This window comes from Solemya velum gill symbiont (genome assembly GCF_002020255.1).
In the GTDB taxonomy this organism is placed as follows: domain Bacteria; phylum Pseudomonadota; class Gammaproteobacteria; order Chromatiales; family Chromatiaceae.
This window is the reverse complement of sequence record NZ_MPQG01000004.1, coordinates 56,998-113,978: the sequence shown is the minus strand read 5'-3', so window position 1 is coordinate 113,978 and position 56,981 is coordinate 56,998. Positions and strand designations below refer to the sequence as shown.

Annotated in this window: 57 protein-coding genes (2 of these 57 only partly in view); 37 read left to right on the top strand and 20 right to left on the bottom strand. The window is 52.4% G+C overall.

Translation table 11 applies throughout. The annotated features are described in order from the left end of the window. On the bottom strand, nt 1–1,521 hold the 5' portion of the coding sequence (ppk1, locus tag BOW06_RS05020) for a polyphosphate kinase 1 (RefSeq protein ID WP_078452699.1). 546 nt of this gene lie to the left of the window's left edge; only the first 1,521 of its 2,067 coding nucleotides appear in the window; its start codon is at nt 1,519–1,521; the stop codon falls past the left edge of the window. Nucleotides 1,522–1,698: 177 nt separating this feature from the next. On the opposite strand from ppk1, the gene BOW06_RS13330 reads away from it, so the two are divergent. The 3 genes from BOW06_RS13330 to BOW06_RS05005 all read left to right on the top strand — a co-directional run bounded on the left by BOW06_RS13330 (nt 1,699) and on the right by BOW06_RS05005 (nt 3,790). Beyond that, nucleotides 1,699–2,019: a cold-shock protein gene (locus BOW06_RS13330; RefSeq protein WP_078452700.1), complete on the top strand. Its 321-nt coding sequence runs from the start codon at nt 1,699–1,701 to the stop codon at nt 2,017–2,019. Nucleotides 2,020–2,157: 138 nt separating this feature from the next. Beyond that, a complete protein-coding gene (locus tag BOW06_RS05010) occupies nt 2,158–3,120 on the top strand; it encodes a thioredoxin fold domain-containing protein (RefSeq protein WP_162181090.1) in 963 nt (320 codons plus the stop codon). Nucleotides 3,121–3,157: 37 nt separating this feature from the next. Then, nucleotides 3,158–3,790: a DUF2238 domain-containing protein gene (locus BOW06_RS05005; protein WP_043116281.1), complete on the top strand. Its 633-nt coding sequence runs from the start codon at nt 3,158–3,160 to the stop codon at nt 3,788–3,790. Between the two features lie 102 nt (nt 3,791–3,892). On the opposite strand, the gene BOW06_RS05000 is transcribed toward BOW06_RS05005, so the two are convergent. The 5 genes from BOW06_RS05000 to BOW06_RS04980 form a co-directional block, all read right to left on the bottom strand. Beyond that, nucleotides 3,893–4,471: a superoxide dismutase gene (locus tag BOW06_RS05000; RefSeq protein ID WP_043116282.1), complete on the bottom strand. Its 579-nt coding sequence runs from the start codon at nt 4,469–4,471 to the stop codon at nt 3,893–3,895. Between the two features lie 66 nt (nt 4,472–4,537). Continuing rightward, nucleotides 4,538–4,771, bottom strand: coding sequence for a DUF6489 family protein (locus BOW06_RS04995; RefSeq protein WP_043116284.1), 234 nt, complete (start codon nt 4,769–4,771; stop codon nt 4,538–4,540). Nucleotides 4,772–4,864: 93 nt separating this feature from the next. After that, nucleotides 4,865–5,320, bottom strand: coding sequence for an HIT domain-containing protein (locus BOW06_RS04990; RefSeq protein ID WP_078452703.1), 456 nt, complete (start codon nt 5,318–5,320; stop codon nt 4,865–4,867). Then, on the bottom strand, nt 5,313–5,555 hold the full coding sequence (locus BOW06_RS04985) for a Rho-binding antiterminator (RefSeq protein WP_043116285.1): 243 nt from the start codon (nt 5,553–5,555) through the stop codon (nt 5,313–5,315). The genes BOW06_RS04990 and BOW06_RS04985 overlap by 8 nt, the downstream gene beginning before the upstream one ends. Beyond that, complete coding sequence (locus BOW06_RS04980) at nt 5,552–6,202, bottom strand: class II aldolase/adducin family protein (protein ID WP_043116286.1); 651 nt, start codon at nt 6,200–6,202, stop codon at nt 5,552–5,554. Before BOW06_RS04980 ends, BOW06_RS04985 begins: the two co-directional genes overlap by 4 nt. A gap of 111 nt (nt 6,203–6,313) precedes the next feature. Between BOW06_RS04980 and mnmG the strand changes: the two genes are divergently transcribed. From mnmG to BOW06_RS04960, 4 genes are all read left to right on the top strand, one after another. Continuing rightward, complete coding sequence (gene mnmG / locus BOW06_RS04975; RefSeq protein ID WP_043116288.1) at nt 6,314–8,188, top strand: tRNA uridine-5-carboxymethylaminomethyl(34) synthesis enzyme MnmG; 1,875 nt, start codon at nt 6,314–6,316, stop codon at nt 8,186–8,188. Between the two features lie 5 nt (nt 8,189–8,193). Continuing rightward, entirely contained in the window at nt 8,194–8,823 is a 630-nt protein-coding gene (gene rsmG / locus BOW06_RS04970; protein WP_078459697.1) for a 16S rRNA (guanine(527)-N(7))-methyltransferase RsmG, read from the top strand. Nucleotides 8,824–8,900: 77 nt separating this feature from the next. Further along, nucleotides 8,901–9,680, top strand: a complete 780-nt coding sequence (locus tag BOW06_RS04965) for a ParA family protein (RefSeq protein WP_043116290.1) — start codon at nt 8,901–8,903, stop codon at nt 9,678–9,680. A gap of 9 nt (nt 9,681–9,689) precedes the next feature. Further along, nucleotides 9,690–10,595 carry a ParB/RepB/Spo0J family partition protein gene (locus BOW06_RS04960; RefSeq protein ID WP_043116292.1) on the top strand — a complete coding sequence of 302 codons (906 nt, stop codon included), beginning with the start codon at nt 9,690–9,692 and terminating at the stop codon, nt 10,593–10,595. 80 nt (nt 10,596–10,675) lie between these two features. Here the strand turns inward: BOW06_RS04960 and BOW06_RS04955 are convergent, their stop codons facing one another. Beyond that, nucleotides 10,676–12,223 (bottom strand): long-chain-fatty-acid--CoA ligase, encoded by a 1,548-nt coding sequence (locus BOW06_RS04955; protein ID WP_078461362.1) that lies wholly within the window; start codon nt 12,221–12,223, stop codon nt 10,676–10,678. Nucleotides 12,224–12,453: 230 nt separating this feature from the next. Here BOW06_RS04955 and BOW06_RS04950 point away from each other — a divergent pair, with 230 nt between their 5' ends. From BOW06_RS04950 to BOW06_RS13050, 14 genes are all read left to right on the top strand, one after another. Next, complete coding sequence (locus BOW06_RS04950) at nt 12,454–12,645, top strand: HIG1 domain-containing protein (protein ID WP_043116293.1); 192 nt, start codon at nt 12,454–12,456, stop codon at nt 12,643–12,645. Nucleotides 12,646–12,876: 231 nt separating this feature from the next. Beyond that, nucleotides 12,877–13,422: a zinc ribbon-containing protein gene (locus BOW06_RS04945; RefSeq protein ID WP_078452705.1), complete on the top strand. Its 546-nt coding sequence runs from the start codon at nt 12,877–12,879 to the stop codon at nt 13,420–13,422. 172 nt (nt 13,423–13,594) lie between these two features. Next, nucleotides 13,595–14,008, top strand: a complete 414-nt coding sequence (locus BOW06_RS04940; protein ID WP_179116067.1) for an ATP synthase subunit I — start codon at nt 13,595–13,597, stop codon at nt 14,006–14,008. Continuing rightward, nucleotides 13,980–14,840 (top strand): F0F1 ATP synthase subunit A, encoded by an 861-nt coding sequence (gene atpB / locus BOW06_RS04935; RefSeq protein WP_043116296.1) that lies wholly within the window; start codon nt 13,980–13,982, stop codon nt 14,838–14,840. Before BOW06_RS04940 ends, atpB begins: the two co-directional genes overlap by 29 nt. A 56-nt stretch (nt 14,841–14,896) precedes the next feature. Then, nucleotides 14,897–15,133 carry a F0F1 ATP synthase subunit C gene (gene atpE, locus BOW06_RS04930; protein WP_174564733.1) on the top strand — a complete coding sequence of 79 codons (237 nt, stop codon included), beginning with the start codon at nt 14,897–14,899 and terminating at the stop codon, nt 15,131–15,133. Between the two features lie 53 nt (nt 15,134–15,186). Next, nucleotides 15,187–15,657: a F0F1 ATP synthase subunit B gene (locus BOW06_RS04925; RefSeq protein ID WP_078459641.1), complete on the top strand. Its 471-nt coding sequence runs from the start codon at nt 15,187–15,189 to the stop codon at nt 15,655–15,657. A 12-nt stretch (nt 15,658–15,669) separates the two neighbouring features. Continuing rightward, nucleotides 15,670–16,209 carry a F0F1 ATP synthase subunit delta gene (locus BOW06_RS04920; RefSeq protein ID WP_043116299.1) on the top strand — a complete coding sequence of 180 codons (540 nt, stop codon included), beginning with the start codon at nt 15,670–15,672 and terminating at the stop codon, nt 16,207–16,209. 13 nt (nt 16,210–16,222) lie between these two features. After that, entirely contained in the window at nt 16,223–17,764 is a 1,542-nt protein-coding gene (gene atpA, locus BOW06_RS04915) for a F0F1 ATP synthase subunit alpha (protein ID WP_078462833.1), read from the top strand. A gap of 32 nt (nt 17,765–17,796) precedes the next feature. After that, complete coding sequence (gene atpG, locus BOW06_RS04910; RefSeq protein ID WP_043116302.1) at nt 17,797–18,657, top strand: F0F1 ATP synthase subunit gamma; 861 nt, start codon at nt 17,797–17,799, stop codon at nt 18,655–18,657. Nucleotides 18,658–18,726: 69 nt separating this feature from the next. Next, nucleotides 18,727–20,106: a F0F1 ATP synthase subunit beta gene (gene atpD, locus BOW06_RS04905; RefSeq protein WP_043116304.1), complete on the top strand. Its 1,380-nt coding sequence runs from the start codon at nt 18,727–18,729 to the stop codon at nt 20,104–20,106. 27 nt (nt 20,107–20,133) lie between these two features. After that, nucleotides 20,134–20,565, top strand: a complete 432-nt coding sequence (locus BOW06_RS04900) for a F0F1 ATP synthase subunit epsilon (RefSeq protein WP_043116306.1) — start codon at nt 20,134–20,136, stop codon at nt 20,563–20,565. Nucleotides 20,566–20,775: 210 nt separating this feature from the next. Further along, nucleotides 20,776–22,143, top strand: coding sequence for a bifunctional UDP-N-acetylglucosamine diphosphorylase/glucosamine-1-phosphate N-acetyltransferase GlmU (gene glmU / locus BOW06_RS04895; protein WP_078459643.1), 1,368 nt, complete (start codon nt 20,776–20,778; stop codon nt 22,141–22,143). Continuing rightward, nucleotides 22,143–23,972: a glutamine--fructose-6-phosphate transaminase (isomerizing) gene (gene glmS, locus BOW06_RS04890; protein ID WP_078452708.1), complete on the top strand. Its 1,830-nt coding sequence runs from the start codon at nt 22,143–22,145 to the stop codon at nt 23,970–23,972. Before glmU ends, glmS begins: the two co-directional genes overlap by 1 nt. A 13-nt stretch (nt 23,973–23,985) precedes the next feature. Then, nucleotides 23,986–24,486, top strand: a complete 501-nt coding sequence (locus BOW06_RS13050; RefSeq protein ID WP_179116186.1) for a DUF5329 family protein — start codon at nt 23,986–23,988, stop codon at nt 24,484–24,486. Here BOW06_RS13050 and BOW06_RS04880 read toward each other — a convergent pair. Further along, complete coding sequence (locus tag BOW06_RS04880) at nt 24,404–27,283, bottom strand: EAL domain-containing protein (RefSeq protein WP_078461360.1); 2,880 nt, start codon at nt 27,281–27,283, stop codon at nt 24,404–24,406. The two genes, BOW06_RS13050 and BOW06_RS04880, sit on opposite strands and share 83 nt — an antisense overlap. A gap of 538 nt (nt 27,284–27,821) precedes the next feature. On the opposite strand from BOW06_RS04880, the gene BOW06_RS04875 reads away from it, so the two are divergent. The 3 genes from BOW06_RS04875 to BOW06_RS13200 are packed head-to-tail and all read left to right on the top strand — an operon-like array spanning nt 27,822 to nt 31,620. Continuing rightward, complete coding sequence (locus tag BOW06_RS04875) at nt 27,822–29,621, top strand: TonB-dependent receptor plug domain-containing protein (RefSeq protein ID WP_078461359.1); 1,800 nt, start codon at nt 27,822–27,824, stop codon at nt 29,619–29,621. Between the two features lie 20 nt (nt 29,622–29,641). Then, complete coding sequence (locus BOW06_RS04870) at nt 29,642–30,790, top strand: histidine kinase dimerization/phospho-acceptor domain-containing protein (protein WP_078461358.1); 1,149 nt, start codon at nt 29,642–29,644, stop codon at nt 30,788–30,790. Next, a complete protein-coding gene (locus BOW06_RS13200) occupies nt 30,682–31,620 on the top strand; it encodes a response regulator (protein WP_230209651.1) in 939 nt (312 codons plus the stop codon). Before BOW06_RS04870 ends, BOW06_RS13200 begins: the two co-directional genes overlap by 109 nt. Here BOW06_RS13200 and BOW06_RS04860 read toward each other — a convergent pair. The 6 genes from BOW06_RS04860 to BOW06_RS04835 form a co-directional block, all read right to left on the bottom strand. Further along, nucleotides 31,617–32,366 (bottom strand): uroporphyrinogen-III synthase, encoded by a 750-nt coding sequence (locus BOW06_RS04860; RefSeq protein WP_052132056.1) that lies wholly within the window; start codon nt 32,364–32,366, stop codon nt 31,617–31,619. The genes BOW06_RS13200 and BOW06_RS04860 overlap by 4 nt on opposite strands. A gap of 9 nt (nt 32,367–32,375) precedes the next feature. Then, complete coding sequence (gene hemC / locus BOW06_RS04855; protein WP_043116315.1) at nt 32,376–33,305, bottom strand: hydroxymethylbilane synthase; 930 nt, start codon at nt 33,303–33,305, stop codon at nt 32,376–32,378. After that, nucleotides 33,302–34,036, bottom strand: a complete 735-nt coding sequence (locus BOW06_RS04850; RefSeq protein WP_078453939.1) for a lysophospholipid acyltransferase family protein — start codon at nt 34,034–34,036, stop codon at nt 33,302–33,304. The genes hemC and BOW06_RS04850 overlap by 4 nt, the downstream gene beginning before the upstream one ends. A 48-nt stretch (nt 34,037–34,084) precedes the next feature. Next, nucleotides 34,085–36,157, bottom strand: coding sequence for a glycine--tRNA ligase subunit beta (glyS, locus tag BOW06_RS04845; RefSeq protein WP_043116319.1), 2,073 nt, complete (start codon nt 36,155–36,157; stop codon nt 34,085–34,087). A gap of 21 nt (nt 36,158–36,178) precedes the next feature. Next, complete coding sequence (gene glyQ / locus BOW06_RS04840; RefSeq protein ID WP_043116321.1) at nt 36,179–37,123, bottom strand: glycine--tRNA ligase subunit alpha; 945 nt, start codon at nt 37,121–37,123, stop codon at nt 36,179–36,181. Between the two features lie 182 nt (nt 37,124–37,305). After that, nucleotides 37,306–38,034, bottom strand: a complete 729-nt coding sequence (locus tag BOW06_RS04835; RefSeq protein WP_043116322.1) for a hypothetical protein — start codon at nt 38,032–38,034, stop codon at nt 37,306–37,308. Nucleotides 38,035–38,239: 205 nt separating this feature from the next. Between BOW06_RS04835 and BOW06_RS04830 the strand changes: the two genes are divergently transcribed. From BOW06_RS04830 to BOW06_RS04795, 8 genes are all read left to right on the top strand, one after another. Continuing rightward, nucleotides 38,240–39,280 carry a tRNA (5-methylaminomethyl-2-thiouridylate)-methyltransferase gene (locus BOW06_RS04830; protein ID WP_043116323.1) on the top strand — a complete coding sequence of 347 codons (1,041 nt, stop codon included), beginning with the start codon at nt 38,240–38,242 and terminating at the stop codon, nt 39,278–39,280. After that, nucleotides 39,277–39,507 (top strand): sulfurtransferase TusA family protein, encoded by a 231-nt coding sequence (locus tag BOW06_RS04825; RefSeq protein WP_078459681.1) that lies wholly within the window; start codon nt 39,277–39,279, stop codon nt 39,505–39,507. The genes BOW06_RS04830 and BOW06_RS04825 overlap by 4 nt, the downstream gene beginning before the upstream one ends. A 2-nt stretch (nt 39,508–39,509) precedes the next feature. Then, the gene (locus BOW06_RS04820; RefSeq protein WP_078461357.1) at nt 39,510–40,724 is read left to right on the top strand and encodes a cation diffusion facilitator family transporter; all 1,215 of its coding nucleotides are present in this window, start codon (nt 39,510–39,512) and stop codon (nt 40,722–40,724) included. A gap of 197 nt (nt 40,725–40,921) precedes the next feature. Beyond that, nucleotides 40,922–42,331 (top strand): glutamate--ammonia ligase, encoded by a 1,410-nt coding sequence (gene glnA, locus BOW06_RS04815; protein ID WP_043116324.1) that lies wholly within the window; start codon nt 40,922–40,924, stop codon nt 42,329–42,331. Between the two features lie 89 nt (nt 42,332–42,420). After that, entirely contained in the window at nt 42,421–42,978 is a 558-nt protein-coding gene (locus BOW06_RS04810) for a DUF4124 domain-containing protein (protein ID WP_143555929.1), read from the top strand. A gap of 181 nt (nt 42,979–43,159) precedes the next feature. Next, nucleotides 43,160–44,230 (top strand): nitrogen regulation protein NR(II), encoded by a 1,071-nt coding sequence (gene glnL, locus BOW06_RS04805; protein WP_078461356.1) that lies wholly within the window; start codon nt 43,160–43,162, stop codon nt 44,228–44,230. After that, nucleotides 44,220–45,620: a nitrogen regulation protein NR(I) gene (gene ntrC / locus BOW06_RS04800; RefSeq protein ID WP_043116329.1), complete on the top strand. Its 1,401-nt coding sequence runs from the start codon at nt 44,220–44,222 to the stop codon at nt 45,618–45,620. Before glnL ends, ntrC begins: the two co-directional genes overlap by 11 nt. A 190-nt stretch (nt 45,621–45,810) precedes the next feature. Continuing rightward, the gene (locus BOW06_RS04795) at nt 45,811–46,209 is read left to right on the top strand and encodes a hypothetical protein (RefSeq protein WP_043116330.1); all 399 of its coding nucleotides are present in this window, start codon (nt 45,811–45,813) and stop codon (nt 46,207–46,209) included. Between the two features lie 34 nt (nt 46,210–46,243). Here BOW06_RS04795 and hemG read toward each other — a convergent pair whose 3' ends face one another. The 3 genes from hemG to BOW06_RS04780 form a co-directional block, all read right to left on the bottom strand. After that, nucleotides 46,244–46,771, bottom strand: coding sequence for a menaquinone-dependent protoporphyrinogen IX dehydrogenase (gene hemG / locus BOW06_RS04790; protein WP_043116332.1), 528 nt, complete (start codon nt 46,769–46,771; stop codon nt 46,244–46,246). A 572-nt stretch (nt 46,772–47,343) separates the two neighbouring features. After that, nucleotides 47,344–47,568, bottom strand: a complete 225-nt coding sequence (locus tag BOW06_RS04785; protein ID WP_043116334.1) for a hypothetical protein — start codon at nt 47,566–47,568, stop codon at nt 47,344–47,346. A gap of 171 nt (nt 47,569–47,739) precedes the next feature. Further along, nucleotides 47,740–48,729 (bottom strand): dihydroorotate dehydrogenase, encoded by a 990-nt coding sequence (locus BOW06_RS04780; protein WP_078461355.1) that lies wholly within the window; start codon nt 48,727–48,729, stop codon nt 47,740–47,742. 5 nt (nt 48,730–48,734) lie between these two features. On the opposite strand from BOW06_RS04780, the gene trmL reads away from it, so the two are divergent. The 4 genes from trmL to rbr all read left to right on the top strand — a co-directional run bounded on the left by trmL (nt 48,735) and on the right by rbr (nt 53,555). Further along, a complete protein-coding gene (gene trmL / locus BOW06_RS04775) occupies nt 48,735–49,205 on the top strand; it encodes a tRNA (uridine(34)/cytosine(34)/5-carboxymethylaminomethyluridine(34)-2'-O)-methyltransferase TrmL (protein WP_043116336.1) in 471 nt (156 codons plus the stop codon). Between the two features lie 25 nt (nt 49,206–49,230). Continuing rightward, nucleotides 49,231–51,270, top strand: a complete 2,040-nt coding sequence (gene prlC / locus BOW06_RS04770) for an oligopeptidase A (protein WP_043116338.1) — start codon at nt 49,231–49,233, stop codon at nt 51,268–51,270. A 166-nt stretch (nt 51,271–51,436) separates the two neighbouring features. After that, nucleotides 51,437–52,903 (top strand): 4-hydroxy-3-polyprenylbenzoate decarboxylase, encoded by a 1,467-nt coding sequence (gene ubiD, locus BOW06_RS04765; RefSeq protein ID WP_043116339.1) that lies wholly within the window; start codon nt 51,437–51,439, stop codon nt 52,901–52,903. Nucleotides 52,904–52,976: 73 nt separating this feature from the next. Continuing rightward, on the top strand, nt 52,977–53,555 hold the full coding sequence (gene rbr / locus BOW06_RS04760) for a rubrerythrin (protein WP_043116341.1): 579 nt from the start codon (nt 52,977–52,979) through the stop codon (nt 53,553–53,555). Nucleotides 53,556–53,636: 81 nt separating this feature from the next. Here rbr and BOW06_RS04755 read toward each other — a convergent pair whose 3' ends face one another. After that, nucleotides 53,637–54,602, bottom strand: a complete 966-nt coding sequence (locus tag BOW06_RS04755; protein ID WP_078459679.1) for an MBL fold metallo-hydrolase — start codon at nt 54,600–54,602, stop codon at nt 53,637–53,639. A 78-nt stretch (nt 54,603–54,680) separates the two neighbouring features. Then, entirely contained in the window at nt 54,681–55,433 is a 753-nt protein-coding gene (locus BOW06_RS04750; protein WP_078454003.1) for a Nif3-like dinuclear metal center hexameric protein, read from the bottom strand. Nucleotides 55,434–55,490: 57 nt separating this feature from the next. Between BOW06_RS04750 and BOW06_RS04745 the strand changes: the two genes are divergently transcribed. After that, the gene (locus BOW06_RS04745) at nt 55,491–56,642 is read left to right on the top strand and encodes a Do family serine endopeptidase (RefSeq protein ID WP_078462832.1); all 1,152 of its coding nucleotides are present in this window, start codon (nt 55,491–55,493) and stop codon (nt 56,640–56,642) included. A gap of 22 nt (nt 56,643–56,664) precedes the next feature. Here BOW06_RS04745 and BOW06_RS04740 read toward each other — a convergent pair whose 3' ends face one another. Next, a protein-coding gene (locus BOW06_RS04740) for a calcium/sodium antiporter (RefSeq protein ID WP_043116348.1) crosses the window boundary here: on the bottom strand, nt 56,665–56,981 show its final stretch. Its footprint extends 652 nt past the window's final position; the window shows 317 of its 969 coding nt (coding positions 653–969); its start codon lies beyond the right edge, outside the window; the stop codon is at nt 56,665–56,667.

Sequence of the window (56,981 nt, the reverse complement as noted above, 5' to 3'; positions counted from 1 at the left end):
GAGCATTTTCTTCAGGTTGAGGCTCTTGCCCAGTCCCGTCAGCTGCAGGAACAGGCGATGCACATCACTGCCGAGCGCACTGTCGTCCGAGAGCATGCCATAGTCTGTGTAGGCTTTTGCCGTGCCCGCGTGGTAGTTACCGGTGCCGAGATGCACAAAGCGTTTCAGACGGCGTCCCTGGCGTCTGACAACCAGGGTCATCTTGGCATGTGTCTTGTGGCCGACAACCCCGTAGGCGACGTAGGCTCCGGCATCCTGCAGGCGTGTGGCGAGGGCGATATTAGCCTCCTCGTCAAAACGCGCGCGCAACTCGATCACCGCGGTAACCTCCTTGCCGGCGCGCGCAGCCGCAACCAGTGCATCGGCAATTTGCGATTTTGAACCGGTGCGGTAGAGCGTCATCTTTATCGCTACAACCTTCTTGTCAACGGCGGCCTGCTGTACCAGGTTCACTACCGGATCAAATGACTGGTAGGGGTGGTGCATCAGAACATAGCGCTTGTCGCTGATGTAGTCGAAAATATCCTGGTCCGTGACGAAATCTTCCGGGAAACCGGGACGAATTGCTGGGAACTTCAATTCCGGCCTATCGACCATGTCAACAACGGCAGCGAGGCGAGAGAGGTTGACTGGACCATTGACCGGGTAGACATCCTGTTCGTCCAGACGGCATTTCTCGACCAGGTAATTCTTGAGCCTCGGCTGAATATCATCAGCAACCTCCAGGCGTACCTCGTCACCATAGTTTCTCGACAATAACTCGCCTTTCAGTGCCAGCATCAGGTCATCCGCCTCTTCACTGACGAAGAGATCCGAGTTACGTGTGACGCGGAACTGGTAACTGCCGAGTGATGTCATGCCAGGAAAAAGATCATCAACGTGAGCGTGAATGACTGACGAGAGAAAGACGAATGTATCAGGGCTCGGGCTGATCTCTTCAGGCAGGCGGATGATACGCGGAAGTGCACGCGGTGCCTGTACGATGGCCATGCCGCTGTCACGTCCGAAAGCGTCTTTTCCTTCCAGCTGCACAATGAAGTTCAAACTTTTGTTCAAAATACGTGGAAATGGATGCGCGTGATCAAGGCCGAGAGGCGACAGCAGAGGTGCCAGTTCGCGCTTGAAGTGGTTATTGAGCCAGTTCGATTGCTGCTCGGTCCAGGCGGAACGGCGCAGGAAGTGGATGTTTTCAGCTTCCAGTTCAGGTATCAGTTGCTGATTGAAGACAATGTACTGCTCCTTGACCAGGCTGTGAGCCTCCTTGGAAATCGCTTCCAACTGCTGGGCTGCAGACATGCCTGCAGGATCCTGTGGATCTATGTTATGCATCTGTTGCTGTTTCAGACGTGCGGCACGAACCTCGAAGAATTCATCGAGGTTGCTGCATGAAATACACATAAAGCGCAGACGTTCGAGCAGGGGGACAGAGGTGTCCTGCGACAATTCAAGAACCCTGCGATTGAATTGCAGGTTGCTGAGCTCCCGGTTGATGAAGAGGTCTGGAGTAAATTCACTGCTCATGTGTTGGGCGTCCTGGAAAACAACTAAATATATACGTCAATCTTTGATTATACGCCTTGGGGAAGAGATAATCTTGATACTTAAGTGATGTATCTTTGTTGAAGATTGCTTCTCTGGTATTGCTGAGCGGGTTGAGAGTGGTTACCCTGTATCTTTACGAATAACAATATGAGAGCTATGAAAGGCACAGTCGCAAAATTTAATGCAAAAAGAGGTTTCGGCTTCATTCGCTCGGATCAACTCGATGATGAAATTTTTGTTCACATCACCAAGGTGGACGGCAGGCGTGCACTGCGCCCGGGACAGGATGTCACATTCGACGTTGAAGAGACAGAAAAGGGCCTCGCGGCTGTCAACGTGGTCGTAAAGGGAGCGGAATCATCCAGTCGAGGCAAGCCGGTGACGATTGGCATTGAGGAGCCGAAAGACAGGGCTAAGTATTTTGTTATCGGCGCTGTCATTCTGATTATCGTGGTGGCAGCTATACTGTTGTTTTAACCGAAAAAAGAGGCAACGGAGATGAATACCGGGCAGAGAAATATTTATCAAACGCGTTGTTCCAGTCTCCTTTGTTTGCTCTTGTTGCTGTGGACACCCCTGTCCATTGCTGAAACGATCGAAAGCGGGCTTCGCCATGTGGCTAATCCGGAGTGGTTCCACCATGGGCTGATCGACCTGGAGGCAGAGCTTGAAGCTGCCCGGGTATCCGGCAAGCATGGCGTCATGGTCTTATATACCACCCAGGGCTGTACCTATTGCACAGCTTTCATCAAGAAGAGCCTCGGCGATGAGCGTACCGCCAATCGCCTGCAGCAGCAGTTCATCTCTATTGGTCTGGAGATTTTCGACGACACGGAAATGACAGATCACCAGGGTAATGACATGTCCATCAAGGCGTTTGCGGAATCGCAAAAGGCCGGCATGGCACCGACATTACTGTTTTATGTGCTCAATGATGACGATGAGGGCGAGCTGATTTATCGCGCCATCGGCTACCAGTCACCAGAGCGATTCACCAAAATGCTCGATTACCTGGTCGAGGGGCATAACAAGAGAACCTCGTTTCGTGATTACCTCGCAGCACTTCCTCCTTCAGGTGGTCCTGTGTCAACAAGCGCGCACAAGTTGATTGATGACCCGCTGTTCAACTCGCCACCGCATGCGCTTGATCGCAGTCGTTTTGCCTCGGACAGACCATTGTTTGTACTCCTTGAAGCAGATGGGTGTGAGGCGTGCACCAATTACCACGAGCTTGTGCTTGCAGACGAGAAAATACGTGCCACCCTGGGCCGATTTGAAGTTGTGCGTCTGGATGCTTCGGATAACAAGAGCCATATTGTGACACCGGACGGGCAACGCATGACGGCAGCCCAGTGGTATCAGCAAGAGGATTTCAGCCGTCTTCCTGCTCTGATGTTTTTCGATGAAAAAGGCAAACAGGTTCTGAAAACAGACGCCCTTGTGGAGCTCAGTCGAATGACGAACTCGATGGGGCTGGTTCTTGACCGAGCCTATGAGCAGGGCTGGAGTTACCAGCGCTACGCGCGTACCAAGTCAATAGAAGCGAGCAACAAGAAGGCTGCAGAAGCCGCACAATAAGCCTCTTCTGTGAGGCTGGTAAATTTGAGGTTGTGAGATGAACAGTCCGTCGGTGCTCTACCCTTCCCTGTGGCTTGCCATTTTTTTCAGCGTGCTCACCTGGTCAGGAATTGCTCCTGCCGATACCTACACCTGGGTGCTGGAGGTTTCTCCGGCAGTCATCGGTTTGGCAGTGATGGCGGCGACATACAAGCGCTTTCCCCTGACACCCATGGTCTACCTGTTGATCCTAGTCCATAGCATCATTTTGATGGTCGGTGGTCATTACACCTACGCGCAAAACCCCCTGTTCGAATGGCTACAGGCGCCGATGGGCTGGGAGCGCAACAATTACGACAAGCTGGGTCACCTTGCACAGGGTTTCATCCCTGCCATGATTGCGCGTGAGCTGCTGTTGCGTCTGAAGGTTGTTCAGGGCCGTGGTTGGCTGGTGTTTGTTGTGATCTGCTTCTGTCTTGCGCTGAGTGCTTTCTACGAGTTGATAGAATGGTGGGTTGCGCTGGCAAGTGATGAGGCTGCGGAGGCGTTTCTTGGTACCCAGGGGTACGTTTGGGACACCCAGTCAGACATGGCCTGGGCACTGAGCGGGGCGATATTGTCCTTGCTACTGCTCAGTCGCCTGCATGACAGGCAGCTTGCACAGTTGAATCAAGGAACAGGTCAGAGGTAGATTTTCCCCTACGTCATGCCGGCCTTGAGCCGGCATCCATGAATTAGTGCACTGTTTCAGATGGACCCCGGCTCAAGGCCGGGGTGACGGAAGTGATGCCGATCAGAGCTGGGCGTTAACGAATTCCCAGTTAACCAGGTTCCACCAGGACTCAACATAGGCGGGACGTGCATTGCGCTTGTCGACATAGTAGGCGTGTTCCCATACGTCGATCGTCAGCAGAGGTGTCAGGCCTTCGGTCAGTGGACAGCCAGCATTGCTGGTGTTGAAGATCTCGACACCACCGTCGGCATTCTTCACCAGCCAGGTCCAGCCTGAACCGAAGTTGGTTGCTGCTGATGTTGAGAAAGCTGTTTTGAAATCCTCGAATGAACCGAATGCCGCATCGATAGCAGCGGCAATTTCACCGCTTGGTGCGCCGCCTGCTTCAGGCGCCATGCAGTTGAAGTAGAAGGTGTGGTTCCAAACCTGTGCGGCATTATTGAAAATACCGCCGGCTGGCGCGCTGGTGACGATCTCTTCAAGAGACTTGTCAGCGAACTCGGTGCCTTCAATCAGGTTGTTGAGATTGGTGACATAGGTTGCATGGTGCTTGTCGTGGTGGAACTCAAGCGTCTCGGCAGAGATGTGTGGCTCAAGTGCACTCTTTTCATAGGGAAGTTCGGGTAACTGGTGTTGCATGATGGTTTCCATTGTTTGTTTGATTACAGAATGTTTTGTGTGCAGAAAATTTCCGCAGGTGAATAATTAATCGTCCTTGTTGCCACTCTTTATAAAATTGGACATGGTGCGCTGAAAGGCTTCCATGGAAGAGAAGGAACCCTGCATATAGTTCTCGACAAGCTTCGCCGGATCCATGTTTTCAGAGAGCTGTTCTTTCATACGATCGATCATCTCATCATGCAGAGGGGTCAGGTCAGGCAGACCAAACAGGCGGCGCATCTCTTCGGGTGTTACATCCATATCGACATTGATTTTCATTATCTCGGCTCCTAAGGGCGATGACGTCAAGCATACCGCAGCGCAGCATAATATTGAAACCCTGCAGTAATGATGTTTTTCGTGGACTAGAGGCTATTGCGACTTTGGCCGTAATTTGACACCAGGTGTGTAATTCACCAGGCCGCCTTTCAAGTGTGTAGCAAGCTGCTGTGAAATCTCTTCTGCAGCCTCTTCTGTCCAGGCGGTTTTCTGCTCCTGTCCCCAAACCGGGTTCGGCCAGCAGAAGTCATTGCTGTTGCGCCCGATGACATGAATATGGAGCTGAGGTACCAGGTTTCCAAGTGCACCAAGGTTGATTTTTTCGACATCTGTTCTCGCCATCAAAAAACCTGACAGCGCATTGATCTCCTGCTGGACCAGGTATTGTTGTTCGGCATCCAGTTCGAACACTTCCCTCTTGTCGGTGTCGGGTACAAGAATGAACCAGGGTACGAGGGCATTGTCCATCAGCAGTAGCTGACTGATCTCCATCTGGCCAAGTTGGTGGCAGTCTGCGGCCAGTTGGGGGTGAAGTTCATTATTAGGCATCTGCATCTCCTGTTGGTGTGACCTGCCTGATCGTATCGAGACGAATGATGGTTTTATCGCTGTTTTCAACCAAGAGAACGAGGCACTCAGCTTTGTCGACGATGCGCATATCCATGATGACGCCCTTGAGGGGTGCATCATTGCCGTGCAGTAAAATGGTGACCGGTGTTTTATGCATCGCGTAGAGTTCGTATTGCGAGTGCAGGTCACAACTCACAGGCTGGTAGTCACTCATTTCGCCCGCTCCGCTAATCCGGCCTGGCTTGCAAGCTGTAGCATCAGCTCTCCAGCCTCATCGAGCGTCTCTCCCCAGCTGACAATACCATCCTCGTGGCCTCCCATCGAGATGACATTGGAATCAAGGAAACCGGAACTGATCAGGCGAGCGAACTCCTCTGCCATCTCTGTTGTGCCATAGGCGATATTCGAATTAGTGGTCGCGAGGCCAAGCGATTCAGCCTGCTGCCAGATTTCAGGGCTGTGCACATGGATAACAGCTTGTGCAGTTGGGGCTGCCGAATAGATTGCTGCATGGGTCATGGCTTCAGATGATGGGGCCGTCTTCCCCTGCGCACGAATCGTGTTGCTCGCCGGATCACACAGGGTCACCAGTGCATAGTCTTCGGGCTCCATTTTGTCGAGATGACCGGTCTGGGTACCGCTGATGATGAAGTTGGTAGATCCCGTTTCAAGACGATGACTGAGGTTGCCGAAACCAAGGCCATCGTAGCGTGCCGGGTCATTGCCACCGATCAGTCCGAGTGCGCACAGACGCTGGCGCCAGGCTTCTAGTTGCAGCGCGAGAGCGGGGTGTGGAAGTGGCGCCTGTTCGAAATCGAGCTTGTACTTGATGACGCCTTCGGTTTCCTTGTTATCGTCCATCAATGGGCCCTGGTGTCGAACTCTTCTGTTTTTTACACATCGAAAGTTTAACGCGCTCTTTTTCCTGCTAAAATTCGCGTTTGCAGCTAATTTACTGATTGTACGGGTTTCATGTTTTCTACGCAGCAATATGATGTCATTGTTATCGGCGGTGGTCACGCGGGCACCGAGGCCGCGCTGGCGGCTGCGCGTATGGGCGCATCGACGCTGCTGCTGACGCATAACATCGAAACGGTCGGCCAGATGAGTTGCAACCCGGCGATTGGCGGCATCGGCAAAGGGCATTTGGTCAAGGAGATCGATGCACTGGGCGGCCTGATGGCACATGCTGCAGATCTCGGTGGCATCCAGTTCCGTACGCTCAATTCGCGCAAGGGTCCGGCAGTCCGGGCGACACGTGCGCAGACAGACAGGCTTCTCTACAAGGCAGCAGTGCGCCACGCGGTTGAGAACCAGCCAGGGCTCGACCTGTTTCAGCAGGCTGTCAATGATCTGATTGTCGAGCAGGATCGTGTTGTTGGAGTCACGACACAGATGGGCCTCAAATTTCGAGCCGAGGCCGTGGTACTGACCGTCGGCACATTCCTCGGCGGCCTCATTCATATCGGCATGGAAAACTACGAGGGCGGCCGCGCGGGCGATCCGCCATCCAATGCGCTGTCACAGCGTTTGCGCGAATTACCAATGCGAGTCGACAGGCTCAAGACGGGCACGCCACCGCGCATTGACAGCCGTACCATCGATTATTCGAAACTCGACGAGCAGCCGGGCGATACTCCTGTGCCGACATTCTCCTATCTCGGCGATGCAAGCAAGCATCCGCAGCAGATCAGCTGTCATATCACGCGGACTAACGAAGAGACGCATGACATCATTCGCTCCGGGCTCGATCGTTCGCCCATGTATGCGGGCGTTATTGAAGGCACCGGGCCTCGCTACTGTCCCTCCATCGAGGACAAGATCGTACGATTTGCCGACAAGGATTCGCACCAGATTTTTATTGAACCGGAGGGATTGACCGTCAACGAGGTCTACCCCAACGGTATTTCAACCTCGTTGCCTTTCGATATACAGCAGAAGCTGGTTCACTCAATGACAGGCTTCGAGAATGCACGCATCATGCGTCCGGGCTATGCGATCGAGTATGACTTTTTTGATCCTCGTGATCTCAGGCCGTCACTTGAAACCCGTTATATAGAAAATCTTTTCTATGCCGGTCAGATTAACGGCACAACGGGTTACGAAGAAGCTGCTGCACAGGGATTGCTGGCGGCTGTCAACGCGGTGCAGAAGGTTCGAGGCCAGGAGGCGTGGATACCACGGCGAGACGAGGCTTACCTGGGTGTGCTGGTTGATGACCTTGTCACCATGGGCACACAGGAGCCTTACCGTATGTTCACCAGTCGCGCCGAATTTCGCCTGCTGCTGCGCGAGGATAATGCCGACCTGCGTCTGACCGAGACGGGCCGCAAGCTGGGGCTGGTTGATGATGTGCGCTGGCAGTCGTTTGATACAAAGCGCGAACAGATTGAAAAAGAGCAGCAACGGCTGCGCGAGCACCTTGTGCGCCCTTCTGATATGAGCGAAGAACAGATGCAGGTATTGCTTGGCGACACACTGCGTCGTGAAGCAAAAGCGATGGATCTGCTGGCACGCCCGGCAATGGATTACAATAAGCTGATGCAGATCGCCTCCGCAGGGCCTGGTGTTGAAGATGCCAAGGTGGCTGAGCAGGTCGAGATCCAGGCAAAGTATTCAGGCTATATCGATCGCCAGCAGATGGAAATCGAGCGCACCCGTGAAAGCGCCGGTATGAAACTGCCCGAGGACTTTGATTACGACAATGTCACCGGCTTATCAGCTGAATTACGTGAGAAATTCAACCGGCAGCGTCCGGCAACTATCGGACATGCAGCGCGTATTCCGGGCGTCACACCGGCAGCAGTCTCACTGCTGGTGATTCATCTCAAGAAGCGGCGTGCCTGATATTCATGGACCAGAAAGAGGAGCTTGCACGAGGGATTGAAGCACTGGGTGTGACCCTGTCGCAGGAGCAGCAGAAAAAACTGCTCGATTTTCTCGCCCTGCTCTACAAGTGGAACAGCGCCTATAACCTGACAGCGATTCGTGACCAGGAGCAGGCTGTTGCCCTGCAGTTACTCGATTCACTGGCGATCCTTCCCCTGCTTCCCGAGGGCCCGATTCTTGATATCGGCAGTGGCGGTGGCATGCCGGGTATTCCTCTCGCGATAGCGAGGCCGGAAACGCAAATCACGCTGCTCGACTCCAATAGCAAGAAAACACGCTTTCTCACCCAGGCGAAACTGGAACTTGGACTGGATAATATGAGCGTTATGCACTCCCGCATCGAGGCATGGCAACCGCAAACCATGCCTGTGGCTATCACCTCACGTGCGTTTGCCGAGCTCGAGTGCATGCTCGACTGGACATATCATCTGCTTGAAAAAGGTGCACAGCTGTTTGCGATGAAAGGGATTAATCCGCAGCAGGAAATCGATGCGCTGAAAGGGATGCCGCTGGAGATCGAAGTCACCCCATTGCAGGTGCCGGGAATCGATGCGCACAGGCATCTTGTGAGAATTGCCCTTGAACGCCAATAAAATTAATCGGGCAGATGAAAAAACAGCTTGGCACAGTGTATGATGTTTCGAGCATTTAAGAGAGAGTGTTTAACAGAATGGCAAAAATCCTGACAGTAGCGAACCAGAAAGGTGGTGTGGGCAAAACCACGACTGCGGTCAATCTTGCAGCCTCTCTTGCATATGAGGATCAACGCATTCTTCTCGTCGATATCGACCCCCAGGGCAATGCGACCATGGGTGTCGGGGTTGACAAGTACACACTGCAAAAAACCAGCTGTGAAGTCCTGTTGGGCCAGTGTGATATCAACGATGCAATCATGCGCTCGGAAGCGGCAAAACTCGATGTACTACCGGCAAACAGCGACCTGACAGCGGCCGAGGTCGGCCTGATGGGGCTTGATGACAAGGAGCGCCGTCTCAGTAATGCGCTTCAGAAGGTTTCTGACCGCTACGACTATATCCTTATTGATTGTCCGCCATCGCTTAACATGCTGACGCTTAACGCGCTGGTTGCAGCTGATGGTGTGCTGGTGCCGCTGCAGACTGAATATTATGCACTTGAAGGCCTTTCGTCACTGATTGAGACCATTGAGCAGATTCGCTCAGGCCCCAACCCGCGTTTGAAGATCGAGGGCTTGCTGCGCACCATGCACGACTCCAGGAATCGCCTTGGCAGCGATGTGTCTGCGCAGTTGCTGACGCACTTTGGCGACCAGGTTTACCGGACGGTTATTCCCAGGAATGTACGTGTTGCAGAGGCGCCGAGTCACGGCCTGCCCCTGTTGCAGTATGACCAGTTTTCACGCGGTGCAGCGGCCTACTCCTGTTTGGCAAACGAGATTTTGCGACGTGACGGCAAAATTGGAATGAGATAGAGAATTTCTATGACGAAGAGCAGAGGATTGGGACGTGGACTGGATGCACTGTTGAGTAGTGCGAGCAAGGCGTCTGAGAAAGTAGCAGAGACAGATAGCAGCGATCAGCAGGAGAGCACTGCTGCAGTGACTGGCGACAGCATTTCTCAACTGGGAGTTGATCTTGTACAACGCGGGCGCTATCAGCCAAGACGTAATTTTGACAAGGAGAAGTTGCAGGAGCTTGCGGACTCCATCTCGGAACAGGGAATAGTACAGCCGATCGTGGTTCGTCCAATCGGTGAAGGTAAGTACGAGATCATCGCTGGTGAGCGTCGCTGGCGTGCAGCTCAGCTTGCAGGTCTGTCAGAAGTGCCCGTTGTGGTCCGTGATGTTGATGACAAGTCAGCCATGGCGATGGCGCTTATCGAGAATATCCAGCGCGATGACCTCAATCCTCTTGAAGAAGCAGATGCCCTGCAGCGCCTGATCAGCGAATTTGGCCTGACTCACCAGCAGATTGCCCAGGCGGTCGGCAAGTCTAGAACCGCTGTCACCAACTACATTCGCCTCCTCGACCTTGAGTCGGAAGTCAAGCGCATGGTTGACGAGAAAAAGCTGGAGATGGGCCACGCACGCGCCATCCTCGGTCTCAAAAACGGCCAGCAGGTGGAAGCGGCTAACAAGGTTGTGCGCCAGGGTTTATCTGTGCGTGAAACCGAGCGATTGGTGCGCCGCATGCAGGGTGAGGATGAGAGCAGGCCGGCAAAGCCGGAGCCGGTTGCCGATCCCAATATTTTGACTCTTGAGCGCGACCTGACGGAAAAGCTAGGTGCCAGTGTCAAGGTGAAGAGCGGTCCAAAGGGCAAGGGCAAGCTCGAGATCAGCTATAATTCGCTCGACGAGCTTGAAGGTATCATCGAACACATTCAGTAGTCGTGAAAGGTGTAGGAGTAAGCTTTTCTTGCTCCGACACCTGGATTGGTGCAAGGCCCATCGCGGCGAGGGCGCCGCTCCTACTTAATTCCTCTTTCGACTTCCCCGGTCTTGCGCAATTCGCGCTTGAGAATCTTGCCGGTTGCGTTCTTCGGCAAACTGTCACGAATAATCACCTTGCGCGGAACCTGGTGCTGGCCGAGGTGTTGGCGACAGAAAGCGCGGATGACGCTGCTCGCCGTGCTGCACCCATCTTTTGCCACCACGTGGGCAACGACAATTTCACCGTGCGTGGCGTGTGGCTCACCGACGACGGCAGCCTCGGCCAGATCGGGGTGCTTGTAGAGCACCTCTTCGATCATGCGTGGGTAGACATTCATGCCGTTGACGATAATCATGTCCTTGATGCGATCGATGAGAAAGAAGTAGCCATCTTCATCACGATAGCCAAGGTCACCCGTACGTACCCATTCGCCGTAGAACGATTCTGCAGTATCGTGCGGCAGCTTCCAGTAGCCTTTCATTACATTGTCACCGCGCACGCAGACTTCACCTATTTCATTATTAGCAAGTACTCCCCCACGCGGATCAAATATCGCCATTTCGACCCCCGGTATCGGTAGTCCGACAGAGCCCGGCTTGCGTTCGCCGTCAAGTGGGTTGACGCAGGTGACTGGTGAACATTCGGTGGGGCCGTCACCTTCAAGAATGGGGAAGCCGAATCGTGCTTCAAACTGGTGCATGAGTTCAACCGGCATGGCTGCACCGCCGGAAACGCCGTAGCGGATGCTTGACCAGTTGGCGGTCTGCTCCTCCGGCAGGCGCAGGATTACGCCATACATTGAGGGCGCGCCGAGAAAGATGGTTGCATCAGTGGCAGCGATGGTTTCACTGATAAGAATGGGGTCGAACGCAGGGACGGGCACCAGTGACAGGCCGTGCAGGCTGGGTGTCAGCATTCCTACCGTGGCGGCAAAGGAGTGAAACATTGGCAAAACCACCAGCAAGCGGTCCTCGCCAGGCTTGAGCTGCAGGCCGGCGCACACACTGGATGTGTATGAAACAAGGTTGTGGTGGCTGAGCATGGCGCCCTTGGGATTCCCGGTGGTGCCGGATGTATAGAGAATCACGGCAACATCATCGAGCGGGTCGAACGTTACTGCTGGTGTAACGCTACTTTCTGCAAGCCATGTTGAGAGAGTCTGATCGCTCTCTGACTGGGGTTCGCCGATCGCTGCCCAAAGGCTGATGCCGTTGAGACGATCACGAAATGTGCTGACTTTCTCTGCCATGGCCTGGTGATAGATGATGCCGCTGACTTCCGCATCGCCAAGGATGTAGCAGATTTCGTCCGCTGCAATGAGCAGGTTAACGGGGACAACCGTCGCCCCGGATTTGACGATGCCATGCCAGGCCATCAGGAACTCTGCGCAGTTGATGCAGTAGAGGGCAATACGGTCGCTTTTGCCTATGCCTTGCCGGGCAAGAGCTGCAGCGATCCGGTCAGAAGCTGCGTCAATCTCGCTGAAACTGTGATTCTGCTGTTGCGTGACAACCAGATCCCGATCGGCGTGGGCACGGGCTGTCAGGCGGAATTGTTCAGGTATTGAGATGAGTCCCGAATTCATATGGGCGCTCCAATATTCATGTTGTTATCTGTTATTTAATCCAAATGTTACACCAGTCAGGCGTGCGGGTGCAGCAATTGCACTATGATCCTGTTTCCCACAATTTCCACATGGTCTGTTTGTCGGTGAATTGTTGACAAAATTGCTAGGTATTACTATAGGTTAGTGTAATAGATAGTTGTTTACCGATTCCCCAAGCACTGTGACAGTTGTTTACAGGAGGTGTGAAAATGACGGGTATTACAGTCTTTATTATCCTCGGCGCCATTGCATCATTGGCCATACTGGTCGCCGGCGGCATTTCCATGGCCAAGGGCGGCAAGTATGACGAGGCCCATTCAATCCCGCTAATGGAAGCAGAAGTTATCGTTCAGGCTCTTATTATCGGAATGCTATTGATCGCGGCTTTTTTCTGGTTATGACGTCACAAGTCGGTTGGTAATACGGCACTGCGTGGCCTTTGGATTTTTCTGCCTGAAATACCCTGGTAACAGGGTCAGGCTGTTGCTTGGCCAAAATATCACTTTTCCACCCGCCTCCATCTGTATGGAATAACGATTTTTCCTGCCGTATAGCAGGAATTCCAGGTGAGCGTTTGTCGTCGCCTCATGCGATAGCCTATACTGATATTAAAGAAGATACGGAGGCGTTGGATGAAAGACCTGGAACCCCCCCATGACATGGTTGATGCCATCGGTGTCGCTTACGAGCGCATGCTTGAACGAGCGATTGAAAATTCGCATAAAATCAGCGACAGGAGTGGGCATTTCATGCACGATGCTGTCGACAAGGCGCATGAGCGAGCGGTTGAGCTCAATGAGTTGACCAAGGATGAATCTGAACGCGTCGCTGAGTACCTCAAGCGTGATGTTGAAGATGCGGCTAGATACCTGCAGGATACTGGCGATGACCTGAAGCACTGGCTTGGATTTGAACGCGAGGTGTTCAGTGATCATATTTTGAGCCTTTTTGCACAGGCCGCCGATCAGACCACGCTTGCACTGAAGGAGTTGTCGAACAAGGCGCGTTCCAACTATGAAACTGATGATGTTGTCGCCCCGGGAATTTTCGTCTGCAGCGAGTGCGGGCACAGGACGCAGATTAAAAAAGCGGGCGTATTACCACCCTGTTCCGAGTGTATGGGCACGATTTTCACTCGAGACACGAGTGCAGAGGGCGGTTCTGAAAGCCAAAGTTGACACAGCGTCCTAAACGCGATGCTGCAGCGCATCATATTGATCTGCAGGGTAAATTTTACTGCATGCGAAAGCACTTATATTGGTCATAAACAGTTTTATGTCACTATCGTTTGACCTTATGGTGTCAAGCACTTATACTGCGCGCGGTTAGAACGGAGCTGTGGGCAAAAGCGTGCAAAACCTGCCGTCAGAAAAAATTCGTAGTGTCGTCATCAGACAGTTGATCCTGACACTGCTGATTTCGGCAGCTGCATTCCTGATCGGAAAAGATCAGGCTGTCTCCGCACTGATCGGCGGACTTGGTGCATCCCTGGCCAATGCAGTTTTTGGATACTGGGTTTTCAGTGCATACCAGGCACAGAAACCAGGCAAACTGCTGACCAAGCTGTATGTCGCTGAATTTGCCAAGCTGGTATTAACCGGCATTATATTCCTGGCCGCGATACTCTTTTATGAGAATCTGAGTCTCGTGGCTATGTTGGTAACCTATTTTATCGTACATGTGACAGCCAGCCTGCTGTCGCCACGTATGGAAAAGAAGCGAACAAGGGCTGAATATGGCATCGGGTACCCTGACATCAAGTGAATACATCAAGCATCACCTGACCAACCTCACATTTGGTCAGCATCCTGATGGGTCATGGGGCATGGCGCATTCTGCAGAAGAAGCTGCTGAAATGGGCTTTATGGCGATTCATGTCGATACCATGCTTTGGTCTCTCGGCCTCGGCATACTCTTTATATTCTTCGCTGCACGCGCAGCTAAAAGTGCAACGTCTGATACTCCCGGTGGTTTTCAGAATTTCGTCGAATGGATAGTCGACTTTATTGACGAAAGCGTGCGTGGATCCTTCACGTCAAAGAACGACCTGGTCGCACCGCTGGCAATGACCGCTTTTGTCTGGATCTTCCTGATGAACCTGATGGACCTGGTTCCGGTTGACCTGATTCCGTGGCTGCTTGGCCTCCTCGGGGTTCACTTCCAGAAAATTGTTCCAAGTACTGATCCGAATGCGACATTTGGCATGGCAATAGGCGTTTTCCTGTTGACCATGTATTACAGCATCAAGATAAAAGGTGTTGGCGGGTTCCTCGGCGAACTGACACTGCAACCTTTCCAGGCAAACAACATTGTCGTCAAGGTTCTGCTGATTCCGGTCAACTTCTTCCTCGAATTTGTATCACTGATCGCCAAGCCGATCTCTCTCTCGCTGCGACTCTTCGGTAACATGTACGCTGGCGAGATGATCTTTATCCTTATCGCACTCATGTATAGTGCCGGAATTGTATTGGGCGTCTTTGGCGGCGCACTTCAGTTTGTTTGGGCTGTATTCCATATCCTTGTAATTACCCTGCAGGCGTTCATTTTCATGACGCTGACAGTGGTCTATATGGACATGGCGCATAGCGAGCATTAAACGAATTAACCTTTTTAACCATTAACACCTAACCAGAAATTTTACGGGAGACAATCATGGAAATGGCTAACGCACTGCTGTACATCGCCGGCGCTCTGATGATGGGCCTTGGCGCTCTCGGTGCCGCTGTCGGTATCGGTATTCTTGGCGCACGCTTTCTCGAAGGCGCTGCACGTCAGCCGGAACTGATTCCAATGCTGCGTACCCAGTTCTTCATCGTAATGGGTCTTGTTGACGCGGTACCGATGATCGCTGTTGGTCTTGCTATGTACATTCTGTTCGCTGTTGCGTAAAGATCGAGCTTCAGAATCCGAAACCTTTCTTTATTAACTAACGGGGAAGCAGAATGAACATCAATCTGACCCTGATCGGACAAATGATCGCTTTTGCCATCTTTGTCTGGTTTACCAAAAAGTTCGTGTGGACGCCGATCATGGCGGCACTCGAAGAGCGTAAGGGCAAGATTGCCGATGGTCTTGCGGCTGCAGAACGCGGTCAGCATGAGCAGGAACTGGCAAAGCAGCACGCAGCCGACGAGTTGCGTGAAGCAAAAGCACAGGCTGCCGAGATCATTGGCCAGGCACAGAAGCGTGCCTCCGGCATCATTGATGAAGCGAAAGAGAACGCGCGCACTGAAGGCGACAGGCTGCTGACATCCGCACAGGCTGAAATCGAGCAGGAAGCCAATCGCGTACGTGAATCTTTACGTGAAAAAGTCGGTGAGCTTGCGGTTGCAGGTGCTGAGAAGATCCTGCGTCGTGAAATCAACGCAGATTCACACCGCGACGTCGTCGACGCTGTCGCCAAGCAATTGTAAGGCGGGCCGACCATGGCACAGGAATCAATCACAATTGCACGCCCATATGCGGATGCTATTTTTGCACGCGCAAAAGAGAGCAGTTCACTTGAGCAGTGGTCACAGACCCTTGAGCTTCTGGGAACTGTTATGAGCGATGCGGCAATGTCCGACGTCGTTGGCAATCCGAATATCAGCAAGCAGCAGCTGACCGAAATGATCCTCGGGATTGGCGGTGAGCAGTTGACTGGCGAGGCTGAAAACCTTGTCCGTCTGCTGGTGGAGAATGGCCGTCTCGTCATTGCTCCAGAGATTGCGACGCTGTTTGAAGAGCGCAAGAATGCTGAGCGCGGCGTACTGGAAGTTGAACTCGTCAGTGCTTATGTCATTGACGAGGACCAGAAGCAGGCGCTGGCGGATGCCCTCAAGGCGAAGCTGGGCAGTGACATCAATATGACAACTAGTGAAGATCCTGAGCTGATTGGCGGCATGCGCATTCGCGCAGGTGACCTCGTCATCGACGGTTCTGTCCAAGGGCAGCTGACCAAGCTGGCAAACGAATTAGGAATATAAGCGAGAAGCCATCATGCAACTCAATCCATCAGAAATCAGTGAGCTGATCAAAAACCGCATCGAGAAATTTGACGCGAAGACCGAAGCACAGACTGAAGGCACAATTGTCTCCGTAGCCGACGGTGTTGTCCGAATCCACGGACTTGCAGATGTCATGTCATACGAGATGCTCGAATTTCCAGACAACGTCTACGGACTGGCGCTCAACCTCGAGCGTGACTCTGTCGGTGCTGTTGTCATGGGTGAATACAAGCACCTTTCAGAAGGCGACCCGGTCAAATGTACCGGTCGCGTACTGGAAGTACCTGTCGGCGAAGGCCTGATGGGACGTGTCGTTGACGCACTTGGTAGCCCTATTGACGGCAAGGGCGCAGTTGAAGCTGCTGCCACATCACCAATCGAGAAGGTTGCACCCGGCGTTATCGCACGTAAATCAGTTGACCAGCCTGTACAGACAGGTATCAAGTCAATTGACTCCATGGTGCCAATCGGCCGTGGCCAGCGTGAGCTGATCATCGGAGACCGCCAGACTGGTAAGACCGCGATCGCTATCGATGCCATCATCAACCAGAAGGGCACAGGTGTTAAGTGTGTCTACGTTGCGGTTGGTCAGAAGGCTTCGACTATTGCACAGGTTGTTCGCAAGCTCGAAGAGCACGATGCACTTGCTCACACCATCATCGTTGCCGCTTCAGCTGCAGACTCTGCAGCGATGCAGTTCCTCGCGCCTTATGCGGGCTGCACCATGGGTGAGTTCTTCCGTGACAAGGGTGAAGATGCACTGATCATCTATGATGACCTGACCAAGCAGGCATGGGCATACCGCCAGGTATCACTGCTGCTGCGTCGTCCACCGGGTCGTGAAGCTTATCCTGGTGACGTTTTCTACCTGCACTCACGTCTGCTCGAGCGTGCTGCACGTATCAACGAGGCAGAAGTTGAGAAGCTCACCAACGGCGAAGTGAAAGGCAAGACCGGTTCATTGACCGCACTGCCAATCATCGAAACCCAGGCTGGTGACGTTTCTGCATTCGTACCAACCAACGTTATTTCGATCACCGACGGACAGATCTTCCTTGAGACTGACCTGTTCAACGCCGGTATACGTCCTGCGATCAACGCCGGTCTGTCAGTATCACGTGTTGGTGGTTCGGCACAGACCAAGATCATCAAGAAGCTTGGCGGCGGTGTTCGCCTGGCTCTTGCACAGTATCGCGAGCTGGCTGCATTCTCACAGTTTGCATCTGATCTTGACGATGCGACCCGTGCACAGCTTGATCGTGGTGCACGCGTAACCGAGCTGATGAAACAGAGCCAGTATGCGCCGATGTCAATTGCTGAAATGGCCGTCACACTGTTTGCTGCCAACGAAGGTTATATCGATGATGTCGATGTTAACAAGGTTGTTGATTTCGAAGCGGCGATGATGGGATACATGAACTCGTCACAGAGCGAGTTGATGAGCAAGATCAATGACACGGGTGATTACAACGATGAGATCGAGGGTGCAATGCACGATGCGCTGAAAGCGTTCAAGGCAAACAGCACCTGGTAATCCAGGCTCGTTTAATAACCAGGTAAAAAGATATGGCTGTCGGAAAAGAGATTCGCACGCAAATCGCCTCGGTACAGAGTACCCAGAAGATTACCAGCGCGATGGAGATGGTTGCAGCATCGAAAATGCGTAAAGCGCAGGATCGCATGGGTGCAACACGTCCCTATGCTGACAAGATGCGCAATGTTATTGCACACCTGTCTCAGTCACATCCGGAGTATAAGCATCCCTATACGCAGGATCGCGAGGTCAAGCGTGTTGGTTACATCGTGGTCTCCTCCGATCGTGGACTTTGTGGTGGTCTCAACAGCAACCTGTTTCGCCGCCTTGCAAAAGATATCAAGGCGCAGGCTGATAGCGGGGTTGAGGTCAGCTTTTGCACAATCGGTCAAAAAGCAGCCGGTTTCTTCGGGCGTTTTGGCGGAGATATGCTGGCGCAGGCGACGCATCTTGGTGATGCAGTGCATATCAACGACCTGATTGGTACGATCAAGGTGATGCTAGATGCGTTTGATGAAGGCAAGCTTGATCGCCTCTATGTTGCATATAACTCGTTCGTCAACACAATGACGCAGGAACCAACTGTTGAACAGCTGGTGCCGATAGCGGGTGAAGAGGATGATGAGCTCAAACACCACTGGGATTATATCTACGAGCCGGATGCAAAAGATGTACTGAATGGCCTGTTGACTCGCTACGTTGAGTCACTGGTTTACCAGTCGGTAGTAGAGAATGCAGCATGTGAGCAGTCGGCACGTATGGTTGCGATGAAGTCGGCAACAGATAATGCCGGTGAACTGATCGATGAACTTCAGCTTGTTTATAACAAGGCGCGCCAGGCAGCAATTACCCAGGAGATCTCCGAGATCGTCGGCGGCGCTGCTGCGGTATAAAAGAGTATTTAGAGCGGATGGCCACGGCCATTCACGGAAAGAATTTAGATAGAGAACGAGGAACCAGCAATGAGTTCGGGTAAAGTGGTCGAAATTATCGGCGCGGTTGTGGACGTAGAGTTCCCACGCGACGCAATGCCAAAGGTCTATGACGCACTCAAAATCGAATCTGAAGGCTTGACGCTGGAAGTCCAGCAGCAGCTGGGTGACGGAGTCGTGCGTTCAATCGCCATGGGTTCAACAGATGGTCTCAAGCGTGGCTCGGTAGTCACCGGGACTGGCGCACCAATCCAGGTACCTGTTGGTCAGGCTACACTGGGTCGTGTAATGGACGTATTGGGTGAGCCTGTTGACGATGCTGGCCCGGTTGATGCCGAAGCGCATATGCCGATTCACCGTTCTGCTCCCAGCTTTGACGAGCAGTCATCAGCGACTGAGATTCTCGAAACAGGTATCAAGGTTATCGACCTGATCATGCCAATCGCCAAGGGCGGAAAGATCGGCCTCTTCGGTGGTGCCGGTGTTGGTAAGACCGTAACCCTGATGGAGCTGATTCGTAACATCGCGGTAGAGCACTCCGGTTTCTCCGTATTCGCAGGTGTTGGTGAGCGTACTCGTGAGGGTAACGACTTCTACCACGAGATGGATGAAGGTGGCGTACTTGACAAGGTATCACTGGTTTACGGCCAGATGAATGAGCCGCCCGGCAACCGTCTGCGTGTTGCACTGACCGGTCTCACCATGGCTGAATACTTCCGTGACGAAGGCCGTGACGTTCTGATGTTCGTTGATAACATCTATCGTTACACCCTCGCGGGAACCGAGGTATCAGCACTGCTTGGCCGTATGCCATCAGCGGTAGGTTACCAGCCAACACTGGCTGAAGAGATGGGTGTACTGCAGGAGCGTATTACTTCAACCAAGACAGGTTCTATCACCTCGTTCCAGGCCGTATATGTCCCTGCGGACGACCTGACTGACCCGTCGCCTGCAACTACCTTTGCTCACCTTGATGCGACACTGGTACTGTCACGTTCAATTGCCGAGCTGGGTATCTATCCTGCGGTTGATCCGCTCGACTCTACTTCTCGTATCCTCGATCCGAACGTGGTCGGTGCCGAGCACTATGACACCGCACGTGGTGTACAGGGCTTGCTGCAGCGCTACAAGGAACTCAAGGATATCATCGCCATCCTCGGTATGGACGAGCTCTCGGAAGAGGACAAGCTGACAGTATCCCGCGCACGTAAAATTCAGCGCTTCCTGTCACAGCCTTTCTTCGTAGCTGAGGTCTTCACCGGTGCGCCTGGTAAATACGTTTCCCTCAAGGAGACAATTGCCAACTTCAAGGCGATCGCCGAAGGTGAGTACGATCATCTGCCAGAGCAGGCCTTCTACATGTGTGGCACCATCGATGAAGCTGTCGAAAATGCCGAGAAAATGAAGTAATATCAGGCTACTACGGGGAGCAGAGAGATGTCTATGACAATCCATGTCGATATCGTAAGCGCTGAAGGTGAAATCCATTCCGGCCAGGCCGAAATGGTCTTTGCACCAGCAGTCATGGGCGAACTCGGTATTGCACCACGTCATACGCCACTGGTAACAACACTGAAGCCGGGTGATGTGCGTGTTGACGAGGGCGATGGTGAAATTAAGCACTATTTCATCTCTGGAGGCATGCTCGAGGTTCAGCCACACGTGGTCACCGTACTTGCCGATACTGCTGTTCGTGCCGAAGATCTTGATGAGGCGGCGGCACTTGAAGCCAAGAAGCGTGCCGAAGAGGCGATGAAGGACAAGAGCGCCGAATTCGAATACGCAAAGGCGGCGGCAGAGCTTGCCGATGCGGCAGCGCGTCTGCGTTCCATCGAGAAGCTGCGTAAGGTAGCAAATAAGCGCGGCTGATCCTGCTTGGAAAAATCGCGAAAGAGCCGGGCCATGTGCCCGGCTTTTTTAATCGTGGTACGTCACTTCCCTGATTCTCTCCCCATTATAAAGACGAGCCACCGGATGAAAGGATTTCCGATACAATGTCCTGATGCACAGGCGCCGGAGTCAAGATCAATTCCAGCGCCTTGAACCTTATTCTTAAAGAAGTGGATAGATAGTAAGAGAATGAAACTTGGTGTTGTAATACTTGCCGCAGGCCAGGGCAGCCGAATGAAGTCTGCCATTCCCAAGGTTTTGCACCCGATTGCAGGCAAACCGATGCTTGCGCATGTGATTGAAACGGCACGGAAACTCAATCCGGACAATATCGTGGTGGTCTATGGCCATGGTGGCGAGTTGGTGCGCGAGCAGATGGCATCAGCAGATGTTGAGTGGGCGCTTCAGGAGCAGCAACTGGGGACAGGACATGCTGTTGAACAGGCAATGCCACTGCTAGGGTCAGTTGATCGGATACTCGTCCTCTATGCTGATGTTCCCCTGATTCGTCACGAAACACTTCTAAGGCTCATTGAATCTTCCGCTGATACCAACCTCGGAATGCTGACGGTCGAACTCGACAATCCCACAGGCTATGGTCGTATCGTGCGCGATGAAGAGGGTGCAGTCAGCCAGATTGTTGAACAGAAAGATGCATCTGCGGCAGAATTTGCAATCCATGAGGTCAATGTTGGCATCATGCTGATTAACCGCGAGCGTCTTGCGACCTGGATTGAGAGGCTTGACGACAACAATGCCCAGGGTGAGTTCTACCTGACAGATATCATCAGCATGGCAGTGAAACAGGGCGCTGTTATCTCTACGGTAAGCCCTGACGATCTGTTCGAAGTCGCCGGAGTCAATGACCGGGTACAACTGGCAGAACTTGAGCGAGAGCTTCAGAGTGTCGGGGCACAAGAGTTGATGCGCAACGGTGTAACAGTGATTGACCCTGCGCGAATTGATATTCGCGGCAATGCAAGCGTATCGCAGGATGTGACACTTGATGTCAATGTCATCCTCGAGGGTGATGTCGAGCTTGGTGAGGGTGTGCGTGTTGGAGCTAACTCCATTTTGCGCAATTGTAAAGTTGCAGCGGGCACCGTGATCAAGGAGATGTGTGTCATTGAGGATGCCATTATCGGTGAGTCTTGCCAGATTGGCCCCTTTGCTCGAATCCGCCCGGGAACTGAGCTTGCACCTGGGTGTCATATTGGAAACTTTGTCGAAATCAAGAACGCACAGGTCGCCAGAGACTCCAAGGTCAACCACCTCAGTTATGTTGGCGATGCAACTGTCGGTGAGTCTGTAAATATTGGTGCAGGAACAATCACCTGCAATTATGACGGCGCATACAAGCACAGAACCGTTATCGGTGACCACGTATTTGTCGGTTCTGATACCCAACTGGTTGCACCTGTGACGGTAGAGTCAGGCGCTACAATTGGAGCTGGTTCAACGATTACCGCAGATGTGAAAGAGAATGCACTGGCACTGAGCCGAACAAAACAGAGAAGCGTGATGAACTGGAAACGTCCACAAAAGGATAAAGTCTGATGTGCGGTATTGTTGGCGGCGTTGCGCAACGCCCGATTGCGCCAATCCTGATCGAGGGGCTCAAGCGTCTCGAATATCGCGGTTACGATTCAGCAGGTGTGGCGCTGATCGAAAATGGGAAGCTATGGCGTGAACGAACCAAGGGCAAGGTCACCCAACTCGAGTCAAGAGTGAATGACGTATCTCCGCAGGGGCAAACCGGTATTGGACATACCCGCTGGGCGACTCATGGTGAGCCAACAGTCAGCAACGCTCACCCTCACAGGTGTCAGGATTCTGTTGCGCTGGTGCATAACGGTATTATCGAAAACCATGCTGGCTTGCGCGAACAGCAGAGTAGCAATGGCCACCTGTTTACTTCTGATACGGACACCGAGGTCATCGTACACGCAGTCTTTGATGAACTGCAGTCAGGCATCTCGTTGCTGCAGTCAGTACAGAATACAGTCAAAAAACTAGAAGGCGCCTACGCACTTGGTGTTATGTACCGGGGTGAAGAGGATGTCATTGTCGCGGCGCGTCGTGGCAGCCCATTGGTCATTGGCATTGGTATTGGTGAGAACTTTATTGCATCCGATATCTCTGCGCTGTTACCTGTGACGCGTCGCTTCATCATTCTTGAGGATGGTGATACAGCGCAAATCACCGCCGACGAAGTAGTGATATATGATCAGCAAGGTCAACTTGTAGAGCGTCCGATCAGGGAGAGTAATATCTCTGCTAATGCAGTCGAACGTGGTGAGTACAGACACTATATGCTCAAGGAGATCTATGAGCAGCCACATGCAATTGCTGAAACGCTCGAAGGACGACTCTCAGACACGCATGTGCTGGAGGCAGCATTTGGCCCAAAGGCAACAGAGCTCTTCGACAGAATCAAGTCTGTCCGTATCATCGCCTGTGGAACCAGTTTCCACGCAGGCATGGTTGCACGTAACTGGTTTGAAGGCCTGGCCGGCATCCCGTGCCAGGTCGAGGTTGCCAGCGAGTTTCGCTATCGTCACCCAGTAGCAGATCCGGCAACACTAGTGATTGCCATCTCACAGTCGGGCGAAACTGCTGATACATTATCAGCATTACGGGCAGCGCAGGAACGGGGTTTCGGACCAACCCTGGGTATATGTAATGTGCCTGAAAGTTCGTTAATACGAGAAACAGATCTCAACCTGATGACGCGGGCAGGTCCCGAAATCGGGGTGGCCTCGACAAAGGCTTTTACCACCCAGCTGGTTGCATTGCTTTTGCTTGTAACGGTTCTTGGCAAGCGCTTCAATATCACGCAGGAACGTGAGGCGGTCATCGTCAAGCAGTTAGCAGCCTTGCCGCGCCAGATCGAGGATGCACTGCAACTCGATGATGCGATCTGCCAGATGGCAGAACACTTCGGTGACAAGAGTAATGCACTTTTCCTCGGACGGGGCGTACAGTACCCGGTTGCCAAGGAGGGGGCGCTCAAGCTTAAAGAGATATCCTATATTCATGCCGAGGCTTACCCTGCCGGTGAATTGAAGCATGGCCCGTTGGCACTGGTTGACGAGGAGATGCCAATCGTAGCTGTTGCACCGAACGACGATCTGCTGGAAAAACTCAAGTCGAACCTCGAGGAGGTTCGTGCCCGAGGTGGTGAACTGTATGTTTTTGCTGACAACGACTCAGGCATGAACGGTTCACAGCGTGTTCATGTGCACGTAGTCCCACCCGCTGGCGAACATGTATCGCCGATTATCTTTACCATTCCACTGCAGCTGCTTGCTTATCATGTCGCTGTGCTCAAGGGAACAGATGTTGATCAACCTAGGAATCTCGCCAAGTCAGTAACGGTTGAATAAGGTAGAAAGAATAATGAACAGGGAACCAGTTCTAAAGTATGCAGTTTGTTTATCAGCACTTTTGTACATATCGAGTGCTTCTGCAGAACTGCCGCCTGCAGAGAAGGAAGCAATCGACCACTTGTTGAAATTCGTTAGTCAAACCAGCTGCAAAATCAACAGGAATGGCAGTTTTCATGACGGTCCTGAAGCCGTTGCGCATATTCGGAAGAAGTATGACTACTTCAAAGATAAAATTCTTACTGCAGAGGAGTTCATCGATTACTCTGTAACAAAAAGCACCATGAGCGGTACTTACTACCTGGTTCAGTGTGGTCAGGAAGAGCCTAAAAAACACGTGAGTGGCTACTGGAAGAGCTGGGTGAGTATCGAGCAGGCAGTAAGTGATCTGCATTCGTACATAAACGGATGCCGGCCAACAGGAAATTGGATTAAATCAGTAACTGTTGGGCGCTCTCCTGCTTCACCATCTTATTGCCCGACCACTCATGACACCAAGCATCGAATTCTTTGATCGGCAGTGACCGGCTGAATAGATAACCTTGATAGTGATAGCAACCGAGTTTGGCAAGAGAGGCCTGCTGTGAATCAGTCTCTACACCTTCAGCGATTACCTCCAGACCAAGACTGTTGGCCAACGCCACGATTGTCTTCGCAATCTCAGCGTCATTTGGCTCTGTCAATATGTCGCGAACAAATGACTTGTCTATTTTAAGTTGCCAAAGAGGCAGGCGCTTCAGGTAGGAGAGAGATGAGTAGCCTGTACCAAAGTCATCGAGTGAAAAACTGATGCCTGCATCGCCCAGAACCTGCATTTTACTAATGATATCTTCTATGTTGTGTAGCAGGTGGCTCTCCGTGAGCTCGAGCTTGAGCCTGTCCGGTTTGATCCCGGTGTTTTTGACTGTGCTCAGAACCTGTTCAACAAAGTCAGCCTTGGCAAATTGAATCGGGCTGACATTGATTGCAATCTTGAGGTGAGACATGTCAGCTCTTTTTGCCCATACGGCGAGCTGCGCACATGCGGTTTCCAGAACCCATTCGCCAACAGGAATGATCAGTCTTGTCTCTTCAGCAAGGGGAATAAACTCTCGGGGTGAGACTGCTCCTCTTCCCGGGCATAACCAGCGGAGAAGGGCTTCTGCACCTGTTATCCTACCGTTGATATCAACTTGCGGCTGGTACTGTAGAGTGAATTGCTGTTGCTCAATTGCGTTGCGCAGATCCTTTTCCAGCGCGGTGCGTTTCAATACGGATGATTGCATCTCGGGGTCATAAAAACTGATGGCGTTACGACCTGCTGACTTGGATTTGTACATCGCGAGATCCGCCTGTTTCATCAGATCTTCGGTCGTGATGCTCTCAGTACCAAACAGGCAGGCGCCTATACTGGCCGAGCTGTGATGAGAGTTGCCATCCAGCTTATAGTCCTGGTTTAGTGCCTCAAGAATTTTATCAGTAACCTTTTCGGCGAGATCGGCTGCTCGTTTTTTATCAGGGGAAAGCTCAGGCAGTATGATGATGAATTCATCTCCACCGAGTCGTGCAACCGTATCAATTGCCCGCGTACAATCTTCCAGGCGCCTGGCTACCTGGGCAAGAAAGATATCACCCTTGTCATGGCCGGGCGTGTCGTTGAGATTCTTGAAGTGATCAAGATCAATCATCAGCATTGCGCTGTATTGGCTGTTGCGCATACTTACAGCAATGAGTTGCTTCAAGCGATCAAGTAACAGGGTTCTGTTGGGCAGGCCTGTGAGTTGGTCAAAAAATGCCAGGCTCTCGATTTTCTGTTCTGCATTTTTTCTTTCGGTAATGTCAGTGTGTACACCGACATAGTGAGTGACCTTACCATCGGAATTGGCCACTGCAGTGATGCTTAGCCACTTGGGAAAGATGTCTCCATTCTTGCGCTTGTCCCAAATTTCCCCATGCCAATAGCCATTCTGGCTAATAGTCTCCCACATCTCCTTGTAGAAAACGCCATCATGCCGCCCTGACTTGAACATGCGTGGGGTACGGCCGAGAATTTCAGCTTCTGAATATCCACTCATTTTAATGAAGGCGTGATTCATCTGCAGAATCCGTTTCTGTTCATCTGTGATCATCATTCCCTGCTGTGACTCAAAAGCCGAGGCAGCAATACGCATCTGTTCTTCTGCCAGTTTACGGTCAGAGATATCGGTATGTGTACCGATGATGCGAACGGGGTTACCTTGTGCATCACGAGCGACGATCTTTCCACGGGCAGCGACCCATTTCCAATCGCCACTTTTTGTGCGCATTCTGAAATCAGCGGTATAAGATGAGTCTCCACCTTCGCGCATGTACTGCCTTACGCCTTTTGTCACAGACTTCACGTCTTGTGGGTGTATTGCCTTGAAAACTGCCGCACCAGTTTCGGGAAACTCGCCATCGGCGTAACCGAGTATCTCGTTCCAGCGCTGTGAAAAGATGGCTCTGTCAGTTTTGGGATTCCAGTCCCACACCCCGTCACCGGCACCATCAAGAGCAAATTTCCAGCGCCTTTCACTGCGCCGCAGTTGCCTTGATGTCGCGGTCATCATTGTAATGAGGGTAAGAGCTGCTGTCCCAATACTCAAAAAAAGGAGTGTTGCCGATATTTTTACTGCCGACAGCTCGGTTATGAAAATATCTGAAGGTGATAAGGATGCGCTTGCCTTGAAAAAGTACGTTGCCTCCATTCCCGTGAAATGCGTAGCTGAAACCGCGATGCCGAAACCGGTTGCGGTGACAATTGGAAACAGATTCTCCATTTTCTCTTTTAAATAGAGGGCGAAGTAGGAGGATGTCAGCGCGACAATGAAAGAGATTGAAAACAGAAGGGGGTCATATCCGAGGCGACCCTCGAATATCATGCCTGTCATGCCGATATAGTGCATGATAAGAATACAGCTGCCTAGCAGGGCGCTTCTTATAAACAATGGCAGGCGCATATCCAGCCGCAACAGAAGGCACAGGGAGATGATTGCGCCAAGTATGCCGGGAAAAATCGATAACAGGGTGGTGAGTGGGCGAAAGTGTGGTGTATGCGACATGTCAATAGCGAGCATGCCGACAAAATGCATTGTCCAGATGCCAAGCCCCATCGTTATAGCGCCTAAGAATGACAGGAGGTTTTTGTCTTTCTCCTCGTTGATCCGTTCAATCTTCTCGCTCAGTCTTAATGCAACATAGGAGGCGAGAATAACAAGAGCAATAGAGACGCTTACCCATATCAGATTGTATGAGTAAGCATGAACAAGCCCTTCTTCAGGGCGGAAATTAATGAGGCCTTCGATATCAAACAAACTGCGAGTCCTCTGGAAATGAGTACGGCTGAAATATTATTGTTAATGCACCACTATCAATCAGTAAACAAACTGTCTTCCCGGTTCAAAAAATAATGCAGGGGTATAGTTAAACTTTTGTTTAAGGTTCAGTGTAGCCAAGATTGAGACATAGATATAGGTTATTTATGTTAATTTTATTAAGGCTTAACGCAGAAAAAATATGCAGTTCAATGGTTCTTCCAGTGAATAAGATTGCATGGGTATGCTTCGGTGTGGCGTAAATTATACGCTTGGAAAGTGCTGGCTCAGTAAACGTAATTGAAGGTATATGGCGTAATTTAGGAATGGGTAGATAGGAATGTATGTGGTTGATTCTGCAATTGTGGGTTATTGAGAGTTGTAGCGTGCCGAATGACTTAACTCTAATGCATTACTGAGAGTTGAGGCTGGTGCTCAGTTCTGCCACTATTCCCTACATCTATTATATTTGTTATCTGGTGGTTATTTCTCAGCTGGAGTAATTGTGTACAGATGTGTTTTTATTTGCAGCTATTTAGTGATACTGCTGACCTTGCCAGTAGTACATGCTGCAGAATCGTTTGCTGAATTATCGTCTGTCACCGAAGATGATTTTTTTACAGAATTGCCTGTGGTATTACACGCCACACGCCTGCAGCAGTCGATTGATGAAACACCGGTATCGATGACGGTCATTGATCGGCAGATGATAGAAGCCAGCAGTGCAACGACCATCCCCGAGCTTCTGCGCTATGTTCCCGGCTTCCAACTCAGTTATCGCAGCGGCGATGAGGCGCTGACCTCTTATCAAGGTATTGCTGACGAATATGGCAGACGTGTACAGGTAACAATTGACGGACACGCAGTCTATAGCCAGGCTTTTATGGGCGGTATACTCTGGTCATCATTGCCGATCACGCTTGATGATATCGAGAGAATTGAAGTTGTTCGCGGTCCCAACGCAGCAGCTTTTGGCGCGAATGCCTTAATGGGCAGCATTAATATCGTTACGCTGGATCCGCACGAAGCGGCTGGCAGCATGGTTCGGCTGGATTATGGCAGTAACGGCCGAGCACAAGCCGGGGTGCGTCATGCAGGTGGTAATGGTGATATCAATTACCTGGTGTCGGCAGGCTACGAGGAGAATAGTGGCTTACCCAATCGTTATGATGATCTGCAGGCCAAGCGGTTTCACCTGCGCGGTACCTGGGCGATTAATACCGTGGACAGGATTGAATTTGCTCTTGGCTACAGGGATGCCGAAGAGGGTACTGGAATTACCAGTCCCCACGAGCGTTTCGTTGAAAGTAGTTACCAGCAGTTAAGGTGGCGGCATATCAATGCTGCAGATGATGAGATACAGCTCAGCTTTCATCATAATCGCCTGGTTGTGGATGATCTAGATAACACAGGTTTCTTTCCGTTGGACAAGAGTTTCACTTCTGATCAGTACGATATCGAGCTGCAGCACATTCTGCGTCTTAGAGACAATATACGTCTTGTATGGGGTGCCGGAGCAAGTTATGAAAAGGTCGATGCGCCCTGGTTTTATGATATCTGGTTTTTCTATCCCGATGAGGAAAACAGTGGTACCACCTGGCGTGTCTTTAGTAATGCCGAGTGGAATATCACGCCTGCTCTCTTGCTGAATGCAGGGCTGATGTATGAAAATACTGGAAGGATCGATGATTTTCTATCATCACGAATTGGTCTGAATTACAGAGTAAATGACAAGCACAGCCTGAGAGCGGGCCTGTCACGCTCATGGCGTGCGCCTTCTTTCTACGAAAATTATTCAAGCTTCGGATATCTCTGGGAGCCAATTTTTGTCAGTGACTCGGGTTCGCTGAAAGAGGGGCTGGACAGTATCGAGATCGGTTACCTGGGACATTTTCTTGATCAGAAAATGGCCCTGGATATCAAGTTTTTCTACCATGACTTCACCGACCGCATTATATTGTTTGATGAATTCGGTCCCGAGTTTTATTCACGTTTGAATGAATATGAGCAAGCGGGTTTTGAGATGCAACTCAGTTATACAGGCGAAACTGATTCGCTGCATCTTGGCTATAGTTATGTCAAAGAGATCGAAAGAGATAACAGCGAGCTGGTTGAAGCTGTTGCCTTATCGAGTCCTGAACAAACCCTGAGTCTTCTCTATTCTCATCGCTTCGCCAATGATTGGCTTGGCAGCATCTCGCTGTTTTATGTCGACGACTTGCGATGGAATTTTTCGGCGGCCTCGACTGTTCCGGTGAGTTGGGCCGACCTCAAGCTGGCGAGGAAATTTAAAACCACGAACGGTGACCTGGATGTTTCACTTCAATTACTGTCCTGAATGCAGAGGGAAAAAACCTGGTGCATCTGCAGGCGCAACGCTTTGTAGGTATCGGTGAAACAACATTACAGCATTTCATTGAAACAGTTGACCCTGTCGTTGTTCCCATCTCGGAAGATGAAGAGATTAACGGAGAGGGGGCGTTTGACACGATTGATCCTCAGTCTGGTCTTGGTTCTGTACGGGTTGCCCTGACTCGCTTCGATATAGAAAAGCTCAATGATCAGATTGTTACAAACACCCTGCTAATTGTGATTATTGCTCTGTTGCTTGCCTCGACCCTGCTGTGGCTGGTAAGCCGTTATATCACCAGGCCAATCGACAGGATTACGCATCTCGTCAAACGTGCCGAGAGTGGTGAGCTTGATGAGCGCGTTGAAGAGATATCGAGCGGAGAGCTTGGTGAACTTGAGGCAGGCATTAATGCCATGATGGGTTCATTGGAGGCGCACAAGATTGAGTTGGTCGAACAGGTAGAGGCGGCTACCGAAGAACTTTATATTCGCAACGCAGAACTCGAGAGAGCGCGCCAGGTAGCACTCAAGGCAAGCCGTGCCAAGTCGGAATTCCTTGCGCATATGAGCCACGAAATACGCACGCCGATGAATGGCATCATCGGCTTTTTGGGCCTGCTCGATAAAACACCACTGGATGAAGATCAAAGTGCGCAGGTCGGTATCATCAGGCGTTCTGCACATGACTTGCTGGATGTGATCAACCAGATTCTTGACTTCTCCAAGCTGGAATCAGGAAAAATCGAGATTCAGTCAGAGCCGGTTTCTCTTAACCAGGTGCTCGATTCTGTCTGTGAGATAGTCAGACCGATGGCAGATGAGAAGCATCTTGGGCTTAATGTGGATGTTACAAGCAAGGTTCCGGATGTTCTTATTACCGACCAGTTACGGCTTCGGCAGGTGCTTTCCAACCTGGTTTCAAATGCAGTCAAGTACACTGAAGAGGGTGAGGTCAGCATTCACGCAGATGCTGCTCCCTTGCCGGCGAGATGGTGGAGTTGCATGTTGCTATCAGTGATACGGGTATTGGTATCGATACAAACGAAATACCTCACCTGTTCGAGGCTTTCACGCAGGCGGATATTGCAAGCCGGCAGTTTTACCAGGGAACCGGTCTCGGCCTTGCTATTGTCCGGCGCCTGCTTGATGCGATGAATGGCGAGATAGATGTAACCAGTGCGGTTGGAGAAGGATCGCTGTTTGAAATTACACTGGTGCTTGAATCGGGTAAAGCGGAACAAGAGGTCGAGATCAGTGAAGAGCCTGTTGTCCAGCACAGAATGGCTAATGTGCGTGTTCTCGTGGTTGACGACAACAAGGTCAATCGCTACTTCCTTGAGCGTCTTCTGAGCTCATACGAAGCGTTGGTGACGACAGCTGAAGATGGTGTCATGGCAACCAGGGCTGCGAGGCAGAAGCAGTTCGATATTGTCCTCATGGATATCCATATGCCGAGGATGAATGGAATCGAGGCAAGCCATCATATACGTGCAATTCCCGGTTACGAGAATGTGCCTATCTTCGCCTTGAGTGCAGATGCGGTCTCCAGGGACGAAGTGAGTACAGCCACCTCGGTGTTTGATGAATACCTGACCAAGCCGATAGACGAAGCTCTGCTCTGCAAGGCGATGCAAAGTGCTCTGCAATCAACAGAACCGCGTACAGCTGATACAGAAGAGATGATTGGCGGTAAGCCGGCCGCGCTTGTGAATGAATTGCAAAAACTCTTTTGTAACGACCTGATTCAGCAGGTGAGCTGGATTGCCGATGCGCTGGGCAATGAAGCATGGGAAGATGCCCGTTCACAATTACACTATCTGAAAGGCGCCGCAGGTGTGTGTGGCGCCGACGGTGTTTACGAGACAATCTGCAGCTTGCAGGACGCGGTCAAGAGTAGTGATAAAAAGGGAATGCGTAAAGGGATAAGCGGGCTATATGAAGAGGCTGAGATTCTTTGTGCCGATATTCTTGGTAATGCGGATTAGTCCGGGTAATACTCACACAAGGCAGTGATGATTGCCTCGGCTGATGCCCCTTTGGATTCAATGATTTTCCGGAAGCCGCAAGCATGCGCATGCCGTGAGCAACGTTTGCTGATCACCACTATGGGGGTTTCCAAAATACTCTCCTGGTTACCACACAGCTCCAGCAGGTTGTTGATAATGACATTGGAGGTGGTTGTGATCACATCTACTTTCTGGCGCCACTCCTGCCTGAGCATGCTGCAATCTGCATCACTTGGAATCTGTCGCTGATAGACTTCTGTGTAGTCTACCTTGGCGCCACGTTCCAGCAGGTTCTGCGCCAGTAGTTCCCGTCCACTCTCTCCGCGAATAATTAATACGCGCCTGCCCTGCATTTGCTGCATGTCGGGATGGGCCAGCAGGTGTTCACTGTCGGCCTGTCCACGGGGAGAGAGATCAACAGTCACTCCACGCGCATCAAGTGCCTTGTGTGTCGCGGCACCAATCGCAATGACTCTTTGATTGTCTGGCGTGAAGTGATCAAGTGAATAGGTGACAGCATTGGCGCTGACAAAAATCAGGTCACTGTATTGCCCGGCATCCCTGAGTGAGGCAGCCGCACCGGGTGCGGCACTGATCTCAATAGTAGGGAATGCGAGCGGTTCGGCGCCATGCGCACGTAGTGCGTCAAGCAGCGGGGCAGCCTGGTGCGCAGGCCGGGTGACCAGCACCCTGAGTTGTTTGAGCTGGCACGTTTGGCTGCTCATTGCTGAAACTCAGTCCTGATCGTAAAGCGCTTTCAGAATTCTGTCAGCGCCATGCGTGAGAAGTTCATCAGCAATGGCTGTGCCGATAGTTTCAGCTTCGTCTGCTGGTCCCTCGATATTTGCCTCGATGATCTCGCTGCCATCAGGTTCGCCGACAAGCCCTCGCATGCGCAGTGTTTCACCATCCAGGGTTGCATGGCCTGCAATCGGTACCTGGCAGCCGCCCTGCAGGCGCTCGTTCATGGCACGTTCTGCGCGTACACAAATTGCTGTCTCTTCATGGTGCAGCGGGGCAAGCAGTTCAAGTACACGTTCATCACTGCTTCTGCACTCGATACCAATAGCGCCCTGGCCAATTGCGGGCAGGCTTGTATCAGTGTCAATGAAGGCAGTGATGCGCTCACCAAAACCAAGGCGGATAAGCCCGGCACTGGCGAGGATGATGGCATCGTAGTCACCGTTGTCGAGCTTGGCGAGACGCGTGTTGACATTACCGCGCAATGGCAGGATTTCGAGATCAGGTCGTGATGTCAGCAACTGGCACTGACGTCGCAGGCTTGCGGTTCCGACCTTTGCATTCTGCGGCAGTTCATCAAGTGATTTGAAGTTATTGGAGACGAATGCGTCACGAGGATCCTCACGCTCGAGGATTACTGCAAGACCAAGACCGTCGGGAAATTCGACCGGTACGTCTTTCATGCTGTGCACGGCAATATCCGCTGTTCCTTCGAGCATGCCGGTCTCGAGTTCTTTGACGAAGAGGCCCTTGCCGCCAATTTTTGCCAGCGGCGTGTCGAGTATCTTGTCGCCTTGTGTTGACATGCCAAGCAACTCGATTTCAATTCCGGGATGAGCAGCCTTGAGCAGCGCCTCAACATGTTCAGCTTGCCACATGGCAAGAGGTGATTTACGGGTTGCGATTCGTATCCTGTCGCTCATTCCGGCTGCTCCTGTTCGCGAGTCGATGGCAGTGTGTCCATTGTTGATTCGATCCACGCTTCAACCTCGCGAATAACCTGCTTGGCTGATTTTCCCTGTGTCTCGATTGGTTCGCCGATCACAACATCGATTGTGCCCGGGTGTTTTGTTATACCGCGGCGTGCCCAGAAAAGTCCGGCATTGTGCGCAACGGGGGTCACGGCATAGCCTGAATGCTCGGCAAGCAGTGCGCCACCGACACCGTACCTGCCATGGCTGCCAAAGGGCGTACGGGTGCCCTCCGGAAAGATGATTATTCGGTGGCCCTTTTCAAGATAATCGGTACCCTGGGTAACAACTTGCTTGACCGCCTTTCTTCCGGCTTTGCGGTTGATCGCGATAGGCGACATGAAAAACATGGCCCAGCCAAAGATTGGCACCCACATCAGTTCGCGCTTGAGTACCCATGACTGGTTGCCGCCGATGATGTGCCGCAGTGAAATGGTCTCCCATGTTGACTGGTGTTTCGACATGACAATTGCCGCGCCGTCGGGAAGGTACTCTTTGCCCTGCACGCGGTAATCGAGGTGGCAAATGTGCTTGAGCAGAAACAGGTTAACCTGTGCCCAGTTGTTTGCGAGTCGATTACGCATCGATACCGGAACCAGCCAGCCGACCAGTGATAGCGGCAGGCCGTAGAAGATGATGCTCAAGGCCATCAGTACGAAGTAGATAATTGAACGTGCCATCATCTTGTCTCTCCCGTTAGCCCTGATCGTGAAGGATGTGCATGAAGGGTATCAGCCTTGAAGCGCCGAAATATCTGCAACTTCGAGAAAGAGACCGTTCAGGCGGTTGAGCATGGCAAGACGATTATTACGTATCGCCATATCCTCGGCCATTACCATCACGTCATCAAAATAGCTGTCAGTTACATCTCGCAGCTGAGCCATCGACTGTAACGCCTGCGTGTATTCTCTTGAAGCGATCAGTGGAGCAACCTGTTGCTGTGTCTGTGTCAGCTGCTCCAGAAGAAGGGATTCTGCATCCTTTTCAAACAGGGCAGTATCGATCTCGGCAGGGAGGTCGCCTTCGACTTTTTTCAGCAGGTTGTGAATACGCTTGTTTGCTGCAGAAAGACTTTCTGCTTCGGCGAGTTCACGAAATGCGCTAACAGCAGAGATGCGCGCGTCAAAGTCATCCAGTGTCTGTGGATTGACTTTCGCAACTGCCTGAAAGGTGTCGGCATCGGTGCCGGCTTCTGCGTAGATACCACGCAGGCGTTCCAGCATGTAAGCCTTGACCTCGGCAACCACGGCTTTCTCAGTGACTCTTTCTCCCAGCGCTGTTTTCGCCTCTTCGAGGAGGGTGTCGAGAGACAGCGGGAGTTGTAGTTCGCGTAGCATTCTGAGAATGGCGATCGATGCACGTCGCAGTGCAAAGGGATCCTTGTCACCGGTCGGTTTCTGGCCGATACCAAAAATTCCGACAAGCGTATCAAGGCGTTCAGCAAGTGCGATTGCGATACCGGTTTTCGTTTGTGGCAGGATGTCGCCGGAGAAGCGAGGCAGGTAGAACTCCTCCATGGCGCTTGCTATTTCACCATTCTCGCCATCACGTAGTGCCTGGTAACGCCCCATGACACCCTGCATGTCGGCAAACTCGTTTACCATCTCGGTCATCAGGTCACAGCGACTCAGGCGTGCAGCACGTACAGCCATGTCCTGGTCGCCGCCAATTGATGCTGCAATGGTGGCGGCAAGTAAAGCGACACGCTCGGATTTTTCATGCATGTTGCCGAGTTTGTTCTGGAATACGACTTTCCTGAGTGACTCGATATGGTCCTCAAGACGCTTCTTGCCATCTTGCTGCCAGAAGAACATGGCGTCGGCAAGGCGTGGACGGATAACACGTTCGTTGCCTTCGCTAATCACGCCCGGGTTACTGCTGTCGATGTTTGAAATCGTGATGAAGTGTGGCAGCAAGTTACCGTCACTGTCGACCAGGTGAAAATACTTCTGATTTTTTTTCATCGTCAGGATCAGTGCCTCGTGTGGCACTTCGAGAAACGATTGTTCAAAGCCACCGGCAACCGGTACAGGCCATTCAACCAGCGCAGTTACCTCATCGAGAAGATCTTCATCGAATTCCACCTCTCCACCGAGTTCTTTTGCTGTCGTCTCCACCTGTTTTCTGATGGCTTCACGACGCTGGTCAAAATCAGCAATGACGAAGCCCTTGTCGCTCAATGCGGCGGCATAATCGCCCGGCTTGTTGATATCGATAGCTTGCGGATAGTGAAAACGGTGACCAAAGCTTTGCTTGCCTGCTTCTGTATCGAGCAAGGTGCAGGGCACGACATCATTACCGTGCAGGAACAACAGCCAGTGGACCGGGCGCACAAATTCGGCATCCGATGCGCCCCAGCGCATGCGCTTTGGAATCGGTAACTGGTTGAGCGCATCCATGGCAATCTGTGGCAGCAGTTCGGCTGCATCCTTGCCTTTTTCCTCAACCTTGTAATAGAGCCACTCACCCTTGTCGGTCGACATGCGCTCGAGTTGATCTACACTGGTGCCGCAGGAACGAGCGAATCCTTCAGCAGCCTTGGTAGGATTGCCATCGGCATCGAACGCGGCTGCTACTGCAGGACCGCGTTTCTCGATTTCCCTGTCGGCCTGGCGCGTGGCGACATCTTCTATCAGCAGCGCAAGACGGCGCGGTGAGGCAAAGCTTTTGCATGTGCCATGCTGCAGGCCTGTTTTATCCAGGCCGTCGACAAAATGCTGTTCCAGTGCATTGCGCAAGCGCTTGAGTGCTGTCGGTGGCAACTCTTCGGTACCAAGTTCAAATAGCAGGTCGTTTGTGCTCATGATCGTATTATTCTGAGATTGTCAGGCATCGTCAGACGTCTTTTCAGCCGCCTGTTGCGATGGTGGGCACATGGGAAAACCGAGTGCTTCACGCGAGTCGTAATAGGCCTGCGCAACTGCGCGGGCGAGGCTGCGTACACGCAGGATGAAACGCTGCCGCTCCGTCACCGAAATAGCATGGCGTGCATCCAGCAGGTTGAAGGCATGAGAGGCTTTCATCACCTGCTCGTATGCAGGAAGCGGCAGGCCCTTCTCGATCAGGGACTGGCTCTCTTTCTCGCATTCATCGAACAGGCTGAAAAGAAAATCGACATCGGCATGTTCAAAATTGTAGGCTGACTGTTCCACTTCGTTCTGGTGGAAAACGTCTCCATAGGTGACGACGCCCGCATCATTTTTGCCACGTGTCCAGACGAGGTCATAGACACTCTTGACGCCCTGCAGGTACATGGCGATACGCTCAAGGCCGTAGGTGATTTCACCGGTGACCGGGCGGCAGTCAAGCCCGCCAACTTGCTGGAAGTAGGTGAACTGGGTCACTTCCATGCCGTTCAGCCACACTTCCCAGCCGAGGCCCCAGGCTCCCAGTGTGGGTGATTCCCAGTTGTCTTCAACAAAGCGGATGTCATGCTCGAGCGGATCGAGTCCCAGCATCTTCAGTGAGCCCAGGTAGAGTTCCTGGGTCTCCAGCGGAGAGGGCTTCATAACGACCTGGAATTGGTAGTAATGCTGTAGACGGTTCGGGTTTTCGCCATAGCGACCGTCGGTCGGTCGGCGCGAAGGCTGTACGTAGGCAGCATCCCATGGCTCAGGTCCGATCGAACGCAGAAATGTTGCAGGATGGAAGGTGCCTGCACCAACCTCCATGTCGAGAGGCTGCAGAATCACGCAACCCTGTTCTGCCCAGTACTCCTGCAGGGCGAGAATCAGCCCCTGGAATGTTGTAACGTCTGCTGTTGAAGCCATCTGTTATTGCCGTTGATCGAAATATGCCGAAAATCAAACGCCGCATTATATAGGAATGTCTCAAATGGCGCGCGTCAAGATGGCTGTAGTTGAGGATGGGCGCCCATTCGCCTCTACATAAAAAACCCGGATTGCGTCGCAATCCGGGTTTCAACGCTTCTTGAAGCGGAAGTCAGGGTGACCTAGTTCCTCTTCAGGTTCCTGTCCAGGTTGTCGTTGATGTTGTCCTTGCGCATGTCATCCACCTGACCGGGGACGTCCTTGGCAGCATCTCCGAACTCTTCACCGACATCAATCGGGTTTGGAACATCAACAGAAGGTGCATACCAGCCTCCTGGCATTTCACCCATACGGCTTGGTGCATTGAGCATGTCATCCCATCCGTCACTCATAGAACCTTTTGGGTCATCCATTTCCATGAAGTCCCATGGGCTGTCTCCACGCCATGGCTTGCGTCGGCCCTTGAACCAGCTGCCGCCATTGTCGCGACCAAACCAGCCGCTTGGTCCATCGCTCCAGCTACGTCCACGATTGCGATTACGCGGTGGTGGAGGTGGTGGGTAGGCGCCATAGCCGGGAGGTGCTGAATAAGGCCCCTGCTGTGGCATAGGTTGTGGCGCAGCCTGCCTGTAACCGGGAGGTGGTCCGTATGGGCCTTGCTGGTAGCCGGGTGGTGGGCCATAGGCTCCTCCCTGCGGAGGTGCAGGTGGTGCATTCCGACGAGGCGGTGGCGCACGTCTGTAATCTGGTGGTGCGAATTGAGGTTCAGGCTGTTGCTGCTGTCCTGCCCATGGCGGTGCATCCATTGGTCTGAACTGGGGGTCATTCTGTGCCATGGCTGCCTGGGCGATTGCCGTGACCAGCAGAGCGCTACAGAGCTGGCCCACTCTTATCTTGTACTTTTTTTGCATCTTATTAGTACTCCATCCTGATTGTTTTTTTATCTTGGGTATATCGGGCCGCATGGCCAGATGAATTCCCTGGATGCTGATGAGTCATTTCAGCAGCATTCTGTCAGGATAAAACGCATTTCCCCTCTTGTCTATGCCCTCTTGTATCCGGTTTTATTTCTGATTCGCGCTATAATGACGAACTGTTTAACCAGTTTTTCTATTTATGACACAGAGAAAGGCAGTCGCCCTTATCTCCGGAGGACTGGATTCATTACTTGCCGTGCGCGTGATGCAGGAGCAGGGAATCCATGTTGAAGGGATCAACTTTTTCACCGGTTTTTGTGTGGAAGGGCATACCCATGCGATCCGCAAAAAGGATCAGAAGAAGCCAAAGCGCAACAATGCGCTCTGGTGCGCGGAACAGCTGGGTATCAAGTTGCATATCATTGATATCATTGATGAATACAAGCAAGTCGTTTTTAATCCGAAGCATGGCTATGGCGCCAATCTTAACCCCTGTTTGGACTGCAAGGTCTTCATGGTAAAGAAGGCGAAAGAGTGGATGCAGGCGCATGGCTTCGACTTTATTATTTCCGGTGAAGTCGTCGGCCAGAGGCCGATGTCGCAGCGCAAGGACACCATGCCGGTGGTGCAGCGGGAATCAGGTATTGATGATCGCCTGCTGCGTCCCCTGAGTGGCAAAAATCTTCCCCCAACACTTCCGGAGCGCGAAGGCTGGATCAGCAGGGATGGTTTGTATGATTTTTCCGGACGTTCGCGCAAGCCACAAATGGCGCTGGCGAAGCAGTTTGGCTTCGAGGACTATGCGCAACCGGCAGGTGGTTGCTGTTTTCTCACCGATGCCCAGTACTCGGTCAAGCTGGCTGATTTGTGGAATAGTCGTGGCAGCAAGGAGTATGAACTCGACGACATCATGCTGCTCAAGGTTGGACGGCATATCCGTCCGGCAACGCATTACAAGCTGATTGTCGCCCGTGAGGAGGGGGAGAGTAATTTTCTCAAGGGATACAAAAAGCAGTATCCCCACATGCGCTGTACCAGCCACGGTGGTCCATTGACTCTGATAGACGGCGATATGAGTGAAGACGAGCTGCAGCAGGCGGCGCGAATCGTTGCGCGTTACAGCCAGGGCAAAAACACACCACAGGTTGAACTGGAGTTTGTCACCATCGCTGGTGAGGTCACCCCCATGAGCGTTGAGCCCATGCCGCCAGCTGAAATACCGAAAGAGTGGGTGCTGTGAGCAGGGAGCGACTCGATTGTCATCGCCTGCTGTGTCCCATGCCGGTGATCAAGACTCAGGACCGTATTGCTACCATGCAGCCGGGTGATGAACTCGAGGTCGTTTGTACGGATCCGGGTGCGCTTAATGACATACCGGCCTGGAGCAGCATTAATGGCCACCAGGTGCTTGAAACAACAACACGTGACGGTGAGTACATCGTCGTCGTAAGGGTTTGTCAGGAGTAACGATGCACGGCGGACATCACCACCATCATGTTGCACGGGATGCGACCCCGGAAGAGGCCTCTTCAGACCGCTATCGCCAGATCAGGCGTGTCACCCTGATCGGAGCGGCGCTCGACTTGATGTTGGGAGTCTTGAAAGTTCTTGTCGGCTGGCTTGCCAGTTCTCAGAGTCTGATTGCTGACGGCGTACACTCGTTTTCAGACCTGGCTACGGACTTCATTGTGCTCTTTGCAGCCAAGCATGGCAGCATGGAGCCGGATGAGGATCACCCTTATGGGCACGGCCGTTTCGAGACCATAGCAACCGTTATTCTCGGTGTCAGCCTGATGTTTGTTGGTATCGGCATCGCTTGGGACTCGATCAACAGGCTGTTTCACCCAGAAATGCTTTTCAGCCCCGGCCCCTGGGCGCTGGCTATTGCGCTGCTCTCTGTTGTTTCGAAAGAGTGGATCTATCACTACACCATGCGCGTGGCCAAGCGCTTGCGTTCACACATGCTCGAGGCCAATGCGTGGCACAGTCGAACTGACGCCATCTCCTCGGTGATTGTTTTGGTGGGTGTTGGCGGCACCATGCTGGGGCTTGATTACCTGGATGCGATTGCCGCGATAGGCGTTTCATGGATGGTTGGTACGATCGGCTGGAAAATGGCCTGGAGCAGCCTTGGCGAACTCAGTGATAAAGGGCTGGGTGAAGAACAACTGCAGATTATCCGTGAAGCAATCATGCAGCAGGAGGGCGCTGAGCATGTGCACATGCTGCGCTCCCGTCGCATGGGGCATAATGCGCTGGTTGACGTGCACGTCGAGGTGGACTCCATGCTGACGGTCAGCGAGGGGCACATGATTGCAACAGCAGTCGAGAACGCAATCAAGGAGAGCGATCAGGGTGTGACTGACGTCACGGTACACATCGACCCGGAGAATGATGAGCGTGCACCATCCTGTGATGGACTGCCCGGAAGAAAAAAGGTGCTGGAAATCCTCTCCCGGGCATGGAAAGATGCAGGTGTAGATCTGCACTGGTACGATGTCCGCCTGCACTATCTTGGCGGCCGTATCGTAATTGATATCTACCTGCCGGATGCCTTTGTAGGGCGTATGGAGGATATTGAGCGCCTTGAAGAGCAACTCAAGAAGTCGCTCTCGGATCTGCCTGATTTTGGTGATGTTCATCTTTACGCTGCCCTGGGTAGCAGGCGTAGCGAGAGGGATTGACGCACTAAAATAGTGCGTTTAGCGCCATAGCGCCCCAAAAGGGGGCGGTTTAAGCCCTGAATAGTGGCAAAAGCGGTTAATTTGCTGTTGGCATAGTTTATGCCTTTGTTTTTGTCACGCCTATAGGGCAATCGATTCATACCGCTGTTTATCGCAGTGGTGACTGTTTTAAACAATGTACTGGAGTGAACACTGCCATGTCTGCAAAAGACGCAATGAAATTAATCAAGGACAGCGAAGCAAAATTCGTTGATTTCCGTTTTACTGATACCCGTGGCAAGGAGCAGCACGTTTCCATGCCTGTTTCCGAAGTTAACGAGGATATGTTTGAAGAGGGCAAGATGTTTGATGGCTCGTCTATCGCGGGCTGGAAAGGCATCAATGAATCAGACATGATTCTCATGCCTGATGCTGGTACGGCGGTACTTGATCCGTTCACCGACGATGCCCAGGTCAATATTCTCTGCGACATCCTCGAGCCGTCCACAATGGAAGGTTATGAGCGTGATCCACGTTCCGTTGGCAAGCGTGCGGAAGCTTACCTGAAATCGACCGGTATCGCTGATGAAGCATTCTTCGGTCCTGAGCCAGAGTTTTTCGTGCTTGACGATGTGCGCTGGAGTGCTGACATGAGCGGTAGTTCTGTCAAGATCGACTCCTCGGAAGCACACTGGAACTCTGAGCGTGTCTACGAAGATGGCAACATCGGCCACCGTCCAACCGTCAAGGGTGGTTACTTCCCGGTTCCTCCTGTCGATTCACTGCATGATATCCGTGCTGCAATGTGCCTGGTCATGGAAGAGATGGGTGTTCCTGTCGAAGTTCATCACCACGAGGTTGCAACAGCTGGCCAGTGTGAAATCGGAACGCGATTCAGTTCGCTCGTTAAGCGCGCCGACTGGGTCCAGATCCAGAAATATGTCACTTTCAACGTTGCTCACGCCTATGGCAAAACCGCAACCTTCATGCCCAAGCCAATTGTTGGCGATAACGGTTCAGGCATGCACGTTCACATGTCATTGGCCAAGGGCGGCGAGAACATCTTCGCCGGTGACCAGTATGGTGGCCTGTCAGAGACTGCGCTCTACTATATCGGCGGTATCATCAAGCACGCACGTGCGCTGAACGCCTTCACCAACGCTTCAACCAACTCATACAAGCGCCTGGTACCAGGCTTTGAAGCGCCGGTCATGCTGGCATACTCTGCACGTAACCGCTCTGCTTCAATCCGTATCCCATGGGTTGCAAGCCCGAAGGGTCGCCGTGTCGAGGTGCGTTTCCCTGATCCGACAGCAAACCCGTACCTGGCGTTTGCAGCCATGATGATGGCGGGTCTCGATGGCATCCAGAACAAGATCCATCCTGGCGATGCTGCAGACAAGGACCTTTATGACCTGCCTGCTGAAGAAGCACTGGCGATCCCGACTGTTTGTCACAGTCTTGACCAGGCACTTGAAGCACTTGATGCAGACCGTGCCTTCCTCACTGCCGGTGGCGTTTTCACCGACGATCTGATCGATGGTTACATTGAGCTGAAGATGGAAGAGGTAACCCGCTTGCGTATGACAACACACCCTGTTGAATTCGACATGTACTACAGCCTCTAATAGCATCACAATGTAATCGATGATGCAGGCCCCCGGTGATTCTCATCGGGGGCTTTTTTATTGGTAGGGTTTTCGGCTATGCTTACACTATGAACAAGGTATTTCTCTTTTTTCTCCTGCTTTTATGCATGCCGGTGACCGCAGAGGTTTACACCTGGATCGGTGCTGATGGCAATCGGCATTATGGTGACAGGCCACCAGAAGCAGGTGCGAAAGCCGCCACGGTACCTGAATCTGTCTACGCCTCGCCAAAAGTCGGTTGGGTGAATGGTGTTAGCCGCCGACCCCCGCTACCTGATGAGCCGCAGAGAGCTGCCAATGGATATTACAACAGCCTGGAAATTCTCAGGCCGGTAAACGATGACTCTGTACGTAATTCCAATGGGGATGTGCAGGTCGTTCTCTATGCAGATCCGCCGTTGCGTCGAGGTGATCTCTTTACGCTTTACCTCGATGACGAGGTTGTCTACGAAAATTTCAGCGCTGATGTGCGTATTTTGAATGGCGTCGATCGTGGTACTCATACCCTCCGGGCGGCAATTTTTGGCCAAGAATCGAGTGCATTAATCACCTCTGCCCCGACAACTTTCCATCTTCACAGTCCTTCACGGCTTATCAACAGGCGTAGTAATACTCCCAACCTGTAGTCTTTGACCTCTTGCGGAGCGCACCAAAATAGTGCAGTCTCTATTTGTGCAGGCGTCCCTGAATCATACTGAAGGGAATAAACCCTGACCAAAAGCCAAGCTCTGTCCGCCCTGGCGAATAATCTTTGCTGATGAAAGCATTTTATTGCGACTTGGCATGTCTATTGCATAGGTACATTGCATGAACGGCTACGACAAGCAACACCTTCTTCTGGATAACCTCAATACCGCGGTTCTGGTTTTTGACCGGAATCTGCACCTGCTCTACGTCAATCCGGCAGCAGAGGTTCTGTTTGCGATGAGTGGCAAGCAGATGCAGGGGATGAGAGCCAGGGAGATTATTCCCTGCAGCGATGCCAATGCAGTCAAGCATCTTGAAAGGGCGTGGAGCTCAGGTCACGTTATTACCGAACGCGAGATTCATGTCCATTTCCCGGGCCACGAAGAGAGCATTACCATCGATTGCACCATCATGCCTTTTGATGATGGCGGTGAAGGTGCGCTGATGGTCGAGATACAGCAAGTTGATAGGCAGCTGCGCATCACCAGGGAAGAGCAGATGATTGCCCAGCAAGAGGTGTCGAGCCAACTGATTCGCGGGCTTGCACACGAAATCAAGAATCCGTTGGGCGGGATTCGCGGAGCGGCCCAACTACTTGAGCAGGAGCTGGATAACAGCGAGCTTGAAGAATACACCAGCATTATTATCAACGAGGCTGACAGGCTGAGAGAGCTGGTTGATCGTATGCTCGGTCCGCGCGAACTGCCCAGGTTTGAATCAATCAACCTCCACGAGGTACTGGAGCGTGTTCGCCAGCTGGTTAAGGCAGAAGTAGGTGACGAGATTACTCTTATATGTGATTACGACCCCAGCATTCCACCTCTTCATGCCGATCTGAACCAGATGATCCAGGTGTTTTTGAATATCACAAGGAATGCGGCGAATGTATTGCGGGGTGAAGGAAGCATCACGCTGCGTACACGCGTGATGCGTCATTACACAATCGGCACGCATTGTCACAGACTGGTTGCACGAGTCGACATTGTTGATACCGGTCCGGGCATTCCACAAGACCTGCAAGAACAGATTTTTTTTCCCATGGTCTCCGGAAGTGCGCAGGGCACAGGGCTCGGTCTGACTATTGCGCAATCACTGGTTGCTGCGCACAAGGGCTTGATCGAGTGCCACAGCGAACCAGGTAAAACCACATTTTCTGTATTTATTCCGCTGGAGATTGAGAATGGCAGCTGACCGAATCTGGGTCATTGATGATGACAATTCCATCCGCTGGGTGTTAGAGAAAGCGTTGACCAAGGCGGGTATGGAAGTGCGCAGTTTTGAATCTGCGGTTGGTGTGGTTGAGGCGCTCGACAAGGAAATCCCGGATACTATCGTTACCGATATCCGCATGCCGGGAAAAGATGGCCTGCAACTCCTTTCCGAGCTAAGGGAGAGCCATCCCGATCTTCCGGTCATCATCATGACAGCGCATTCTGATCTGGATAGTGCCGTATCCGCCTATCATGGCGGTGCTTTCGAATACCTGCCAAAGCCATTTGATATCAAAGAGGCGGTTGACCAGGTACAGCGCGCCTGTCGCAAGTCGGCAGCAGCTAAACCGGCTGCAGAGAGTGGTGATTCGCGCCTGAAAGGGATCATAGGAGAAGCGCCAGCTATGCAGGAGGTGTTTCGCGCTATCGGACGTTTGGCGCGCTCAAATATCACGGTCATGATTACCGGAGAGTCCGGTACTGGTAAGGAGCTTGTAGCTCTCGCCCTGCACAATCATAGCCAGCGTGCAGCAAAGCCCTTCATTGCAATCAACACGGCTGCCGTACCACGGGACCTGCTGGAGTCGGAGCTCTTCGGACATGAGCGTGGTGCTTTCACGGGTGCGACTGAACGTCGTATTGGACGATTTGAGCAGGCAGATGGCGGCACACTCTTTCTCGATGAGATCGGTGACATGCCTGCCGACCTTCAGACGCGCCTGTTGCGTGTGCTGGCTGACGGCGAGTTTTATCGGGTTGGCGGACGAGCACCGGTCAAGGTGGATGTGCGCATTATTGCAGCCACCCACCAGGATCTCGAAGCGCTGGTCAACAGGCAGGAATTTCGCGAGGATCTGTTCCATCGCCTCAATGTCATTCGTATCAAGCTGCCCTCGCTACGTGAGCGACGCGAGGATATTCCCCTTCTGATGAGTCACTTTTTGCAATCTGCTGCCGAAGAGTTGGGTGAAGAAACCAAGGAGCTGACACCGGAAGTCGAAGAGTTAATGCGATCCTGGGACTGGCCGGGTAATGTGCGTCAGCTGGAAAATACCGCTCGCTGGATCACGGTGATGGCGGCTGGAAACCAGGTTCACCTGGACGATTTACCCCCCGAGATGCGTGAAGAGGCGACTTCAGAAAGTGTCTACAGCGGAGACTGGGACGAGGCATTGCGCCAGTGGGCTCGCGTTGAATTAAAGAGAAATGATGCGCCCCTGCTGGACAAGGCACTGCCCTTGTTTGAGCGCACCCTGATTGAAACCGCACTCGAGGAGACCGGTGGCAAGAAGCATGAGGCCGCGACGATTCTGGGGTGGGGACGTAATACATTGACGCGCAAGATCAAGGAGCTCGATATCGAGTCATAGGAGCCCCGTCCCTGTCCGACCGGGGCGATTGCCTGGCAGTAGCGGAATCGGCACTATAGCGCCCGCAGTCTTTGGCCACCACCCCTGACCATCCGGGGCGATCAGCCTGTCCCTTCGATGTGTACGGATAATTCCCATCACCATGCCGTATAATCGTGTGCTGGAAATTTACAGCAGTGGTATTTGAACAATGGACAGTAGCAGTATCGAGCTAAACGGCAGCGAAATATCAGGCGTCAGTGTCAGTGGCGACGAGGTGCGGGTACATCTTGAGCGTGCCATTATCATCAAGACCATGACGGGTTCGGTTGAAAAGACCAAGTGGTGGCAGAAAGGGGATATCGTCTTTACCGGTGCATCGGTTGTTGAACCGCTGCCTGATGCCTTTGGTGAATGTGAAGGCGGTGATGTCGGGGAGAATATCTACACTTACCGCGACATGATTCCATTACCGCTTGAGAGTCGCGGGCAGGCAAGCTGTGATTTGATCATTGCAGGTCAGACACGCCATATCGTGGTGCAGGGAGAAACGATCAAACTCGAAATGGTCGAGGTGCCCAAGTATATCGAGCATATTCGCCCGGAGTAGCACGCGTTAATCCCTGGCATTCGCATGCATCTTGTTACATTTCGCCAACCATTTGCCCGAAGCTTTCAACTTTGTCCCAGTCTGTAAATTCAACAACAGCATTCGGGTCAGTGGGTCCTTTGGTCATATACATGATCAGGCGAATTATCGTGCGGTCCAATACGCCATATTTTGGATAGTCTATTTTTCCTGCAAAGATCCCTATCGCATCCGGTTTCCACGAAATACCGGACAGGAATTTCTTTACATAAGGATTGGTTTCAGGCGTGTTTCTGTTCGGTTTTCGCGCAACCACGCTGACTGAGAAAAAAACACTGGGTTTTTCTTCGAGGAGACTCTTGTATTCAGATACAAAATCAACAACTTCCTTTTGATGTTTTCCATACCGTATGCTGGCACCAATGATAATTTTATCGGATGCGTGTAATTCGTTCACGTCAGCTGAAGCAATAGGCAGAACTTTCACTTCATGGCCGACTTTTTCCAGTACTAACTGAATTCTTTGGGAAATCTTGATCGTGTGTCCATCAGTTGTTGAATATAAGATCAGGATATTATTCACCTTGCCCTCCCGTACACATACAGCTCATTATTTTACACGATAGAATCCATCAATAGTTCTTTCACATAATAGCGGTAATAGGAGCAGACAAGGTTTTGTCGCCCGGCACCAACAGTCTCACTCTCCTGACCTCCGCCTGTTTCGTTCACGTGCCAGCGCAAAAAGAACTCGCTCCCCATGGTCGCTCAGACATCTTTTTGCTTCACCTGTCACGTGACCGGGCTCCGCTCACGGAGAGTGAGACTGTTGGTGCCGAGCTCCCTGCAGGTGCAACACCCCTCTCTTTTCCCAACGTCAGCGGAGCCGTATTCACACCACGGAGGAGAGCGAAAGTATGTTTGAGTGATCCGCGATCGCGAGTTTCTTTCGAGTCCGTGGGGTGGATACACAAGGCGTAGCGTGGTGGGAAAAGAGAGGGGTGTTGTACCAGTTCGGGCGACGATAAGAAGCCTGGTCTATCCCCTGTCGGAACGGCGGCTGCCGTGTTTCTCGTGGTGATTGTTTCCGGAAAGGAGAGCGCAAAGAAAAAGCCCGCAATTGCGGGCTTTATCTGGTTTCCGGCAGCTGATGAATCAGTTGCGGGTAGAACCAACGATTTCGTGTGACAGGTCAACAACGCGGGTTGCCATCTCTGCGTACTTCTCACGGTAGTCAGCCAGCAGGCCTTCCTGTGAGTAGTAGTAGTCCTTGCCTGAAATGCCCTTGTCATGCTCGATATCCATGAACTTCTTCTGCATTTCAATCATCTCTTCAACCAGCTTGTTCTTCTCGTCGATCAGTGCTTGCTTGTCACTCATTGTTTTTACTCCGTATCAGCTGCGCGATGTCTATCGCACGGTTCATAATTTACGGGGGTCAATATAGCACTGGTGCCTGCTTGGCCACCCCTCCCAAAGGGGATAGTGGCGGCAAAAGCGGAAAATTAATCCGGCGGACTGATTTTGGAGCCATCCCTTTCGGGATAGATTTCAGCAGTTGCACTTGTTATGTTGTGCCGGTGGCTGATTAAGGGACAATGTTCCTGTCAGCTCCGCGACACTTGTCAGTTCATGACGATCGAGGTATGCCTTGATGCCGTCGTTGATTTTCGGGCAGATCAGCGGATCGTAGAAGAGCGCGGTTCCGACACCGACGGCACTGGCACCGGCAATCAGGAACTCAATTGCATCCTCTGCCGAGTTGATGCCGCCCTGGCCGATGATGGGAATGCCGTGATCACGACACACCTGGTAGACCTGGTGGGTTTTGAGCAGTGCAACCGGCTTGATTGCCGGGCCTGAAAGACCGCCCTGGTTGTTGCCGATGATCGGCGAGCGTGATTCGATATCGATCGCCATACCCATCAGCGTATTGATGACAGCAAAGGCGTCACTGCCGGCCTCAATACAGAGGCGGGCATTGTGCTGGATATCGGTCTGATTTGGCGACAGCTTGGTGATCAGCGGCTTGTTGGTGACTGCGCGGCAGGCCTCGACGACACGTGCCGACATCTCCGGGTCATTACCAAAGGCGACACCGCCCTCCTTGACGTTGGGACAGGAGATGTTGATCTCGATCGCATCAATGTCGGAATCATCGAACTTGCGCGTAACATCGATGTACTCTTCAATGGTTGAGCCCGAGACATTGGCGATGAAGCGGGTTTCGGAGAAATCCAGCTCGGGCAGAATCGATGAGACCACCTGGTCTACGCCGGGGTTCTGCAGGCCGATAGCATTGAGCATGCCGCCCGGTGTTTCATGAATCCTGTGCGGCTGGTTACCGAGACGCTGGGTGCCGGTTGTGCCCTTGAGGCAAACCGCGCCGACATCCCGGTTGGAAAAGCCGCTTACACGGGTATACTCTTCGCCGAAGCCGACGCAGCCGGAAAGCAGTACGATCGGTGTCTGGAAGTTCATGCCGCAAAATTCTGTGGCAAGAGGATTGCTAGTTGTATCGATAGATTTTTCTGAGGTCATCTGATTTGTTTCACATTCTGCTTTACGAGCCGGAGATTCCGCCTAACACGGGCAATATCATACGCCTTTGTGCGAACAGTGGCAGCACCTTGCACCTGATTCATCCGCTTGGCTTTGAACTGGACGATAAAAAACTGCGTCGCGCAGGTCTTGATTATGCAGAATATGCAGCCGTACGTGAACATGCATCGCTAGACGCTTGTCTGAAGACGCTGAAACCTGGTCGCCTGTTTGCATTCACTACCAAGGGTGGAAATGCGCATAGCTCGCCCTCATACAGAGAAGGTGATGCATTCCTGTTCGGCCCCGAGACACGCGGTTTGCCGGATGATGTACTGGCAGGTATCGAAAAAGATAACTGGCTGCGCGTACCGATGCTGGAAAACAGCCGCAGCCTCAACCTGTCGAACACGGTCGCTGTTGTACTCTATGAAGCATGGCGGCAGGCAGGTTACGAAGGCGCTTTGATTAAATAACACCTGGAATAATGGAAACAACCGCATGGACAATGCAAACCCGCTATTGAAAGAGACATTTCTGCCGCAGTTCAACGAAATCAAGGCTGAGCACGTGGAGCCGGCAATTGATACGCTGCTGGCGCAAAACCGCGAGCAGATTGAGAAGCTGCTCGATACGGTTGAGAGCCCCGGCTGGAAAAATTTTGTTGAGCCGCTCGAGGAGCTGGATGACTTGCTTAACCGTGCCTGGTCGCCAATCAGCCACATGAACTCGGTGGTCAATACGGATGAACTGCGTGATGCCTACAACACCTGCCTGCCGAAGCTGAGCAGTTATGCAACCGAGATGGGGCAAAACGCCAGGTTATACAGCGCATACAAGGCAGTACTTGAGAACGAGACATCCCTCAACAAGGCGCAGACAAAGATGCTGGAAAATATCCTGCTCGACTTCCACCTCACCGGTGTTGATCTGCCGGAAGAGAAAAAGCAGCGTTTCAAGGAGATCAGCAAGCGCCTCTCGACTCTCACCAGCAAGTATGAGCAGAACCTGCTTGATGCAACCCACGCCTGGGCCAAGCTTGTCAGTGATGATTCGCAACTTGCCGGTCTGCCTGAATCGGCGATTGACCTTGCCCGCCAGGCAGCCGAACAACGTGAGCAGGAGGGCTGGCTGCTGACGCTCGATTTTCCATCCTATTTTCCGGTCATGACCTACGCGGATGATCGGGAACTGCGTTATGAGCTTTACCAGGCTTATGTCACACGTGCCTCGGACCAGGGGCCGAATGCCGGTGAGAATGATAACGGCGAGTTGATGGGGGAAATACTCGCGCTGCGCCACGAAGCGGCACAACTGCTTGGTTTTGATAACTATGCGGAGCGTTCGCTGGCGAGAAAAATGGCATCAACAATTGACGAGGTCATGACTTTTCTTGAGGATCTCGCAGATCGATCTACACCACAGGCGCAACAGGAATTTGACGAGTTACAGCAGTTTGCCCGTGATGAATTTGGAATGGATGAACTGCAGGCGTGGGATGTTGCCTACTATGCGGAGAAGCTGCGCGAGAAACGCTACAACCTTACCCAGGAGGAGCTCAAGCCATACTTTCCGGACACGCGTGTTATCAGCGGCATGTTCGACGTGGTGCAACGCCTGTTTGATATCAGTATCGAGCAAAGTGATGGGGTGCAGACTTGGCATCCTGATGTGCGTTTCTATGACATCAGGGACAGCAGCGGCAAATTGATGGCGCACTTTTACCTGGATCTCTATGCCCGCGAGAAAAAACGTGGCGGTGCCTGGATGGATGTCTGCATCAGTCGCTTCCGTTCAGAGAAGGTCGATCAGCTGCCGGTTGCATATCTTGTGTGTAACTTCACACCACCGGTTGGCGACAAGCCCGCGCTGCTGACGCACGACGAGGTACAGACGCTGTTCCATGAATTCGGTCATGGACTGCATCATATGCTGACACAAATCGACTATCCGCCAGTCTCCGGCATCAGCGGTGTCGCCTGGGATGCGGTTGAACTGCCGAGCCAGTTTCTCGAGAACTGGTGCTGGGAGCGCGAGGCGCTGGATATCATCTCGGGTCACTATGAAAGCGATGAATCGATACCTGAAGAGTTGTATGAGCGCATGATCGCGGCAAAGAATTTCCATTCGGCAATGCAGATGGTGCGTCAGCTTGAGTTTTCCATTTTTGATTTTCGCCTGCATCGTGAATATGACCCTCAAAGGGAGGCAGATATCGAAGCGCTCATTAGTGAGGTGCGTGATACGGTTGCCGTGGTGAAGCCGCCAAAGTGGAATCGTTTCGCTAACGGCTTCGCACACATTTTTTCCGGTGGCTACGCAGCAGGCTATTACAGTTACAAATGGGCGGAGGTGCTCTCTGCAGACGCCTTCTCCCTGTTTGAAGAGAAGGGTATTTTCGATCAGCAGACAGGCCGCTCATTCCGGGAAAACATTCTTGAGAAGGGTGGTTCGGAAGATGCGATGGATCTGTTCGTGAATTTTCGCGGGCGCAAACCGGAAGTTGAACCGCTCTTGCGACATACAGGAATTACCGGCTGAACAGATCGGGGAACTTAGCCCTCCGTGGCCACCTGGTCCCTTGCTGGATGCCCGGAGAGGCATCTATTGACTCGTTAACAAGTCTAGTACATAAGGGGGCTTTTGCCATTTGCATTTCTTATGGTGAATATGGTGATAAAGTTGGCGATATGGGAAAGGGGAGAGCATGAAGTACAGAGATTTACGGGATTTTATCGCCAGGCTCGAGGAGATGGGAGAGCTGAAACGTATCAACGTTGAAGTTGATCCATTTCTCGAGATGACAGAAATCTGTGACCGCACCTTGAAAGCCGGAGGTCCGGCTCTTCTGTTTGAGAAAGTTAAGGATTCGGACATACCGGTACTTGGCAATCTCTTTGGTACCCCGGAGCGCGTGGCGTTGGGTATGGGCGAAGAGTCCGTGTCGGCTCTTAGAGAAGTTGGCACCTTGTTGGCGCAGCTCAAGGAGCCGGAAGCGCCGAAGGGTATGCGTGATGCGCTTGAGAAGATGCCGGTATTTAAAAAGGTGCTCGACATGGCACCGAAGAAGGTCAAAAAAGCCCTGTGCCAGGAAGTTGTTGTAGAGGCTGGTGATGTCGACCTCTCTAAAATACCTGTGCAGACGTGCTGGCCGGGTGATGCCGGCCCGTTAATCACATGGGGGCTGGTGGTCACGCGTGGCCCCGAAAAACCGAGGGCCAATCTCGGTATCTACCGCATGCAGGTGATCGGCAAGAACCGTGTCATTATGCGTTGGCTTGCACACCGTGGTGGAGCGCTCGATTTTCGCGACTGGCAGAACGCACATCCTGGCGAGCCTTTTCCTGTTTCAGTTGCATTGGGAGCGGATCCGGCAACAATTCTCGGAGCCGTAACCCCGGTTCCCGACTCGCTTTCTGAATATGCCTTTGCAGGCCTGCTGCGTGGCTCACGCACTGAGGTGGTGAAGTCGATCGGCAGTGATCTGATGGTGCCTGCATCGGCCGAAATCATTCTTGAGGGTCATCTACATCCTGATGATATGGCCGATGAGGGGCCTTTTGGAGACCATACGGGTTATTACAATGAGGTGGAGAGCTTTCCTGTCTTCATCATCGATCGTATCACTATGCGTGAAAAGCCGATCTATCACAGTACTTACACAGGTCGTCCACCTGACGAGCCGGCAGTACTCGGTGTGGCGCTCAACGAGGTGTTCGTTCCGATACTGCAGAAGCAGTTTCCGGAGATTGTCGATTTCTATCTGCCACCGGAAGGTTGCTCCTACCGTATGGCTGTTGTCAGCATGAAAAAACAGTATGCAGGACATGCCAAGCGCGTGATGTTCGGCGTCTGGTCATTTCTGCGCCAGTTCATGTATACCAAGTTTGTGATTGTCACGGATGATGATGTCAATGTACGCGACTGGAATGACGTGATCTGGGCAATGACAACGCGCATGGATCCGGCGCGCGATACCGTGCTGGTCGAGAATACCCCGATCGACTATCTTGATTTTGCCTCGCCGGTTTCCGGTCTCGGTTCAAAGATGGGTATGGATGCCACCAACAAGTGGCCAGGTGAGACGGATCGAGAGTGGGGTGAGCCGATTGAGATGGATGCAGAGGTCAAGGCGCGAGTCGATGCGATCTGGAGTGATCTGGGTATCAATTGACCATAATCATCGCGATGAGAAGTCAATTCCTGCCATAATTAATTGCAAAGCAATAAACTCCCGGGAACGATAGATGAGCAAGAGCATCAAGGGCACTCAAACAGAAATCAACCTGATGAAAGCGTATGCAGGAGAAGCGCAAGCAAGAAACAGGTATACCTACTTCGCCGGCGCAGCGAAGAAAGAGGGGCTGGTTCAGATCGCCGATATTTTCGAGGAGACCGCGAATCAGGAAAAGGAGCATGCAAAACGCTTCTATAAGTTCCTTGAAGGTGGAAATATTGAAATAACCGAGATTTTTCCGGCTGCACCAATTGGCACAACCCTTGAGAACCTGGTCGCTGCTGCAGAAGGTGAGGAGCATGAGTGGGAGGAGATGTATCCCGCGTTTGCTCAAATAGCACGGGAAGAGGGCTTTGATGAAATTGCAGAGGCATTCGATGCAATCTCGATTGCCGAAAAGCAGCATGGCAAGCGCTACAGGGATCTGGCGAGCAACCTGCAGGAAGGAAAGGTCTTTAAAAGAAACGGCAAGGTTGTGTGGCGTTGCAGAAACTGCGGTTACCTGCATGAGGCAGAAGAGGCGCCGGACAAATGCCCGGCATGCCTGCATTCAAAGGCCTATTTTGAATTGCTGGGTGAGAACTGGTAATCAGGCATCTTGGTTTCCAGGCCGTGGCTAGGGCGCCCATCCTAAAGAGCGTGGTAGCAAGTAATCTGATAATGGAATCAATCAGCCACGTGCCTTGGCTCGCCGCTTCAGCCACACTTCCAGTCCTTGTGCATTGAGTTCCAGGTCGCTGCTGAGAAACTCCAGGATCTGCTCTTTACTCATATCAGCACCGTGGTCGATGATCTGCTGTGCAGTCAGGTCGCCGAGCTCTCCCTTGATGCGCTCATGGCGGCCCGCCTCTTCTCCCTCTTCACTGATAGCAATCTCGGAGATCGCATCAATATTCCTGTGCAGTTGCTGCGCGAGTGATTCAAGGTCGGTCACCCGGCTGTAGTGGGTCAGCAGCATGGCTGATGGATTGAGTGCCATCAGCTTGTCGATGCTCTGGTGCCATGCATCCGGGTCAAAGGCAACAGGGGTGGATGGAGCAAAGATGTAATCGCCCTTATCAGTCTTTAGTTCACGATAGGAGAGGCCGAAGGTATCACCGGTGACGATGGCGCGTGACTTGCTGTCAAGAATGCAGCCGTGGTGATTAGCATGCCCGGGGGTGTCGTAAAAGGTCAGGGTGCGGCCATTGAGGTCAAAAGTGTCACCATCCTGTGCAGCAATGACGCGCTCCTCGTCAACCGGCAGCAGGGTGCCGTAGTCGTTTGCGAAGCGCTCTTCACCGTAGACGGCAGTCGCCCCTGCCACGATTCTCGACGGATCGATCATGTGGGGTGCGCCCTTCGGGTGGATCACCAGTTGTGCATTGGCGCAATCTGCCATCAGTTGTCCGACCCCACCGGCGTGGTCGAGATGCACATGGGTCGGAATCACGTATTTAACATTATCACGTGTGAGACCAAGCACATTGAGCAGTGCATAGACTGTTGGTGCGGTGAAATTGGTACCTGTATCAAGAATGGCAGCGGCATCTCCCTCACGAATCAGGTAACAGGCTGCCATCTTCGGGCGCAAAAAGCCTGTATCGATACAGTAGATGTCGTCGCCCAGCTCTTCCCAGTTTTTTTCTATGCTCATGGTGAATAATGGTATTGTGCAAAGCACAAATCATATCAGGATTAAATCCGGCTTGCAGTCATCCGGCAGGCAGTTTTTTTACACGGGATTATCAATGTCGATAAAGCGGTGGCTGATACCAAATTCTTCCGCAATTCGCTCGCCCAATGCCTGTACACCGTAGCGCTCAGTGGCATGATGGCCGGCTGCAAAGTAGTGAATGCCGAGTTCACGTGCGGAATGAAAAGTGTGCTCGGAGATTTCACCACTGATGTAGGCATCGGCCCCGAGCGCCGCCGCCTCGTTGATATAGCCCTGTGCACCACCAGTACACCAGGCAACTTTGCTGATCAATCCGTTGCCACCATCAATATGCAACGGTAAGCGCCCAAGTGCCTGTGCCAGCTGGCCGGCCATCTGGATGGAATCCATAGGTTTAGCAGTTTCAGCTGCCCACAAGAGCCCCCTGGGGTCGTCAATCGGCGCCATTTGCTGGAAGCCGAGAAGTTGCCCCAGTTGCGCATTGTTGCCGAGTTGTATGTGAGCATCGAGTGGCAGATGGTAGGCGAGCAGGCTGATGTTATGCTGTATCAGCTTCCTGATACGCCGGGCTTTCATGCCGGTCAGGACTTGGGCCTCACCTTTCCAGAAGTAACCGTGATGCACGAGTATGGCATCTGCTCCGGCCTCGATGGCACCATCAATCAGTGCCTCACATGCGGTGACGCCTGATACAATTGACGTTATCGGTCTCAGCCCCTCGACCTGCAATCCATTCGGGCAGTAGTCATCAAACTGCCCTGTATCGAGCAGTTGTGAGCACCAGTTGGCGAGTGTTTCGGGTTGGATCATCGGGATCTGGCCATATATTGTAATTAAATCATTCTACATCGAAAGTGGAAATAACCCATGCTGAAAAGTCTACGCTTCATTTTCATCTCGGTATTCGCGGGCGTTGTTGCTGCAGCCATTATTCTCTCGCTTGGCAGCGATGACGACAAACAAGTCACACTGGTCACGAATACGGCTGCACCTTCCGGGCCAGTGGTCCAGGGTCCATATTCCTATGCGGATGCGGTTGGCCAGGCATCGACCTCGGTGGTCAATATTTATGCGACAAAAATTCGTCAGCAACGTATCAGTCCGCTGTTCGACGATCCCTTCTTTCGTAACTTTTTCGGTGACGCGTTCCGTGGCCTGGGTGAGCAGGGCAGAACACGCAAGGAGAACAGCCTGGGATCAGGCGTTATCGTTGACCCGCGTGGCTATATCGTCACCAATAACCACGTCGTCGCCGATGCCGACGAAATCAAGGTTGTGCTGAGTGATGGAACCGACCTGGAAGCAGAGGTTGTCGGAACCGATCCTGAATCCGATGTTGCCGTGTTACGTGTCGATAATGGCAAACTGCCGGCGATAACGCTTGGCCTGTCGGAAAATCTTCGAGTCGGTGACGTGGTGCTTGCGATTGGTAATCCCTTCGGTGTGGGCCAGACGGTGACCATGGGGATCGTCTCTGCAACCGGCCGTAACCAGCTTGGCATCACCAGTTTCGAAAATTTCATCCAGACGGATGCGGCTATTAACCCGGGTAATTCAGGTGGTGCGCTGATCGATGCGCGCGGAAATCTTGTTGGTATCAATACGGCTATTTTCAGCAAAAGCGGTGGTTCACAGGGTGTCGGATTTGCGATTCCCGTGGATATGGTGCATGGGATCATGGAGCAGCTGGTTGAGCACGGCGAGGTCAGTCGTGGCTGGCTGGGCATGGCGGGACAGGACGTAACCAGGGCGCTGGCTGAATCCTTTGGACTGGAAAATGTAGACGGCGTGCTGATATCAACAGTTTATCGTGACGGACCTGCGCACAAAGCGGATATCCTGCCAGGTGACGTGGTTACCACTATTAATGGCAATCGTATTGAGACAGCTGCTGACATTATCAACCTTGTCGCTTCGCTCCCTCCCGGAGAGAAGGTCAGCGTGACGGGATGGCGTGAAGGAGAGCCCTTCGAACGTGTGGTCAAGCTTGGCAGGCGCCCGACGACAAACGAACGATAGATTGTGATTCCGCTATTCCGGATCAGGGAAGAGAGGAGTAGATGACCCAGCCCTGGTAAGAGACATAACCGATCAGCAGTAGCAGGCCACCGATACGATTGATGTGGCGCACGCCCTTTGCTGTCCAGGCGAGACCGACAATGGCAAATGTCAGCACCATCATCGCGGGCATGTCACGACTCAGCAGAACATCGTCGACGACACCCGGTGCAATTAGCCCCGGAATCGAGAAGACCGCGAGCAGATTGTAGAGGTTCGAGCCGATCACATTACCAAGGGCCAGGTCTGGCTCGCCCTTCAGCGCGCTTGCCATACTGGTGGCAAGTTCGGGCAGGCTGG

Bases quoted from the DNA above. Each gene is read 5' to 3' on its own strand.
- BOW06_RS04950 (WP_043116293.1), top strand. From the start codon at position 12,454: ATGACGGGTATTACAGTCTTTATTATCCTCGGCGCCATTGCATCATTG.
- hemC (WP_043116315.1), bottom strand. From the start codon at position 33,305: ATGAGCGACAGGATACGAATCGCAACCCGTAAATCACCTCTTGCCATG.
- mnmG (WP_043116288.1), top strand. From the start codon at position 6,314: ATGTTTTCTACGCAGCAATATGATGTCATTGTTATCGGCGGTGGTCAC.
- BOW06_RS04860 (WP_052132056.1), bottom strand. From the start codon at position 32,366: ATGAGCAGCCAAACGTGCCAGCTCAAACAACTCAGGGTGCTGGTCACC.
- BOW06_RS04750 (WP_078454003.1), bottom strand. From the start codon at position 55,433: ATGATCCAACCCGAAACACTCGCCAACTGGTGCTCACAACTGCTCGAT.
- BOW06_RS05005 (WP_043116281.1), top strand. From the start codon at position 3,158: ATGAACAGTCCGTCGGTGCTCTACCCTTCCCTGTGGCTTGCCATTTTT.
- glyS (WP_043116319.1), bottom strand. From the start codon at position 36,157: ATGAGCACAAACGACCTGCTATTTGAACTTGGTACCGAAGAGTTGCCA.
- BOW06_RS13050 (WP_179116186.1), top strand. From the start codon at position 23,986: ATGAACAGGGAACCAGTTCTAAAGTATGCAGTTTGTTTATCAGCACTT.
- BOW06_RS04830 (WP_043116323.1), top strand. From the start codon at position 38,240: ATGACACAGAGAAAGGCAGTCGCCCTTATCTCCGGAGGACTGGATTCA.
- BOW06_RS04985 (WP_043116285.1), bottom strand. From the start codon at position 5,555: ATGAGTGACTACCAGCCTGTGAGTTGTGACCTGCACTCGCAATACGAA.
- BOW06_RS04925 (WP_078459641.1), top strand. From the start codon at position 15,187: ATGAACATCAATCTGACCCTGATCGGACAAATGATCGCTTTTGCCATC.
- BOW06_RS04945 (WP_078452705.1), top strand. From the start codon at position 12,877: ATGAAAGACCTGGAACCCCCCCATGACATGGTTGATGCCATCGGTGTC.
- BOW06_RS04810 (WP_143555929.1), top strand. From the start codon at position 42,421: ATGAACAAGGTATTTCTCTTTTTTCTCCTGCTTTTATGCATGCCGGTG.
- BOW06_RS04900 (WP_043116306.1), top strand. From the start codon at position 20,134: ATGTCTATGACAATCCATGTCGATATCGTAAGCGCTGAAGGTGAAATC.
- rbr (WP_043116341.1), top strand. From the start codon at position 52,977: ATGAGCAAGAGCATCAAGGGCACTCAAACAGAAATCAACCTGATGAAA.
- BOW06_RS04745 (WP_078462832.1), top strand. From the start codon at position 55,491: ATGCTGAAAAGTCTACGCTTCATTTTCATCTCGGTATTCGCGGGCGTT.
- glnL (WP_078461356.1), top strand. From the start codon at position 43,160: ATGAACGGCTACGACAAGCAACACCTTCTTCTGGATAACCTCAATACC.
- BOW06_RS04990 (WP_078452703.1), bottom strand. From the start codon at position 5,320: ATGCCTAATAATGAACTTCACCCCCAACTGGCCGCAGACTGCCACCAA.
- BOW06_RS04785 (WP_043116334.1), bottom strand. From the start codon at position 47,568: ATGAGTGACAAGCAAGCACTGATCGACGAGAAGAACAAGCTGGTTGAA.
- ntrC (WP_043116329.1), top strand. From the start codon at position 44,220: ATGGCAGCTGACCGAATCTGGGTCATTGATGATGACAATTCCATCCGC.
- BOW06_RS04795 (WP_043116330.1), top strand. From the start codon at position 45,811: ATGGACAGTAGCAGTATCGAGCTAAACGGCAGCGAAATATCAGGCGTC.
- BOW06_RS04920 (WP_043116299.1), top strand. From the start codon at position 15,670: ATGGCACAGGAATCAATCACAATTGCACGCCCATATGCGGATGCTATT.
- BOW06_RS04820 (WP_078461357.1), top strand. From the start codon at position 39,510: ATGCACGGCGGACATCACCACCATCATGTTGCACGGGATGCGACCCCG.
- rsmG (WP_078459697.1), top strand. From the start codon at position 8,194: ATGGACCAGAAAGAGGAGCTTGCACGAGGGATTGAAGCACTGGGTGTG.
- prlC (WP_043116338.1), top strand. From the start codon at position 49,231: ATGGACAATGCAAACCCGCTATTGAAAGAGACATTTCTGCCGCAGTTC.
- atpG (WP_043116302.1), top strand. From the start codon at position 17,797: ATGGCTGTCGGAAAAGAGATTCGCACGCAAATCGCCTCGGTACAGAGT.
- BOW06_RS04965 (WP_043116290.1), top strand. From the start codon at position 8,901: ATGGCAAAAATCCTGACAGTAGCGAACCAGAAAGGTGGTGTGGGCAAA.
- BOW06_RS13330 (WP_078452700.1), top strand. From the start codon at position 1,699: ATGAAAGGCACAGTCGCAAAATTTAATGCAAAAAGAGGTTTCGGCTTC.
- BOW06_RS04835 (WP_043116322.1), bottom strand. From the start codon at position 38,034: ATGCAAAAAAAGTACAAGATAAGAGTGGGCCAGCTCTGTAGCGCTCTG.
- atpB (WP_043116296.1), top strand. From the start codon at position 13,980: ATGGCATCGGGTACCCTGACATCAAGTGAATACATCAAGCATCACCTG.
- atpE (WP_174564733.1), top strand. From the start codon at position 14,897: ATGGAAATGGCTAACGCACTGCTGTACATCGCCGGCGCTCTGATGATG.
- atpA (WP_078462833.1), top strand. From the start codon at position 16,223: ATGCAACTCAATCCATCAGAAATCAGTGAGCTGATCAAAAACCGCATC.
- BOW06_RS04995 (WP_043116284.1), bottom strand. From the start codon at position 4,771: ATGAAAATCAATGTCGATATGGATGTAACACCCGAAGAGATGCGCCGC.
- BOW06_RS05000 (WP_043116282.1), bottom strand. From the start codon at position 4,471: ATGCAACACCAGTTACCCGAACTTCCCTATGAAAAGAGTGCACTTGAG.
- ubiD (WP_043116339.1), top strand. From the start codon at position 51,437: ATGAAGTACAGAGATTTACGGGATTTTATCGCCAGGCTCGAGGAGATG.
- glmU (WP_078459643.1), top strand. From the start codon at position 20,776: ATGAAACTTGGTGTTGTAATACTTGCCGCAGGCCAGGGCAGCCGAATG.
- BOW06_RS04780 (WP_078461355.1), bottom strand. From the start codon at position 48,729: ATGACCTCAGAAAAATCTATCGATACAACTAGCAATCCTCTTGCCACA.
- glyQ (WP_043116321.1), bottom strand. From the start codon at position 37,123: ATGGCTTCAACAGCAGACGTTACAACATTCCAGGGGCTGATTCTCGCC.
- glmS (WP_078452708.1), top strand. From the start codon at position 22,143: ATGTGCGGTATTGTTGGCGGCGTTGCGCAACGCCCGATTGCGCCAATC.
- glnA (WP_043116324.1), top strand. From the start codon at position 40,922: ATGTCTGCAAAAGACGCAATGAAATTAATCAAGGACAGCGAAGCAAAA.
- BOW06_RS04955 (WP_078461362.1), bottom strand. From the start codon at position 12,223: ATGAATTCGGGACTCATCTCAATACCTGAACAATTCCGCCTGACAGCC.
- atpD (WP_043116304.1), top strand. From the start codon at position 18,727: ATGAGTTCGGGTAAAGTGGTCGAAATTATCGGCGCGGTTGTGGACGTA.
- BOW06_RS04960 (WP_043116292.1), top strand. From the start codon at position 9,690: ATGACGAAGAGCAGAGGATTGGGACGTGGACTGGATGCACTGTTGAGT.
- BOW06_RS04980 (WP_043116286.1), bottom strand. From the start codon at position 6,202: ATGGACGATAACAAGGAAACCGAAGGCGTCATCAAGTACAAGCTCGAT.
- BOW06_RS04755 (WP_078459679.1), bottom strand. From the start codon at position 54,602: ATGAGCATAGAAAAAAACTGGGAAGAGCTGGGCGACGACATCTACTGT.
- BOW06_RS04850 (WP_078453939.1), bottom strand. From the start codon at position 34,036: ATGATGGCACGTTCAATTATCTACTTCGTACTGATGGCCTTGAGCATC.